This is a genomic window from Cohnella hongkongensis, assembly GCF_042654645.1.
Lineage (GTDB): Bacteria > Bacillota > Bacilli > Paenibacillales > Paenibacillaceae > Cohnella > Cohnella hongkongensis.
Genome location: NZ_JBHSEP010000021.1, coordinates 1 through 57,671, shown reverse-complemented (window position 1 = coordinate 57,671; position 57,671 = coordinate 1). Strand labels below are relative to the sequence as shown.

At 56.7% G+C, this 57,671-nt stretch carries 35 protein-coding genes, 1 pseudogene and 2 CRISPR repeat arrays (1 of these 38 running past the window's edge); of the genes and pseudogenes, 33 read left to right on the top strand and 3 right to left on the bottom strand.

The features are described 5' to 3' along the window. Together ACFO3S_RS22225 and ACFO3S_RS22220 are read left to right on the top strand one after the other, a co-directional pair. Positions 1–508: the end of a Gfo/Idh/MocA family protein gene (locus tag ACFO3S_RS22225; protein ID WP_378100556.1), read on the top strand. It extends 566 nt beyond the left edge of the window; 508 of the gene's 1,074 nt are visible here — the last part of the coding sequence; its start codon lies beyond the left edge, outside the window; its stop codon occupies positions 506–508. A gap of 24 nt (positions 509–532) precedes the next feature. Beyond that, positions 533–2,941: a glycoside hydrolase family 95 protein gene (locus tag ACFO3S_RS22220; RefSeq protein WP_378100554.1), complete on the top strand. Its 2,409-nt coding sequence runs from the start codon at positions 533–535 to the stop codon at positions 2,939–2,941. A 183-nt stretch (positions 2,942–3,124) separates the two neighbouring features. Here the strand turns inward: ACFO3S_RS22220 and ACFO3S_RS22215 are convergent, their stop codons facing one another. Continuing rightward, positions 3,125–4,750: a hypothetical protein gene (locus tag ACFO3S_RS22215; RefSeq protein ID WP_378100552.1), complete on the bottom strand. Its 1,626-nt coding sequence runs from the start codon at positions 4,748–4,750 to the stop codon at positions 3,125–3,127. 745 nt (positions 4,751–5,495) lie between these two features. Between ACFO3S_RS22215 and ACFO3S_RS22210 the strand changes: the two genes are divergently transcribed. The 21 genes from ACFO3S_RS22210 to ACFO3S_RS22110 all read left to right on the top strand — a co-directional run bounded on the left by ACFO3S_RS22210 (position 5,496) and on the right by ACFO3S_RS22110 (position 38,339). After that, the gene (locus ACFO3S_RS22210; protein WP_378100550.1) at positions 5,496–7,343 is read left to right on the top strand and encodes a cache domain-containing sensor histidine kinase; all 1,848 of its coding nucleotides are present in this window, start codon (positions 5,496–5,498) and stop codon (positions 7,341–7,343) included. Between the two features lie 115 nt (positions 7,344–7,458). Then, on the top strand, positions 7,459–8,802 hold the full coding sequence (locus tag ACFO3S_RS22205; RefSeq protein ID WP_378100548.1) for an ABC transporter substrate-binding protein: 1,344 nt from the start codon (positions 7,459–7,461) through the stop codon (positions 8,800–8,802). 105 nt (positions 8,803–8,907) lie between these two features. Continuing rightward, positions 8,908–9,777, top strand: coding sequence for a carbohydrate ABC transporter permease (locus tag ACFO3S_RS22200; protein ID WP_378100547.1), 870 nt, complete (start codon positions 8,908–8,910; stop codon positions 9,775–9,777). Then, a complete protein-coding gene (locus ACFO3S_RS22195; RefSeq protein ID WP_378100654.1) occupies positions 9,777–10,595 on the top strand; it encodes a carbohydrate ABC transporter permease in 819 nt (272 codons plus the stop codon). Before ACFO3S_RS22200 ends, ACFO3S_RS22195 begins: the two co-directional genes overlap by 1 nt. A 67-nt stretch (positions 10,596–10,662) precedes the next feature. Continuing rightward, the gene (locus tag ACFO3S_RS22190; RefSeq protein ID WP_378100545.1) at positions 10,663–12,270 is read left to right on the top strand and encodes a response regulator transcription factor; all 1,608 of its coding nucleotides are present in this window, start codon (positions 10,663–10,665) and stop codon (positions 12,268–12,270) included. Between the two features lie 242 nt (positions 12,271–12,512). After that, entirely contained in the window at positions 12,513–14,237 is a 1,725-nt protein-coding gene (locus tag ACFO3S_RS22185; RefSeq protein ID WP_378100543.1) for a glycoside hydrolase family protein, read from the top strand. Positions 14,238–14,286: 49 nt separating this feature from the next. Continuing rightward, complete coding sequence (locus ACFO3S_RS22180; protein ID WP_378100541.1) at positions 14,287–15,003, top strand: aspartate/glutamate racemase family protein; 717 nt, start codon at positions 14,287–14,289, stop codon at positions 15,001–15,003. Between the two features lie 46 nt (positions 15,004–15,049). Beyond that, the gene (locus ACFO3S_RS22175) at positions 15,050–16,309 is read left to right on the top strand and encodes a ribulose-bisphosphate carboxylase large subunit family protein (protein ID WP_378100539.1); all 1,260 of its coding nucleotides are present in this window, start codon (positions 15,050–15,052) and stop codon (positions 16,307–16,309) included. Positions 16,310–16,316: 7 nt separating this feature from the next. Beyond that, positions 16,317–17,726, top strand: a complete 1,410-nt coding sequence (locus tag ACFO3S_RS22170) for a four-carbon acid sugar kinase family protein (protein WP_378100537.1) — start codon at positions 16,317–16,319, stop codon at positions 17,724–17,726. A gap of 18 nt (positions 17,727–17,744) precedes the next feature. Then, positions 17,745–21,014, top strand: a complete 3,270-nt coding sequence (locus ACFO3S_RS22165; RefSeq protein ID WP_378100536.1) for a glycoside hydrolase family 2 TIM barrel-domain containing protein — start codon at positions 17,745–17,747, stop codon at positions 21,012–21,014. A gap of 296 nt (positions 21,015–21,310) precedes the next feature. Next, positions 21,311–22,465 carry a GntR family transcriptional regulator gene (locus ACFO3S_RS22160; protein ID WP_378100534.1) on the top strand — a complete coding sequence of 385 codons (1,155 nt, stop codon included), beginning with the start codon at positions 21,311–21,313 and terminating at the stop codon, positions 22,463–22,465. A gap of 202 nt (positions 22,466–22,667) precedes the next feature. Then, the gene (locus ACFO3S_RS22155; RefSeq protein ID WP_378100532.1) at positions 22,668–24,875 is read left to right on the top strand and encodes a hypothetical protein; all 2,208 of its coding nucleotides are present in this window, start codon (positions 22,668–22,670) and stop codon (positions 24,873–24,875) included. Between the two features lie 142 nt (positions 24,876–25,017). Beyond that, a complete protein-coding gene (locus ACFO3S_RS22150; RefSeq protein WP_378100530.1) occupies positions 25,018–25,965 on the top strand; it encodes an ABC transporter permease in 948 nt (315 codons plus the stop codon). A gap of 39 nt (positions 25,966–26,004) precedes the next feature. Continuing rightward, positions 26,005–26,916 (top strand): carbohydrate ABC transporter permease, encoded by a 912-nt coding sequence (locus ACFO3S_RS22145; protein ID WP_378100528.1) that lies wholly within the window; start codon positions 26,005–26,007, stop codon positions 26,914–26,916. 61 nt (positions 26,917–26,977) lie between these two features. Beyond that, a complete protein-coding gene (locus tag ACFO3S_RS22140) occupies positions 26,978–28,669 on the top strand; it encodes an extracellular solute-binding protein (RefSeq protein ID WP_378100526.1) in 1,692 nt (563 codons plus the stop codon). Positions 28,670–28,857: 188 nt separating this feature from the next. Then, complete coding sequence (locus tag ACFO3S_RS22135; RefSeq protein WP_378100524.1) at positions 28,858–30,393, top strand: response regulator transcription factor; 1,536 nt, start codon at positions 28,858–28,860, stop codon at positions 30,391–30,393. A 3-nt stretch (positions 30,394–30,396) separates the two neighbouring features. Beyond that, positions 30,397–32,115, top strand: a complete 1,719-nt coding sequence (locus tag ACFO3S_RS22130) for a sensor histidine kinase (protein WP_378100522.1) — start codon at positions 30,397–30,399, stop codon at positions 32,113–32,115. Between the two features lie 155 nt (positions 32,116–32,270). Beyond that, positions 32,271–33,215, top strand: coding sequence for an ABC transporter permease (locus ACFO3S_RS22125; RefSeq protein ID WP_378100520.1), 945 nt, complete (start codon positions 32,271–32,273; stop codon positions 33,213–33,215). Positions 33,216–33,239: 24 nt separating this feature from the next. After that, positions 33,240–34,136, top strand: a complete 897-nt coding sequence (locus ACFO3S_RS22120; RefSeq protein ID WP_378100518.1) for a carbohydrate ABC transporter permease — start codon at positions 33,240–33,242, stop codon at positions 34,134–34,136. Between the two features lie 45 nt (positions 34,137–34,181). Next, complete coding sequence (locus ACFO3S_RS22115; RefSeq protein WP_378100516.1) at positions 34,182–35,807, top strand: extracellular solute-binding protein; 1,626 nt, start codon at positions 34,182–34,184, stop codon at positions 35,805–35,807. 111 nt (positions 35,808–35,918) lie between these two features. Beyond that, the gene (locus ACFO3S_RS22110; RefSeq protein ID WP_378100514.1) at positions 35,919–38,339 is read left to right on the top strand and encodes a hypothetical protein; all 2,421 of its coding nucleotides are present in this window, start codon (positions 35,919–35,921) and stop codon (positions 38,337–38,339) included. A 224-nt stretch (positions 38,340–38,563) separates the two neighbouring features. Beyond that, positions 38,564–41,820: a CRISPR direct-repeat array (repeat unit 32 nt; unit sequence GTTTCAATCCACGCTCCCGTATGGGGAGCGAC). A 273-nt stretch (positions 41,821–42,093) separates the two neighbouring features. On the opposite strand, the gene ACFO3S_RS22105 is transcribed toward ACFO3S_RS22110, so the two are convergent. Further along, positions 42,094–42,609: a hypothetical protein gene (locus tag ACFO3S_RS22105; protein ID WP_378100652.1), complete on the bottom strand. Its 516-nt coding sequence runs from the start codon at positions 42,607–42,609 to the stop codon at positions 42,094–42,096. A gap of 141 nt (positions 42,610–42,750) precedes the next feature. On the opposite strand from ACFO3S_RS22105, the gene ACFO3S_RS22100 reads away from it, so the two are divergent. The 9 genes from ACFO3S_RS22100 to ACFO3S_RS22060 all read left to right on the top strand — a co-directional run bounded on the left by ACFO3S_RS22100 (position 42,751) and on the right by ACFO3S_RS22060 (position 54,441). Continuing rightward, the gene (locus tag ACFO3S_RS22100; protein WP_378100513.1) at positions 42,751–43,341 is read left to right on the top strand and encodes a TetR/AcrR family transcriptional regulator; all 591 of its coding nucleotides are present in this window, start codon (positions 42,751–42,753) and stop codon (positions 43,339–43,341) included. 1,188 nt (positions 43,342–44,529) lie between these two features. Next, a complete protein-coding gene (cas6, locus tag ACFO3S_RS22095) occupies positions 44,530–45,138 on the top strand; it encodes a CRISPR system precrRNA processing endoribonuclease RAMP protein Cas6 (protein WP_378100511.1) in 609 nt (202 codons plus the stop codon). A gap of 24 nt (positions 45,139–45,162) precedes the next feature. After that, on the top strand, positions 45,163–46,233 hold the full coding sequence (locus tag ACFO3S_RS22090) for a DUF6602 domain-containing protein (RefSeq protein ID WP_378100509.1): 1,071 nt from the start codon (positions 45,163–45,165) through the stop codon (positions 46,231–46,233). After that, positions 46,230–47,840, top strand: coding sequence for a Cas10/Cmr2 second palm domain-containing protein (locus tag ACFO3S_RS22085; protein ID WP_378100507.1), 1,611 nt, complete (start codon positions 46,230–46,232; stop codon positions 47,838–47,840). Before ACFO3S_RS22090 ends, ACFO3S_RS22085 begins: the two co-directional genes overlap by 4 nt. Further along, positions 47,797–48,579, top strand: coding sequence for a hypothetical protein (locus ACFO3S_RS22080; RefSeq protein WP_378100505.1), 783 nt, complete (start codon positions 47,797–47,799; stop codon positions 48,577–48,579). The genes ACFO3S_RS22085 and ACFO3S_RS22080 overlap by 44 nt, the downstream gene beginning before the upstream one ends. Next, positions 48,560–50,281, top strand: a complete 1,722-nt coding sequence (locus tag ACFO3S_RS22075) for a hypothetical protein (protein WP_378100503.1) — start codon at positions 48,560–48,562, stop codon at positions 50,279–50,281. The genes ACFO3S_RS22080 and ACFO3S_RS22075 overlap by 20 nt, the downstream gene beginning before the upstream one ends. Continuing rightward, the gene (locus ACFO3S_RS22070) at positions 50,278–51,765 is read left to right on the top strand and encodes an RAMP superfamily CRISPR-associated protein (RefSeq protein ID WP_378100501.1); all 1,488 of its coding nucleotides are present in this window, start codon (positions 50,278–50,280) and stop codon (positions 51,763–51,765) included. Before ACFO3S_RS22075 ends, ACFO3S_RS22070 begins: the two co-directional genes overlap by 4 nt. Next, positions 51,755–52,126, top strand: a complete 372-nt coding sequence (locus ACFO3S_RS22065; protein WP_378100499.1) for a hypothetical protein — start codon at positions 51,755–51,757, stop codon at positions 52,124–52,126. The genes ACFO3S_RS22070 and ACFO3S_RS22065 overlap by 11 nt, the downstream gene beginning before the upstream one ends. Positions 52,127–52,140: 14 nt before the next feature. Continuing rightward, entirely contained in the window at positions 52,141–54,441 is a 2,301-nt protein-coding gene (locus tag ACFO3S_RS22060; protein WP_378100497.1) for a hypothetical protein, read from the top strand. Between the two features lie 177 nt (positions 54,442–54,618). Here ACFO3S_RS22060 and ACFO3S_RS22055 read toward each other — a convergent pair whose 3' ends face one another. After that, a complete protein-coding gene (locus tag ACFO3S_RS22055) occupies positions 54,619–54,774 on the bottom strand; it encodes a hypothetical protein (protein WP_378100496.1) in 156 nt (51 codons plus the stop codon). A gap of 572 nt (positions 54,775–55,346) precedes the next feature. After that, positions 55,347–57,426: direct repeats of the CRISPR family, unit length 32 nt; unit sequence GTTTCAATCCACACTCCCGTACAGGGAGCGAC. A 130-nt stretch (positions 57,427–57,556) separates the two neighbouring features. Between ACFO3S_RS22055 and ACFO3S_RS22050 the strand changes: the two are divergent. Then, positions 57,557–57,671: pseudogene (locus ACFO3S_RS22050) on the top strand (helix-turn-helix domain-containing protein); the annotation flags it as partial.

Sequence of the window (57,671 nt, the reverse complement as noted above, 5' to 3'; positions counted from 1 at the left end):
CCCCGACGTGACGGAAGTGTCCGGGTACGCGATCACGAGCGGCAACACGCGGGCGTTCGGGCTGGAGGCGTGGGATTCGCTGCGCTTTATCGCCCGCAACGAAGCGGGACAGATCGCCACGATGGCCGGAGATTACGCGCTTCCGACGCTCGGGCAGCACGCCCAGTCGCAGATCGGCTGCGTCATTCGCGGAACGCAGGGCGTGACGCGCGCGGAATATTCGAACTTGACGTATTACACGCATTTTGCCGGGGAGGGTCCGCAGGTGCACTCCTTCGACGACAAGGAGCCTTACTACTTCCGCTTTGAAAACAAAAGCCATCACGCCGGCGAATACCAGAACTATATCGAATATTTCGCCGACTGTCTGGACCGTGGAGAGGCGCCGCTTCCGGATGCGCGGGAGGCCGTTCATACGCTTGCGTTCATGGAGGCGATGACTCGCAGCGTTCAGCGGGGCGGCCAACCGGTCAAGCTGGCCGAGGTGATCGCCGAATACGGACTGTAAAACGAACGGGGGGGCGTCATCGGGATGGAGTTGAAATACAACAAGCCTGCCAGAGCGTGGACCGAGGCTTTGCCGGTCGGCAACGGGAGGCTTGGCGGCATGGTGTTCGGCGGGATCGAGCAGGAGCGAATCAGTCTGAACGAGGATACGCTGTGGTCCGGCTACCCGCGGGACTGGAACAATCCGCGGGCGCTGGAGGTGCTTCCCGAGGTGCGGCGAGCCGTTCTGGAGGAACGTTACGAGGACGCCGAACGGCTCAGCAAAGCGGGCATGATGGGGCCGTACACGCAGGCTTACATGCCGCTGGGCGACTGGCATATCCGCTTCTATCACGGCCATTTCGCCGACGGATACCGGCGCTCGCTTCATCTGGAGGAGGCCTGCGCGAAAGTCTCCTACGACATCGGCGGCGTCCGCTACACCCGGGAGCTGTTCGCGTCGCATCCCGACCAGGTTCTGGTATATCGATTAACCAGCAGCCAGCCGGGCCGGCTCACCCTGAAGACGTGGCTGGACAGCCCGCTGCGGTCGACGACGGCGTGGCGGGACGGCGGGGAGGACGAGGCGTTCTACGCCGTGCGGGGCGACTGTCCGCACGAGGTAAGCCCGGACTACGTATCCGATCCCGATCCGGTCAAATACGAGGCGGAAGGGGACAGCCGCACGATCGCGTTCGAGGGCCGGCTGGCCTGCCGGACGGACGCCGGGGCGAAAGTGAAAGTCGACCATACGGGCATTCGCGTCGAGCAGGCGACGGAGGTCGTGTTTTATTTCGCGGCGGGGACGAGCTTCGCCGGCTTCGACCGGATGCCGGACCGGGTGTCGTTCCCGCCCGACCGGCTGGCGGAGCGGCATCTGCGCGAGGCGGCGGGGCGGACGTACGAGGAACTGAAGCGGCGGCATGCCGACGACTACAAGCCGTTGTTTCGGCGCGTCCGCTTCCGCCTTGGCTCCTCCTTGACCGAGGACGCGGCCGAACGGCCGACGGACGAGCGAATCCGGACCAGCGGCGCGGACGATCCGGAGCTGGTCTCGCTGTTTTTTCAATACGGCAGATACCTGCTTCTGGCTTCCTCCCGTCCGTCCACTCAGCCGGCCAATCTGCAGGGCATCTGGAATCCGCACATCCGGCCGATCTGGAGCTGCAACTATACGCTGAACATCAATCTGCAGATGAACTACTGGCTGGCGGAAACGGCCAATCTGAGCGAATGCCACGAGCCGCTGCTGCGGTTCGTCGAGGAGTTGTCCGTTACCGGGGAAGCCACCGCCCGCATCCATTACGGCTGCAGAGGCTGGACGGCGCATCACAATTCGGATTTGTGGCGGCAGTCCGCGCCTCCCGGCAATTACGGCCACGGCAATCCGCTGTGGGCGAACTGGCCGATGGGCGGCGTCTGGCTGTGCGGGCATCTGTGGGAGCATTACCTGTTTACGCAGGATGAGCATTTTCTCCGGAGCCGGGCGTATCCCGCTCTCAGAAAGGCGGCCCTGTTCTGTCTGGACTGGCTGCAGCCGACGGACGGCGGAGAGTGGGTCACGAACCCGTCTACCTCTCCGGAGCACCGCTTCCGGCTGCCGGACGGAAGAACGCCGGCTCTGACGGTTGCCTCCACGATGGACATCAGCCTCATTCGCGAGCTGCTGACCCGCTGCATCGAGGCGGCCGGGCTGCTGGGGCTGGAGGAGCCGCTTCTGCCGGAGCTGCGGGAGGCTCTAAGGAGGCTGCCTGCGACGAAGATCGGCGCTCGCGGCCAAATTCAGGAATGGCATTTCGATTTCGACGACGAGGATGAGCAGCACCGTCACGTGTCGCAGCTGTATGACCTGTTTCCCGGTTCGGCGTGGGGCGCTAACCGGGAGCCGCATCTGTACGAGGCGGCGAAGCGGACGCTGGAGCTGCGGGGAGACGGAGGCACGGGCTGGAGCATCGGCTGGAAAATCGCGTTATGGGCGCGTTTGCGCGACGGCAACCGCGCGTTCGGCATCGTTAAGCGCATGCTGGTCGAGGTGGAAGACGACGGCGTCATGGATTTCCATCGGGGCGGCGTGTACGCGAATCTGTTCGACGCCCATCCGCCGTTCCAGATCGACGGCAACTTCGGGGCCGCGGCGGGCATCGTCGAGATGCTGCTGCAGTCGCACGAGGACCGGATCGAACTGCTGCCGGCCTTGCCGGACGCTTGGCCGGAAGGCGAGATCAGCGGGCTTAAGGCGAGGGGCGGCTTCACCGTCGATCTCCAGTGGGAGCGAGGCCGGCTGACGCGGGCGCGCATTGCCGCGCCGGCCGATCGGCCGCTCCGCGTGGCGTACCGGCAGCCGGTTCGGGTGCTGTGCGCCGAGACCGGCGAACCGCTGGCGGAGCATGCCGCTTCGGAGCTCGAGATCGCCGCAGGACAAGACCGGATCTATGAGATCCGGCCGGCGGAATGAAGAGGGTGTTCGGCGATCCAAGCTGCCCCGCACGGGCAGCGAAGCTATGAATCGTTAATGGATGGCGCTGCTCGTCTGGTTCGCACGGGCCGCCGATCGTCAGGGGATGTCCCGCAAGGTCAACCAAATGACCTTAGGGACATCCCCTGTTTTTGCGCTTGCGAGGGAGCGATCCTCTATCGCTCAGGATTCGATTTCAATATGGAGCGAGAAGCCGTCGTTGTCGGCGGGAGAGATGCGGACGGTATGGTCTCCGAAGCGCTGCCGCCACAGCTTGTCGGAGCCGAGATGAGGCGCCGCCAGCTCGCGAGCGACCTCGCCGAGCAGGCTGTCCACCGGCTGCCAGCTGCCGCCGCCGCTCCAGCGCTGCGGGCGCCGCAGCTCTTCCGGCAGCAGCCAGCCGCCGGCGATGACGGTCGCGCCGCCCTCGGCGAGCTTGCGGCAAGCCGCCAGCGTGCCGTCGCTAATATAGCTGCCGGCCAGCAGAATCAGCGACGGATCGCCGATATCTTTCGCCGTCGCATAGGCGTCGAACGCCAGCACGCTGTTCGCCGGCTGGAACAGCGGATGGATCGGGTCGCCGAACCGCCCGGCGGGCACGCCTTCCGGCAGCGGATACTTAACCGGCTGCTCGCTGAACTGCAGCGCATGGCGCGGGAAGCTGAAGCCCGGAATATGCAGGCAGCTGCCGTGGGCCGGCACGGCGCCGCGCGTCGCCAGACGCCAGGCATGGAAAATCGACTGGCTGCGCTCGGGCAGCGGCAGCTCCCGCATGCCGAACGGGCGCTCGTTCTGCCCGTAATTGCTGTCGTCCGAATGAACGATCGCGATACTCGCCCGCGCCTGCTCGTGACGATACGGCAGCGGGTGCGCGGGCACATACTCCCTCACGAACCGCAGCCACGCTTCGCCGAACTCGGTCGCCTCCAGCTTGCGCCCCTCGCTCGTGCGCAGCAGCCCGTCGATATTCTCCACGAACAGATGAGACGGCCCCATATGATAGCCGAGCCGCAGGGCGGACGCAAACTCGGCCGGCGAATGTCCGGGAAAGCCGGAAAGGCGAATCGGCCAAGGCCCCGCGTCCGGCCCCCACAAGTCGGCGCAAATCCAGAGCGCTCTGCCGTACTGCTTCGCCGCTCCGAGCGCCGTGCCGAGCTGCAGCGGATGGAACGATTCCTTCATAATTTTCGGCGCCGGAGTCATGCCGGCTCTGGCCTGGGCGTGAAACAGCGTAGGGAAAACCTGTTCCGACAGGATCGGCCGGTCGTCTCCCAGCGCGTCGCTTAACGGCGCCAGCGCCGCCCGGACGTTCTCTGCGAACTGATCGTGCGCTTCCCGCAGACTGTCCGCCTGGACTCGGCCCCAGTGCGGGAGCCATTCTCCCTTGCGGTACTGGGCCGCATTGATCTGCAGATGCTCCGGCTCGTCATACAGCAGCGCTTCCAGCAGGCCGCTGTCGGCCAGCGTCCGCACGACGTCCGGCGGAAGATCGTACCGGTTGGAGCCTTCGCTCCATGGCCCGTTAATATTTCCGTATTCGTTGCCGATCACCAGCCGCAGGCCGAATTTCCGGCAGTCCTCCAGCAGAGCGGGCAGCTCCTGCAAGTCCGGAAACAGGTGATGGACGTAAAATTCCGCCCCCAGCTCCTTCAGCGCCGCCAGGTACGTTTCCGGTTCGACGTCGGGTTCCTGCGGCGGAATCATTTTGCCGGTTCCCGTTCGCATCAATCGGTCGGAGCCGGCGCGGTTCCACGGATCGTTCCAGCCGAGAACCGGCCCCTGAACGCCCAGCTTGGGATGATAGGTCATACAATCTCCTCCATCGTTCGATATACGAGTATCGTAGCATAGCGTATTCGTCGAATCTTGCTCAATCGGGCGGCATTTTAGGAAGGATTGTCCGCGCCGGGGCATGCTCGGGGGGGAGGGGGGAAATGTTGTCAGGTTAAGCAAACGGTCAACAAGCGGCTTGCAGGAATCGTCCCAGTTATCGAGCCCCGACGGTCATCGCGAACAAGGCCAACTCGTGCCAATCCACGCCAACCCACGCCAGTCCAGACCAACCTACGCACTCCGCTAACCCCCGCCAGTCCAGGCCAACCCACGCCAACCCCGGCCAGCCCACTAACGTAACGGTTGCCAGCGCCGCTAATTGTGCCATTTTCGCAGTGCGGAGGTTGTAACGGTTGCAGCAGCGGCTATTTCAGCCGAAAACGCCCGTTTCGCTCGATAACCCCTAAATAAGCGCGATGGCAACCGTTAGCTTTTCCTTTTTCGGGAAAACGATCGATTAAGCGCCACTGCAACCGTTAGACGTTGCCGGCCGGTTGCGCGCCGTCGATCGCATACGATCGGTCGCATACCATCGACCGTATGCCGTCGATCGCATACGACAACGGCTTAACCTGACAACATGGGGAGGGCATGCGAAGGAGCCGCAGGAATGCTATAATCGAGAGACTTAGCATACAGCCGCGGCTGCGATCCGTTCGCGCCGGAATGAGAAGGGTCATCCGCACGGACAAGCAGGCCCGCATCGGGGAGAGAGCAGGAGATGAACACAGGAGCCAAGCACATCGTCGGCAAAATTCGAGACTACCTATCCCGGATCCGAACGGTGCTGCTGTTCAGTTATTTTGTCCTCATTTTACTTTCCATCCTCATCGTTGGAACCGTTTCCTTTTACATTTCCTCTTCCGCGATCAAGGGCAGAGTCGAGTCGGCCAACGTCCAGATCGTCCGGCAAATCGCCAACAACATGGACAACGACTTTCGCAGCAAGCGCAATTTGCTGCTGGCCCCCTACTACGATCAGGAATATATCGACGGCATTAACGCTTACCCGGAGATGAGCGAGCAGAACCAGTTTCTGTTCCGGCAGAAGCTGGAGAATCTGTTCTTGAAAAGCTTTAACGCCACGCCGATCCGCGGCTTTATCCGTTTTCAGATTTACTACCGGACCGGAGAGCTGCTGGCGGCATCCAACGATTACAAGCCGTGGACGCCCGTTCAGGTCCGCAATTCCGAGTGGTTTTTGCGCACGGTGGCCAAGGACGGGGAAGTGTTCTTCAACGGCCCGAGCACGGGCGACGGCACGACCGATGCGGCCGACACCGCCTATTCCTCGTCCATCCTGATCCGCGACTTTTCCAACCCCGAACGCTTTATTGTCGTACGCGTCGAGTACGGGGACGATCTGTTCCGCGCCATCGGCCGCAGCGACGATCTCTCGGCCCGAAGCCGCATTCTCGTGCTGGACGAACGGAACGCGCTCGTGTACGATTCGGCGGGCTTGAGAGACCAGGCTCCCGAGAAGCGGCTGCTGAGCCGGCTGGACGGCGCCGAGGGCCAGTTCTGGATGGAAGGAGAGGAGGACGAGCCCTTCGTCTCGTATATCGTCTCCGAATCGACCGGCTGGAAAGCGGCGATCGTCACCCCTCGCAAGGACATTCTGGGACCGATCGACAAGATCAAGACGATCGTGACCGCGACGGCCGTCGTCGCCTTTTTACTGACCTTCGTCCTGTCCGTGCTGTTCGGCCGCCGGATTACGCAGCCGATCCAGACGCTCTACAAGCACGTCAATCGCATCAAGCGGGGAGATTTCTCGGAGCGGGTCGAGATTAAGCGGGCCGACGAGATCGGCTTAATCGCCGCCAACTTCAACGCGATGCAGGACGAGCTGCGGAACCTGATCGAGAACAAATACGTCAATCAGATCAAGCTGCGGGAAGTGGAGCTGGCGATGCTGTATTCGCAGATCAATCCGCACTTCCTGTACAACACGCTCGACATCATCAAGGCGATGGCCGACTATCACCGGGCTTCGGAGATCGGGGACATCGCCCAGGCGCTCGCCGATATGTTCCGCTACAACACGCGCAATCGCGACGAGGTCGTCACCCTTCAGGAAGAGCTGGACCAGATCGAGGCGTATATGAAAATCCAAAGCATCCGCTTCGACGACAAGATCGCTTACGAGGCGGACGTGGACGAGAGTCTGTACAATTATCCGGTGTTGAAAATGACGCTGCAGCCGCTCGTCGAGAACGCCGTCTTCCACGGTCTGGAGCGCAAGCGGGGCAAAGGAACGATCCGTGTCGCGGCGGCGAAGGAAGACGGGCGCTTCGTGCTGACCGTGGCCGACGACGGCGTCGGCATGTCGGAGCAGCGGCTCGCCGACTTGCGGACGAGGCTGAAGCAGTCGCTGCATCGGGAGGAGGCCGTATCCGTCTCCGAGGGAGGCATCGGCGTCCGCAACGTTTACGCCCGCTACGCCATCCAGTTCGGGGACCGGCTCGGCTTCGAGGTAGATAGCCGCAAGGGAGCCGGGACGAGAATTACCCTGTCGCTTCCGTTCGACGAACACGCGGGAGGTTTTCCGGAAGCGTTAGCGCGATGAAGTAAGATTTTTCAACAAAACGGGTCGATTTTATGAATGGGGTTACAGAAAACGCTTCCCTTATAATGAAAGCGTAAACAGATGAAACTTATTTTAAGGGAGGTTCGCCAACAATATGAAAAAGATGAAAGCGGTATCCGCAGCGGTGGCCATCGGCTTGCTGGGCGCGTCCCTCGCGGCATGCGGCGGCAACAACGGAGGCAGCAGCCAGGGAGCATCCCCTTCGGCCTCTTCCGGAGCGTCGGAAAGTCCGAAAAACAGCAATCCGGTTACTCTGACGTTCGTCATTTCCAACACCGAGGACACGACGGCGTTCACGGAAGTATTCGAGGCTTACGAGCAGCAGACCGGCAATAAAGTCGAGCTGCAGGCGCTGCCCGGCGGAGACTACGACAATCTGATCAAGACGCGGTTCTCCACCGGCGATTTTCCCGACTTGTTCCTGATGCAGCCGGGCACGAAGCAGTACGTCAAGCTGAGAGCCGAGGAAACGCTTCACGAATGGTCCGGAGAGTCCGGCGTCTGGGACAACGTCGTCGCCTCGATCAAGCAAGCCCAGGTGGAGAACGACAAAATCTTCGGCGTCCCCTACGGCTCCACCGGCATGATGGGCGTCTTTTACAACAAGGAAGTGTTTAAGCAGGCAGGAGTCGACGTGCCGCAAAATTACGCCGGTCTGGTCGAGATCGCCCAGAAGATCAAGGCCGCAGGCTTCACGCCGTTCTATGAAGGCGTCAAGGACGCGTGGCCGCCGCAGGTGTTCTACTACACCGGCTGGGTGACGCAGGTGGACCCGGCGATCGGCGAGGAGGGCGTCGCCAAGCTGAACCGCAACGAGCTGAAGTTCGAGGACATCCCGGAGCTGAGAGACTTGTTCGCGAAGCAAAAAGAGCTGAAGGAGCTCGATCTGTACCAGAAGAACGTGATGGCCGGAACGTACGACGAGATGCAGAACGAGCTTGGAGACGGCAAGGTCGGGATGGTCTTCATGCTGGACGGCATTATCTCCCAACTGGAACAGAAATTCGGCAAGGACTGGGTGGCAAGCAACCTTGGCTTCTTCCCGTTCCCGTCCGAGACCGATCCGGGCGTCGCGATGATTACGCCTCCGAACCAGCTGATGGTGCCGGAGAAAGCGAAGAACAGGGACGCCGCCATCGAGCTCGTGAAGTTCATGCTTCAGCCGGACAACGTGAACCTGTTTTACGCGCACAAGCCGGGCATTCCGATCTTCGAGGGCGCGACCAGCGAGCTGTACCCGGTGCAGGAGGACGTTAAGGCGTACATCGACGCCGGCAAATCCCAGGTCAATATTCAGAACCGACTGACCGCGTCGTTCGTCGACTTCTCGAAGACGCTCCAGAACTTCTTCCTTAAAGGCGATATCGACGAAGCGATCAAGGACTTCAGCGCCAACTACCAGAAAGACGGGAAGGCGAAGCTGCTGGAAGGCTTCTGATCCGCATCGTCCAGATAGAAAGCGGGGGCTGCTCCCGGTCGAACGCGCGAAGCGGCTTCGACCGGCCGGCCCCCCAGCCTACTTAGGAGAAGGAGGGGGGAGACGATGGAAAGGCGCAAATACCCGCTTTATTTTTCCTACCCCGCTGTTGCCGTTTTTCTGCTGTTCTTTATCGCCCCGACTCTGATCGGCGTATATTACAGCTTTACGGACTGGAACATCAATGCCGATTCGGTCAAATTCATTGGCTTCGACAATTACGCGGCTCTTTTCCAGGAACCGAGACTGGGGAAAGCGCTCAGCAATACATTGATTTTCGCGGCGGCCGTTACCGTCCTGCAGAACGTCATCGGATTCGCGCTCGCGCTCGTCATGAACGAGTCGATCCGGATGCGGAACTTTTTTCGCACCGTGTTTTTTATGCCGTACGTCATCGCTCCGATCATTATCGGCTACGTGTTCCGGGCCATCTATCATCCGGAGCACGGCATCGTCAACCGGCTGCTGGAGGGCGTCGGCCTCGGCTTCATGGCCCAGGATTGGCTTAACGATCCGAAGTGGGCGCTGTTCTCGATTATCGTCACGGATTTGTGGAAGGTCTCGGGCTTCGCGATGGTCATCTATCTGGCCGGCCTGCAGTTTATTCCGAAGGATCTGCTGGAGAGCGCGGCCATCGACGGCGCGAGCTACCGGCACCGGCTCAAGAACATCATCCTGCCGCTCATCGCGTCGTCTACGACGGTCAACATTCTGCTGTCGCTCATCGGCTCGATGAAGGTGTTCGAGATGGTCATGGTGCTGACCGACGGCGGTCCGGGCTACACGACCGAGGTTTTCTATACGTACATTCGCAGCACGTTCAGCATGGGAGAAATGGGCTATTCGACGGCCATCAACCTGGTGCTGTTCGCGCTCGTCACTCTCGTCGGCCTGCCGGTGCTGTCGGCGCTTAAGAAGCGGGAGGTGGAGATGTGATGAGGCGGGGAGGCAAACAACTCGCGCTGTATCTCGTCGTTCTGCTCGGGGCGCTCGTCATTCTCGTTCCGTTTTATATGATTTTGGTCAATTCGTTCAAGGACATCCGCGAGTCGGCGCTGTTCGGCATGGGGCTGCCGTCGGAATGGCTGTTCAGCAACTACGAGAAGGTGTTCGAGCAGGGGAACATTCTGCGCGGCTTCAAGAACAGCTTTCTGCTCGCGGGACTGACCGTGCTGTGCGTCAATCTGTTCGCCTCGATGGCCGCCTTCGTCATCCAGCGCCGGGACGACCGGCTGATGAGAAGCCTGTATCTGACGTTTATTCTCGGGCTGATCGTGCCGGTATCGATCGTGCCGACGATCCGGCTCATGGACATGCTGGGCATCAAGGGAACGTATTTCAGCATGATCATGTACTACACGGCCGTGCTGCTGCCGTTCTCGGTGTTTCTGCTGGTCGGCTTTATGAAGCAGATTCCGCGGGAGCTGGACGAGGCGGCGATGATCGAGGGGGCGGGATTTTTCCGGCTGTACGTCCGGATCATTCTGCCGCTGCTGATCACGGTGCTGGTGACGGTGTCGATCGTCGTCATCGTGTCGGTGTGGAACGACTTCTTCGGGCCGTTCTATCTGGTGACGGACAGCACCAAGTGGACGATCGTGCTGCAGATTTTCAACTTCGTCTCGCTGTACAACACGAACTGGGGCGTCGTCTTCGCCTTCATGGTCATCGTCGTGCTGCCGGTGCTGATCGTGTACCTGCTGCTGCAGCGCTACATTATCGACGGCTTGACCGCCGGTTCGGTCAAAGGCTAAGAAGCGACGGCGGGCCGCTCGGAGACAATCGGTTAGAAATGGTCGCGAAGAAGAGAGGAGGCCCGGCATGCGCAAAGTGATGGTGGTCGACGACGAGAGATGGGTCCGGCGCGGACTCATTCAATCGATCCCGTGGGAGCGGCTGGGCCTCCGGCTGGCGGGCGAGGCGGCCGACGGCCAGGACGCTTACGAGATGGCGCTGGAGCAGAAGCCCGACTTGCTGTTTCTCGATATGCGGATGCCCGGGCTGGACGGCAAGGAGCTGCTCGCGCTGCTGGACGCCGAGCTGCCGGAGCTCCTCACGATCGTCGTCAGCGGCTATTCGGATTTCGAATACACGAAGCAGGCGATCCGGCATCACGCCTTCGATTACTTGCTCAAGCCGGTCAAGAAGGAGGAGCTCGCCGACGTGCTGGACAAGGCGGTGGCGGAGCTCGACCGGAGAGAGGAGGAGCGGCGGAAAGCCGAGGAGGTCCGGCGGAGCGACCGCTGGTTCCGCGATCTGCTGCTGGAGCGGTCGGAGCCGGAGCTCCAGGGCGGCGCTCCGGGAGCGCTTCGGGCTGAACCGGCGGATGCGTGGGCGGGCCTGTCCTCCGTCGTCTTCGTCGCCCGGGCCGACCGCTACCGGGAAGACGGGGGCGGCACCGCCACGCTGCGTTCCCTGCGGGAGAGGCTGATCCGGGAGCGGGCGTTCTATCTCGGCGGAGACTGGGAGCTGGCGCTGGCGCCGTCCCCGGACGGCCGCCCGGAAGCGGTCGGAGCCGTCGCCGCTCCCGGCTTGCCGCAGAGCGAGCTGATGCGGCTTCTTGCCGCCGTGCAGGCCGAGCTGAAGCGTCTGGACGGCGTCGGCTACAGCATCGGCGTCAGCGAGCCGTCGCCCGCGGAGGCGGATCGTCTGCGGCGGGCTTACGCGCAGGCGCAGGCCGCGCTGGCCGGCCGCAGGCTCGCGGCCGGGGAGGCGCTCCTGTTCGCGGGTCAGGCAGCAGAACCGGCGCCCGCGGGCGAGCCGTATCCGCAGAAGCGAGAGCAGGCGTTCCTGCTCGCGCTGCAGATGGGCAACCGGGAGGAGGCCGAACGGGAATTCGAGCTGCTGCTGGCCGCCATCTGCGGCGGTTCGGCGACGGTCGAGCAGCTTCAGCGAGGGGCGATTCTGCTCGTTCATGCGCTGGAGCGCCAGCTGCGAGCCGACGAATCCAGCCTGGAGAACGTCTGCGGCAAGCGGCTGCTCGAGCTGTCGGAAGCGCTGAAGCATCGGTGCGATCCGGACTCGGTGCGGGCGTTGTTCGCGGAGGAGATCATTCCCGCCGCGCTGGAAGCGGCGGAAAGACAGGGCGCGACGCAGGGGGAACGGATCGTCCGCGAGGTGCGGAAGCTGATCGAGACCCATTACGACCAGCCGCTGTCTCTGCAGCACATTGCGGAAAGCCGGTTCGTCAATCCCGACTATTTGAGCCGTCTGTTCAAGAAGACGACCGGCCGCAACTTCGTCGATTATTTGACGGATACCCGCATTCGCAAGGCGATGGAGCTGATGCAGGTGCCGGCTTATAAAAACTACGAGATCGCCCGCAAGGTCGGGTATGAGGACTACCGCTATTTCAGCCAGATTTTCAAGAAGAAGACCGGCAGGACGATCGGCGATTATCGCAGCGAGTTCGTCTCCGGGAAAACGTGAATGAAGCTGTACAGGTTGAACCAAAGACGCGACGATGAGCAGGCAGAGCGCATGGAGAATGGGAAGGGTTTGCCGCGAGTTCTGGCTTTGAGTTTCTCGCCGCTAAAGGTCTATTCCATCCAAGAAACTCAAAACAGGCTGTCTGAAGCGGCAAGCCGTCCCTTTCGGAATGCAACGGATTTCTATATTCATTGGTTCAAGCTATATAGATACGACAAGCAATGGAAGAGGAGAGATGGAACATGGCAAAACGACTGATTCCCGATACGTTGATGCTGGAGGAACGGGCCGGACACGCGCTGAACGCGATGGCGGGCATGTCCGATCCGGATTTTCACGGCTATCCCTTTTTCGCCGCCAACCTGATGGCCAATCCGGCCAACCTGACGCACGGGGACTGGGATTTCGGCTCGTCCCACGGGCGGATGATCGACGGCATGATTCTGGCCCGCCATATGTCGGGAGAGACGCTGGGCGAGGAGATCGAGGCCAAATACCGCGACAATCTGCTGAAGTTTTTCAAGGAGGACGGACTTAGCTATCGGCAGCACAATCCGAATTTCGACTGGGAGCAGAACGCCAACCTGATCGACCAGCGGGCCGTCATTCTGTCGCTGACGACGTGGTACATGACGACCGGCGACCCGAAGGTCAAGGAGGCGGCCGACCGCCACGTAGCCGCGCTGAAGCGGATCGCGATCAAGGAGCGCGAGGTGTGGTACTATCCGGCATCGGAATACAAGGAGGACGGCTGGCCGTCGCGCAACGCCGTGCAGCTCCGGCTCGCTCCCGATCCGGCCGCGTTCTGCGGACGGCTCATTATGCCGCTGCTCAAATATCACGAGGTGACGGGAAGCAAGGACGCCTTCGAGCTGTGCCGCTTCTTCACCGCGCTCATCGTCGAGCGAAGCGGCGTGTTTAACGAGGACGGCAGCTTTAACGACGCGCTGGCTTACCGCAGCGGCCATTTCCATACGCGTCTCGGCACGCTGGACGCGATCGCGCGCTTCGGAGAATTCACGGGCGACGCCAAGCTGATCGCCTGGGTCGAGAAGAGCTACGCGTGGGCGCTGACCAAGTGCACCGCGTTCGGGTGGACGCCGGGCGATCTGAAGGAGCAGGCATACGAGCACGAAACTTGCTCGCTGGTCGATCTGATCGCGACCGGAATTACGCTGGCGAAGAACGGCTACACGAAGTATTGGGGAACGGTGGAACGGTTTCTGCGCAACCACTTGACGGAGTCGCAGCTGCTCGACCTCGATTGGGTGAAGGAGACCGACGACAAGTCGGGCAACGTGCCGGGCCGCATCAGCTATACCGACGTCGCCAAGCGCACCCGGGGGGCGTTCGCCGGCTATTCCGCTCCGAACGACTTCTGCTGCGACGTCAACCACGGGCGCGGCCATACGAACGATCTGCAAATCTGCTGTCTCGGCTCCGGCACCCGAGGTCTGTACATGGGCTGGAGCAATACGATCACCGTGCGAGGCGGCCGCGTGAGCGTCAACTTCCTGCTCAACCGCGGCTCCGTCTGGCTCGACGTCGACAGCTACTTGCCGCACGAAGGCAAGGTTGTGCTGCACGTTCGAAAAAATATCGACGAGCTGCGGGTTCGCATTCCGGAGTGGGCCGGCTATACGAAGGTGAGAATCGTCCGCGAGCGCGGCGGGGCTGTCACGGAAGGCCACGGCATGGAGCCGAGCCGCTGGGTCGACGAACACTTCCTGCTGCTCGGCGAGGCTTGGGAAGGAGAAACGATTACGGTGACGTTCCCGCTGGATACGCGCACGACGGTCGAAACGGCGGTCGGACAGACGTTCCTGACCCAGTGGCGGGGCGACGACGTCGTCGGCATCTCCCCGGAAGGGCGCTATCATCCGTTCTACAGCGGACGCAAGGTGTACGATGCCGCTCCGATGCGCGAGGGAGATTACCGCCGTCCGGACAACGAGATCGTATGGTAATGCGCCGGCACGCGATGCCGCAAGCCAACGTCAAAGGAGGAACCAGGCGATGAAAACCGTCGTTGCCGTCTATACCGGCCAGGGACTGGCCGATCCGCTGAAGGCCGTATTCCGGGAAGTGCTGCCGGACGTGCGGCTGGTGAACATCATCGACGATTCCCTTATCGGGGACGTCGTCCAGGCAGGGCACATCCCGCCCGGCGTCGCTCGCCGGCTCGTGCAATATTTCCATCACGGCGAGGAGATCGGAGCGGACGTCATTCTGAATACGTGCTCGTCGGTCGGAGAAGTCGCCGACGAAGCGCGCAATCTGATCGGCGTGCCGATCGTCAAGATCGACGACGCGATGGCGGCACGGGCGGCCGCGGCTTACGACCGCGTCGCCGTGCTGGCTACGCTGCCCTCGACGCTGCGGCCGACGATGCGTCTGATCGAGACGAAGGCGGCGGAGCTGGGCCGGGAGGTCCGGCTCGTCAACGGACTGGCGGAGGGCGCGTTCGAGGCGCTGACCGGCGGCAGGCCGGAGGAGCACGACCGCATACTGCTCGAGACCGCGCTTCGGGCCGCGCAGGACGCGGATGCGATCGTGCTGGCGCAGGGCTCGATGGCCCGGATGGAGAAGGCTTTGGCCGCGGAGACGGGCAAGCCGGTGCTGTCCAGCCCGCGCCTGGGCGTCGAGCAGGTCAAGGAGACGCTGGAGCGGCTGAGCAGGGGGGAGACCGTCTGGGAGACGGGCTTCGGCAGGACTCCGCCGGCATGCGGATGAACGTTCGGCGGCCGGAGGAGCTGCGAACTTGAAGGGGGAACGGGAAATGAGCGAGGAGCGCGTGACGGCGGTGTATTTGGCGGAGACGCCCTATTCGCTGGAGAAGGCCGCCGAGTTGATCGCCGGGGAGCAGTCGACGGGCACGTTCACGGCAGTGCCCGGCGAGACGGATGCGCTGAAGGAGCGTCATGCCGCCAGAGTTGAAGCGATCGAGGCGCTGGAGGAGGCGGACGCTCCCTCCCTGCCCGGCGCGAAGCGGCCGCAGGGGCATGATGGCAAGTACAGGCGGGGACGGGTGACGATTTCGTTTCCGCTGCACAACTTCGGAGCGTCGATTCCGAATCTGATGTCGGCGGTGGCGGGCAATCTGTACGAGCTTCAGGAGCTGTCGGGCCTTCGGCTCGTCGATCTGGAGCTTCCGGATTCTTTTGCCGGCCGTTATCCGGGACCGAAATTTGGGATCGGCGGCACGAGGAGACTGGCCGGAGTCCACGGACGCCCGATTCTCGGGACGATCGTGAAGCCGAGCGTCGGGCTGTCGCCGGAAGCGCTCGGCAAGCTCGTCTACGAGCTTGCGCTGGCGGGCATGGATTTTATCAAGGACGACGAGCTGAACGCGAATCCTCCCTATTTTCCGCTGGAGCTGAAAGTGAAGACGGTGATGGAGGCGGTGGAGAGGGCGGCGGACGCGACCGGGCGGAAGCTGATGTACGCGTTCAACATTACCGGGGATATCGACGAGCTTAAAGCCAACCACGATCTGGTCGTCCGGTCTGGCGGAACGTGCGTCATGGTCAGCATTTTAAGCGTCGGTCTGGCCGGTCTGGCCCATCTGAACGGCTACAGCGAGGTGCCGATTCACGGCCACCGCAACCAGTGGGGGATGATGACGCGCGCTCCGCTGCTCGGCTTCGAGTTTTCCGCTTATCAGAAGCTTTGCCGGTTGGCCGGAGCGGACCAACTGCACGTCAACGGCTTGAACAGCAAGTTTTACGAGAGCAACGAGTCGGTGCTTCGCTCGATCAAGGCGTGTACGACTCCGCTGTTCGGGGGGTACGAGGCGATGCCTGTCGTCTCTTCGGCGCAATGGGCGGGAACGGCTCCGGCCACCTACGAGGCGACCGGCAGCGTCGACGTCATGCATCTGGCGGGCGGCGGCATGCTGGCGCATCCGGACGGTCCCGCCGCCGGCTTCGAGAGCATGAAGCTCGGCTGGGAGGCGGCGGTTCAGGGCATTCCGCTGGATCAGTACGCGCTTGAGCATCCGATCCTGAAGCGGGCCATCGACAAATACGGGAAGGGCTGACGGCGGGATGAGGGAGAACCATAAGGCGCATTCGGCAGAGATGAGCGGGCGGCCGCGAAGGCCGATCTGCTATTACGGAGACGACTTTACCGGCTCGACGGACGTGTTGGAGGCGCTGTTCCGTTCCGGCATGAAGCCGGTGCTGTTCCTGGAGGCTCCGACCGCGGAGCAGCTGGACGGCCGATTTGCCTGGGCGGACGCCTTCGGTGTGGCGGGCGTCGGCCGGTCGATGTCGCCGGACGAGATGGAGCGCGAGCTGCGGCCGATCTTCGAGACGCTGAAGGGCGCCGGAGCGTCGATCGTGCATTATAAAATATGCTCCACGTTCGATTCCTCGCCGCATACGGGCAGCATCGGCAAAGCGGCGGAGCTCGGGCGCGACGTGTTCGGCGGCCGTTATATTCCGCTGCTCGTCGGCGTGCCTTATCTCGGCCGGTATACGCTGTTCGGCCATCATTTCGCGGCGGCGGGGGAGCGGGTGTACCGGCTGGACCGCCATCCGACGATGTCGCGGCATCCGGTGACGCCGATGGACGAGGCGGACCTGCTGCTGCATTTATCCAAGCAGACGCCGCTGCGTACATCGTTGATGGACATCCTGGCGCTCGACGGCGAGCTCGGGGAAGTTCGCGCCCGGCTGGAGGCGCGTCTGGCGGAAGAGAGCCCGGATGTGGTGCTGTTCGACGCCTTCGACGAGAAGCGCCTGCGGACGGTCGGGCGACTGATGCTGGAGGAGGGGGAGCGTTCGGGACCTCTGTTCGTCGTCGGCTCGTCCGGCGTCGAATATGCGCTCGGCGCCTGTCTGGAGGAGGACGGTTCGGTCCGAAGGGAGGCGTCCGAGGAGGCGTCCGTCGGCTCCGTCGATCGGCTGCTCGTCGTCTCCGGAAGCTGCTCGCCGGTGACGGAGAAGCAGATCGCCGAGGCGCTGGAGGCCGGCTTCGCCGGCATTCGCGCGCCGGTGCACGAGCTGATCCGTCCGGAGCTCGCCGGCGAGGCGAGAAGGCGTCTGCTGGACGAGGCCAGGAGCTATCTGCTCGCGGGCCGGAGCGTCGTGCTGTATTCCGCATTCGGACCGGCCGACCCGAGCATCGCGGCGCTTCGCCTTGCGCTTGAAGACCTGGGGCTGCGGGCCGAGGACAGCAGCCGGGTGCTCGGGGCCGAGCTGGGCGCTCTTACCCGGACGCTGGTCGCCGAGGCGGGGCTGTCTCGCGTGCTCATCGCCGGAGGAGACACGTCGGGTTACGTCGCGAGGGAGCTCGGCATCTACGCGCTCGAATGCGTATCCGCGCTCGCGCCGGGAGCGCCGCTCTGCCGGGCGTTCTCGAGCGACGCGGCGCTGGACGGACTGGAGCTCGTGCTCAAGGGCGGACAGGTCGGAGGAGAGCGCTTCTTCGAGAGGGTGCTTCAGGGCGGATAAGAGATGGAGGAGAACGTCATGCAGGAGATGAGTAGAGGCGTCGTCCCGGACTGGGCGAGCCTGGAGGTGCTGGGAAGGCATACGGAGCCGCCGCACGCGTATTTGATTCCTTACGCGAGCCGCGAGTCGGCCCTGACGGAGACTCGTGAAGAGTCTTCTTTTTTTCGTCTGCTGAACGGGAATTGGAAGTTTCGATACTGCGAATCTCCGGAGCAGGCTCCGCAGCGGTTCGAGGCGCCGGATTATGCGGACGGGGACTGGGGGGAGCTGCCCGTGCCGGGCAACTGGCAATTGCACGGATACGGACGGCCTCACTACAGCAGCTGTCCCTACCCGTTTCCGGTCGATCCGCCCCATGTGCCGCAGGACAATCCGACGGGCTGCTACCGGACGGCGTTCCGCATCGACGAGGCGTGGAACGGCCGCAGCGTGCGCCTTGTGTTCGAAGGAGTCGACTCGGCTTATCACGTCTGGGTTAACGGGGCGCTGGCGGGCTACAGCCAGGGCAGCCACATGGCGGCCGAGTTCGACATTACGGAGCTGCTCGTTCCCGGCGACAACGTGCTGGCGGTCAGGGTGTATCAGTGGTCGGTCGGAAGCTATCTCGAAAGCCAGGACAAGTGGCGGCTGAGCGGGATTTTCCGGGACGTCTACTTGATGGCGCTGGCCCCGGTCTCGGTCCGGGACGCGAAGGTCGTCACGGAAGTGAACGAGAGCAGCGGCGCCGCCGATCTGAGCGTGTCGCTGGCCGTCGCCAATCTGTCCCGGACGGAGCAGCCGGCGAGCCGGCTGCGGATCGAGCTGCTCGATCCCGCCGGCCATCCGGTTCTGGATCGCTGCGAGGCGGTATCCCCGCCTCCTGGGGAGGAGCGGACCGTAGCGCTAAGCGCATCGCTGACGGATCCGAAGCTGTGGACGGCGGAGACGCCCGAGCTGTATACGCTGCTCCTTACGCTGACCGGTCCGGACGGTCGAACGGCGGAGGCGAAGCGGATTGCCGTCGGCCTTCGCCAGGTTCGGATCGCGGACGGCAAGCTGCTCGTTAACGGGCGGCCGATTGTCGTCAAAGGCGTTAACCGCAACGAGTTCGACCCCTGGCGCGGCTTCGCGATCACCGTCGAATCGATGAAGCGGGACGTCGAGCTCATGAAACGCCACCATATCAATACGGTCCGGCTGTCCCACTATCCGAACGATCCGCGCTTTCTGGAGCTGTGCGACCGCTACGGGCTGTACGTCATCGACGAGGCGAATCTGGAGACGCACGGCTTCGCGTTCACCGGCGAGCGGGTCAATCAGGAGACGCCGGGCTTCGCCAAGGGCGCCGCAGAGAGCTTCCTGTCCAAGCACCCGGACTGGAGGGAAGCCTATATCGACCGGGCCCGGCGGATGGTGGAGCGCGACCGCAATTTTCCTTCGGTCATCGTCTGGTCGCTCGGCAACGAATCGGGCTACGGCCCGAACCACGACGCGATGGCCGACTGGATTCGCGAGGCCGATCCGACCCGGCCGATCCATTACGAACGGGCTTACGACGCGCCGATCGTCGACATCGTCAGCACGATGTATCCGTCCGTGGACATGCTGATCGCGGAAGCGAACAAACCGGACAGCCGTCCCTATCTGATGGTCGAGTACGGTCATGCGATGGGCAACTCCACGGGCAATCTGCGTGAATATTGGGAGGCCGTCTACAAGTATCCGCGCCTGCTCGGCGGCCTGATCTGGGAATGGGCGGATCTGGCCGTCGGGCGGCGAACCGAGGCCGGAGAGCCGTATTACCTGTACGGAGGCGATTTCGGGGAGGAGCCGCACAGCGGCAGCTTCTGCCTGGACGGCCTGCTGTTCCCGGACGGCACGCCGAAGGCGTCCCTGCTGGAATACAAGAAGGCGCTTGAGCCGGTCCGAACGGAGTCGTGGAACCCGTCCACCGGCGAATGGACGATTCGCAACCGGTACGACTTCTTGACGCTGGCCCACTTGCGCGCGGTCTGGGAGCTGAAGCGCGACGGAGAAACGGCGGCGAGCGGCGAGCTTCCGGCGCTAGCCGCCGGGCCGGGAGAGACGGAGACGGTGCGTATCCCGCTTCCGGACGGCCTGCTGCCGGACGGGCGGGGCTCTGAAGGCGCAGACGGCGCCGGCAGACGGCTCCCGGGCGAGTATTGGATCCATGTCCGCTTCGTTCCGCGCCGGCGCGCCCCGTGGGAGGAGCCGGACGACGAAGCGGCGTGGGCGGATCTGCCGCTGGAGGTCGCGCCGCAGCGGCATCCGGTCGATTCTACGGGCCGGCAGGAGTTCCCCGGTTCCGGGGAAGTTCGGCCGGAGCTGCCGTTCGGGAGCTCGGCGATGCCCGGAGCGGAACGAACGGCGGACGGGAAGATCCCGAACGATGCACGCGGCCGGTTCCGGATCGAGGAGGACGACCGGTACGTTCGCGTCGTCGGCGCCGACAAGGAGCTGTCGTTCTGCAAGCGGACGGGGCGGCTCGCGGACTGGATCGTCCGGGGCGTATCGGTGCTGGCGTCGGGGCCGAAGCTTAACTTCTGGCGCGCGCCGGTGGACAACGACGTGCGATTGGCCCGGGAATGGGTTAAGGCGGGCTACGATCGGCTTGTCACCGACATACGCGGCGTAAGCTTTCGGCCGACGGCCGAATCGGAGCTGGCCGTCTCGGTCGACGCGATCGTCGGCGCAAGAGGCGAAAGCGTCGCATTCCGGACGCGAACGCTGACCGTTGTCCGCGCCGACGGATCGCTGCGGATCGAAGCGCGAGCCGAGCCGAGGGAGGGGCTGCCTCCGCTGCCCCGATTCGGCTTCGAGCTGACGATGCCGGCCGGATTCGAGAGGCTCGACTGGTTCGGCAGGGGACCTCACGAGTGCTACGCCGACCGCAAGGAAAGCGGCAAGCTCGGCGTCTACGGCGGGACGGTCCAGGAGCAGTTCGTGCCGTACGTCAAGCCGCAGGAGAACGGCAACAAAGCCGACGTCCGCTGGGCGGCGGTGACGAACGGCTCCGGCGTCGGCCTTCTGTTCGCGGGCGCCGAAGGGGGACTCTTCAACGTCAGCGCCCATCATTACGCGACCGAGGATCTGACCCGCGCGAGCCATGTTCACCGGCTGACCCGTCTGAAGGAGACGATCGTCAAGCTGGACGCCGCCCAGAGCGGTCTCGGCAATCACAGCTGCGGTTACGCGCCGACGCTGGAGTCCTACCTGCTCCGGCCGGACCGGCCGCTCGCGTTCGCGCTGGACATGGTCCCGTGCGAATCGTTCGGCCGTCCGTTATAGAAGTACAAAGAACCGTCCCGTATCCGCGACTTGCGATCAGGGGCGGTTTTTCTATATTGAATATATATAATTTGGGTGTCGAGAAAGTTCGACAAGCGCGCGGACAATTCCCCATCAACGGCGATTGCCCGAAAGGGGCGAAGGTCGAACGATGGCGAAAATCGATTGATTTTCACAGCTGAGGATAGGGCGAAAGTACCCGGTTTCCGGGGGGCTCCTTCGGTACTTCTGTTGCTCTTTGCCAATAAGAAATATAATATATATTACATATTACCGCTATGGGATTGGTGATGACGATGAGCGCGAACGAACGAGTCCCGCTATATCAGCAAATTCAGGACTACATCCGGGATATTATCGCTGTAGAGGAGATGAAGAGCGGCGACCGGATTCCTACGGAGAAGGAGCTGATGGAGCGGTTCCAGGTCAGCAAGATTACGGTGGCCAACGCCTTGACCGGCCTTGCGAACGAACAGCTCATTACCCGGGTGCCCGGCAAAGGGAGTTTCGTGGCGGACAAAGGGGCGAGGCAGGGAGCGTCTGCGCCGGCCGCCGCCTCGCCGGGACAGGAGAGCGGCGAACGGGCCGCGCGCTCCGGGATGATCGGTCTGGTCATGCCGTCGATCGACGATTATTTCGCCATCCGGCTGATCGAGGGAATCCGGCAGGCGCTCGAAGCGGAAGGATACCGGAGCGTGATCATGCTGTCCGGCGGCGAGCTTGAGAAGGAAAAGGCGGCCATCAAGGAGCTGAAGTCGCTCGGAGCGGAGGGCTTGCTTATTTTCCCGGTGGACGAGGAAAATTATAACGAGGAAATTCTGAGCATGAAGCTCGGAGGCTTTCCTTTCGTTCTGATAGACAGGCATCTGCCGGGCGTCGAGACGCATTTCATCGCCTCGGACGGCAAGCAGGGCATTCGTCTTGCGATCGATCATCTCTGGGAGCTCGGGCATCGCGAGATCGCGATCTGCTCCGATTCGCCGCTGCAAACCGTGACGGTGCAGGAGCGGATCGAAGGCTATATCGCCGCGTTGAAGGACAAGGGCGCGCTGATCAATCCGGCCCATATGATTACCGGCTTCGAGCTGGCCCGGAGCTTAAAGCGCCCGGAAGGCCATCCGCTGTTCCGGTATATCCGCAACCGGATGGCGACGGCGTATATTTCCTTGAACGGCAGGCTCGGGGTTCATATCTATCAGATGGCGCGGCAGGCGGGTCTCGATGTGCCCGGGGACGTGTCGATCGTAAGCTTCGACGATCCGACTTCGATCGTGGAGGAGTTCAGCATCTTCACGCATATCAACCAGTTCGAGAGAGAGATGGGCGTCAAGGCGGCGGGCAAGCTGCTTGAGGTGATTCGCGGCGAGCGGAGCGCGAGAAGCTTCGCCAAGTCGCTCATCGAACCGCAGCTGGTCGTGCGTCAGACGTCGGGACCGATTCGGCCTCGCTGATCCATCGGGAAATCGTCCGGATAAGCGGACCGTATTCGCAAGGCGGGAGGAAGCCTTTTCCTATTCAGGAGGCTCCCTCCCTATTTTTTTCCCTTTTTTCTAAAAAACATATTGAATATATACAAGATGTATATTATAGTCAGTGGAAAAGAGATCAGGAACCTTCGATTGGCATCCGAACAAAAACGGGAGGTTGGGCGAAATGGCGAGAGATCGAAACGAAGAACGGACAGGGTTTCAGGAATCGGGTCCTTATCACCCGGACTACGATCTGCAGACGGATTTCGTCATGGTGTACGGCATCGACGATACGATGGAGCGGCGAATCGGGGAGTGGCGGGACAAAGGCTACATCGTGCATCTGATGACCGGCATCGCGTGGGGGACTTACAACGACTATCTGGACGGCAAAACGGACGGGCGAGCGCACTGGGACGAGGCGCAGACCGATCGGAAGGGCGAGATGATCGTGCATGGGAAAAAGCCGGTCGTCATTCCTTACATGGTGCCTACGCTCAGCTTTACCGATTATTTGGCCGAGCGAATCCGCATCGCCGTGGATGCGGGGGTGGAGGCGATCCATCTGGAGGAGCCGGAGTTTTGGGTTAACGGCGGTTACTCCGAGGCGTTCAAGCGGGAATGGCTGCTCTATTACGGCGAGCCATGGTCGCCCCCGCACGCTTCGCCGGACGCGCAGTATCGCGCTTCGAAGTTGAAAGCGTTTTTATATACGCGGGCGCTGGACCGGCTATGCGCGGAGATGAAGGACTACGCTCATCTTCGGTACGGCCGGCAGCTGCGGTTCTACGTTCCGACGCACAGCCTGATCAATTACACGCAGTGGCGGATCGTCAGTCCGGAATCCAGACTGCTCGAGCTGCCGTCCATCGACGGGTACATCGCCCAGATCTGGACGGGAACATCGCGAACTCCCAACGTGTACGAAGGCGTGCGCAAGGAACGAACCTTCGAGACGGCGTATCTCGAATACGGCATCATGCAGGAGCTGGTCAGAGGCACGGACCGCCGCATGTGGTTTCTTCACGACCCGATCGAGGACAATCCGAATCACACCTGGTCGGATTACAAGCAAAATTACATCAAGACGGTTGTCGCCTCTCTCCTCCATCCCGGTGTGTCCCGCTATGAGGTGTCCCCTTGGCCGCGGCGGATTTTCCAAGGGAAATATCCTTCGGAGGACGGCGCCGGAAGGGTGGCCATTCCGCCCGATTACGCGACGACGCTGCTTCATGTGATGCATACGCTCGGGAGAATGGAGCAGGACGAGGTCGAGACGGAGGACGCGGCGCAGGGGATCGGAGTGCTTATTGCCGATTCTGCGATGTTCCAGCGGATGAAGCCGGATGCCGCGGCGGCCAATGCGGGCAAGTACGACGGAACCGATCCGGAGGGCTTCCTGCAAGAAGGGGACGCGGAGCTGCTTGATTTCTCCCCGTTCTACGGTCTCGCGCTGCCGCTGCTCAAGCACGGCATTCCCGTACGACCGGTCCAGTTGGATAACGTAAGGCGCTTCGCTCATTATCTGAACGATTACCGCGTCCTGCTGCTCAGCTACGAATATATGAAGCCGGAATATCCCGATCTGCATTACGCATTGGCCGGGTGGGTGCGGGAAGGAGGAGCGCTCATCTATGTCGGAGACGACTCCGATCCGTATCACCGAATTCGAGCCTGGTGGAACGAGAGCAAGAGCTCGAACGGAGGAAGCCGGATCTATCGTTCGCCCCGCGAGCATCTGTTCGAGCAGCTGCAGCTGGGCGAGGCGGCAGGCGGAGTCCATAGCGTGGGCAAGGGCGCGGTCGGCTATCTCGCAGTTCGGCCGGACGAATGCGCCGCGTCGGAAGCGGGAGCGGAGTCGCTGCGCTCGACGGTCAGACAGGCGATGAAGGCGCTCGGAGATCCGTCGTGCGGCTGGCGTTCGAAGCACTATTTCAAAATGAAGCGGGGACCTTACGTGATCGCGGCGGTGATGGAGGAGTCGGTTGCGGATGAGCCGCTCGACATCGAGGGCCCGGTCGTAGACTTGTTCGACCCGAAGCTGCCGGTCAAGCCGAAGGTGCGGCTGATGCCGGGCGAGCAGACGCTGCTGTTCGATGTGGAGGCCGGCCGTCCGGCGGCAGACGAGGCGGCGGTCATCTCCGCTTCGTCCCGAATCGAGGAACTGAGCTCGCAGGCATACGGGTTTACGTTCGTCGCGAGGGGGCCCGCAAGCATGTGCGCGACGGCAAGGTTCTATTGTCCTCGCATGCCGGTCTCCGCTGCGCTTGAATGCGAAGGGACGACGGAGCCGATGGCATGGGAATGGGACGAAGGGACGCGCAGCGTTCTGCTGGAATACCGGCACGGGAACGAAAACAAGGCGAAGGTGCGGGTCGACTGGGAAAGCTGACGCCGCTGTTCCGTCCGGGCTTCTTCCGACGAGACCGGAGAAGCCTGGACGGCAGAGCCGCTGTACGGAAACGATTCCGTACGACGGTCTCGGATTTGAACGCGCTTCGAGGGGCTACATTTTGCAGGAGGTGGGAGAACCCATGATCGTGAAAGAAGCGAGACCCGGGGTCTTGCCGATAAGAACGAACAAAACCTGGACCAAGGTATGGAGCTTCAGACATATCTACTTATTCATGCTCCCCGCGATCGTCTGGTACCTCGTGTTTTGCTACTATCCGATGTACGGCATTTTGATCGCGTTCAAAGATTTCAAATATAACATGGGAATACTAGGCAGCCCCTGGGCGGGCTTTCGATATTTCGAACAGTTTCTGAACGATTCCAGTTTCTATTCGGTTCTCTACAATACGCTGTCCATCAGCGCGCTCAAGCTGCTGTTCGGATTCCCGGCGCCGCTGATTCTGGCCTTAATGCTGAACGCCGTCCTGCACAACAAAATTAAGCGGATTTTCCAGACGATATCCTATCTTCCCCACTTCGTATCCTGGGTCGTCGTCGTGACGCTGATGCAGAAAATTCTTTCGCCCAACGTCGGGCTGATCAACGACATCCGTGAACGGATGGGGCTGGAGCCGATCTTTTTTATGGGCATGACGTCGTTGTTTTATCCGCTGGTCATTATTTCGGATATATGGAAGGGCGTCGGATGGGGATCGATCATTTATTTGGCCGCCCTGACCAATATCGACCCGCACTTGTACGAGGCGGCGGAAATGGACGGCGCAGGCCGCTGGAGCACGTTATTCAAAATTACGCTGCCCTGCCTCACGCCTACGATCGGCATTTTGCTGATTTTCTCTCTAAGCGGCATCCTGAACGCAGGATTCGACCAAATCTGGCTCATGCAGACGCCCGCTACCATAAGCGTCGCGGAGATACTGGACACCTACGTGTTGAAAACGGGGATCCAGCAGGGGCAGTTCGCTTACTCCACGGCGATCGGCTTGTTCAAGTCGTTCATCTCGCTCCTTCTTATCGTGGTCGTCAACAAGATCTCCAAAAAGGTAAGCGACGTATCGCTATGGTAAGAGGGCGGCTTCATCACATGAAACAAAGGAGGCGCGGGTATGGGCGTAAGAAAAATGTCCGCAGCCGATAAAGCGTATTCGGCATTTAATTATGCGGTGCTGACGTTGTTTAGCCTGACGGCCCTTTATCCCTTTATCTATTTTCTTGCGCTTTCGTTTAACGACGGCTACGACGCCATGAAGGGCGGCATCTACTTTTTCCCGCGAGCCTTTACGCTTGAGAACTACAATAAGGCGTTCAACAATCCGCTCATATTGAATTCCTTTCTGATCTCGGTGTCAAGAACGTTTATCGTCACCGCAGGTTCCGTTCTGCTGACGGCTCTTCTGGCCTACGGGCTTTCGCGCAAGGGACTGCCGGGAAGAAAGTATATCGTGTTCTTCTTTTTCTTTACCACGCTGTTCAGCGGCGGGCTGATTCCGACCTTTATCCTGTTCCGGCAGCTGGGGATCCTCAACACGTACTGGGTGCTGATTCTGCCGATGATGTACAACTTTTTTAACGCGATCGTCATGAAAACGTTTTTCGACGGAATCCCGGGAAGCCTGTCGGAATCGGCCCGAATCGACGGCGCCAGCGAGCTGTCGGTATTCGCGAAAATCATCCTCCCTCTTTCGATGCCGGTTCTCGCCACGATCGCCTTGTTTGTCGGGGTAGGCGTCTGGAACGATTGGTTTACCGGACAGTTCTTCGTTCAGAACGAGGACCTCTATCCCGCCGCCACGTTCCTGAACAAGATGATCAGCGAAGCTTCCTTCCAGACGATGACGGGATCAAGCGGCTCCAGCATCCAGAACATGAGCCAGTCCCAGATGGGGCTGCGCGGCGTCACTCCGGAAGCGCTTCGGATGACCTTCGTCATCATCATTACGACACCGATCATCTGCGTGTATCCGTTCCTGCAGAAATATTTCGTGAAAGGCGTGCTGGTAGGTTCGCTGAAGGAGTAGCCGACGGTATAAAAGGCACCGCCTTTTATATAAAAATGAGCAAACGAAAGGGGCTTGTCAAATGCGCAAAACAAAGTTGAAAAGTTCGCTTAGCATGATGATTGCCGTCCCAATGCTCGTACTCGCTGTCGCCGCATGCAGCGGAAACGGAGAAAGCAACAGCTCGGGGGTTCCCTCGGGAAGCTCGGAGCAAAAAGGATCGGAATCGCCCAAGGCGGTCACGCTGACATACCTGAGCGCCTGGAACGGAGGCGGCGGCGCATTCCCGCAGGACCAGGAAAACAATCTCGTTGCGCGGCAAATTAGGGAGAAAATCGGCGTAACGCTGGAGCTGGAGTCCATTACGACCAGCGAGGTTGAAAAACTGAACACGATTTTTGCTTCCGACACGGTTCCGGATATCGTCAACGCCCCGTTCTGGTCGACGACATCCGGTGAAGGGCAAGTCATCAAAAAGGCGGCAATGGAAGGGCAGCTTCTGGATTTGACCCCTTATCTCGATAAATATCCCAACGTGAAGCGGCTGCTGACGACCGGCGTATCCAAGGACTTTTACGAATTCGAGATGAACAGCCCGGACTTCGAGGGCAAGCAATATTTTATTCCGGTGGAGACGCCGGACGGTACGCTGGAGAGCATTCATAACTGGAATTACGGCCTCTATGCGCGCGGAGACATTCTGAAGGCTTTGAATGTGAATCCCGCAGATATCGATACGCAAGATAAGCTGTACGAGCTTCTGACCCAAATCAAGAACGGCAATTTCAAGGATATCGGCGGAAAGTCGGTCATCCCTGCCGGCACCATGCACAACGGCTGGGATTATGGCCAATTCCTGGCGGGGTGGTCGGATTACAACATTTCGGACTTCCGTCTGGAAGACGGGAAGCTGACGCATTGGACGCTTGGCGAAGATCAGGAACCCCGAATGCTGTTCATGAGAAAACTGATCTCGAACGGTCTGTTCGATCCCGAAGCCTTCAGCAACACCGATACGACCGCCAATGAGAAGCTCGCTACCGGCAAGATGGCCGTGTTCGGAGCCCAACCGATGATGGCCCAACTGGAAAAGACGCTCTACAAGACGAACCCCGAAATGCAGTACGAATTGCTGGGTCCGATGAAAAACAAAAAAGGGGAAATCGCGACACAGGTAGCGACGCCCGGACGCGGCGGATTCCCGGTCCTCTTCTTGAGCGCCAAAATCAAAGATCCCGATGCAGCGCTGCGGTACCTCGATTATGTAAACAGCGACGAAGGCCGTCTGCTCGCTCATTGGGGCATCGAAGGCCAGACGTATACGATGGACAACGGACAGCCTCGGTGGATTCCCGATGTGAAGCAAAGGTATGACGATAACCCGGACGAGAAACGCGACGACGGACTTAACTTTCTGCCCGGCCGATTCATCGGCGCCTTCTCCTCCGATGTAACCTGGCCACAGCCGGAGGACCAGAAGACGGAGTGGAAGAAGCTGGAGGAAAGCTTCTCGAAAAAAATGCCGATCCAGGTGATCGACAAGATCAGCGCCAACTATGTTGCCAGGGAATGGCCGTCATACGAAAAATACCGGGATGCGACCAGCGCTTTGAATTTTGACACCGAATTCCGGAAAGCCCTCTTCGCAAAATCCGATGAAGACGCGCTGAAAATTCTGCACGACATCCAAGACAAGTACAGGGCGGCAGGCGCGCAGGAAATGGCGGATTTCGTAGCCGAGAAAGCGGCCGCCCGGGACGATATCGGCTTCTAAAAAAATGAAAGCGGGAATATAGATTAAACGTCCAATCGACCCAATCGCCTGAATCGGCGGTCGGGTCGATTGAGGTTATGCGCCCGGCAGGGGACGTAGCCTCGTTCAGATTGTGGACAGCAGGAGGATGATATCCTCGTGTCGAACAAGGAGTTGAACATTCGAGCAAGCAGAAGGGGGAAAGCGGCATGCTGAAGATGCTCGTAGTGGACGACGATAAGTTCGAAAGGGAGGGCGTGCGGTTTCTGGTCGGGAAGTTCAAGCTCGAACTGGAGCTGGCCGAGGCCGACAGCGCCGAAAGCGCGCTGAAATATCTCGAAACCAATCCGGTCGATATTGTGCTGTCGGACATTCGGATGCCCGGCATGGACGGACTGGAGCTGGCGGACCGGATCAGGCAGGCAGGCTGGCCGGTTAAAATCATCTTCATGAGCGCTTACGGGGAGTTCGAGTATGCTCAGAGGGCGATCGACGTGCGGGCGATCCGCTATATGCTGAAGCCGATCCAGGTGACCGACGCGCTGAAGGTGCTCTCGCAAGCCGCTCAGCAGTGCGAGGAGGAGCGGCAGGAGCGGGAGCAGCTGGAGCGGATGGAGATGGCGTACGAACGGGAATCGCGCAAGGAGAAAACCCGGCTTCTGGCCGATCTGCTGTCCGGGCGGCTTCAACCGGACGAGTACGCCGGCATGAGGCTGTCCGAATTCGGCTATGCGCCGAGCCTGCGCCTGCTGATGCTGGACGCGCCGAGCCGGTTTTTCGACCGGACGCCTTCGGATTTCGAGAAGCGGCTCGATGCGGTTGTCGGGCGGTGGCGGGAATGGATTCACCTGAACGAATTTCAGGCGCTGCTGTTCGCCGAAGCGCAGCCGGGAGAGGCCGCGGAACCGTTCGTGAGCATCGCGCGGACGCTGACGGAGCGGCTGCGGTCCGATTACGGGCAGGACGTCGCCGTTGTCGTCAGCGGTCCGGTAGAGACGATCGACCAGCTTATTCGCGAATATCAGACGATGGAGACGTCGCTCGAAGGGAAGTTTTTCTGGAGCGAAGGGACGGTCGTGCTGACGAATCGGACGTCCCCGGACGAGGTGACGACGGCCGTTCAGGAGATGCTGGACGAAGTGAAGCGGCACATCGAGCGCACGCGGTTCGACTTCGCCTCGCTGCGGTTCGAGCAGCTGTTCGATCAGCTGCAAAACAGCGATCGCCTATCTTCCATCTATGTCAAATACGTATGCATGGAAGTCGTCAAAGCGCTGTTCGACGCTTCGGCGCGTAAAAACTTCGATCTCTTCAACAAGCATCTTGAAAGCGTAAACAAAACGACGAGGTTAACCGATCTGCGCCTCGTCATGAGGGCCGTCCTCGAAGAGCATTCGCCGCCGTCCGCCTCCAGGCTCGGAGAAGGCTCCTCGAAGGCCATCGAAGAGGTCGTCAGCTGGATCGAGAGAGAGTACGATCAGGATCTGTCGCTGGAGCGGCTGGCCGAGCGAGTGTATCTGTCTCCAAGCTATTTGAGCTACCTGTTCAAGAAGCAGAAGGGAATCAGTCTGAACAAATATATGACGCTGCACCGGATGAACAAGGCGAAGGAGCTGCTGCTGACGACTAACGTCAAAGTGGTGGACATCGCGCCGAGAGTCGGCTACGCCAACGTGCCCTATTTTATTTCCTTGTTCAAAAGCCATTTCGGCAAGACGCCGGCGCAATTCCGGGAGGAGTCGTAGACGATGAGCCGGACGCCGCCCGGATTGTTCAATCGCATGCGGTTCAGGAACAAGCTGTTTCTCTCGTACATGGTTGTCGTCATTATTCCGATTCTCATCCTGGGCGTCTACGCGTACAGCCAATCGCGGCAGATGCTGGAGTATCGGACGCTGGAAGGAATCGACAAGAACGTCGCGACGGTCACCGGCAGCATCGACAGCTCGCTCGAGCGCTACAATCATACGCTTCGGTCGATTATCTACAACGCCACGTTCCAGAAGATCGTCGAGAACGATTACCTCGATCTGGTGAATCTGTCTCGGGATTTGAACGGCTACCTGACGCCTTACGTCAATATGATGAAAAACCTGGACAACGACATTGCGAAAATTACGCTCTACACCCAAGGGGACGTGCCGGAGTACGACACTCTCCTGCTTTCGTCCGAACGCGTCGCCGACGAGGCTTGGTACCGGGAGACGCTCGAGTCCGCTCCCCATCCGTACCGCTGGTTTTATGACGAGGGGCTGTTCGTCACCGCGAAATTCCCCCGCAGTCTGGGGAGCGATAACGCCCATATCGTTTACATGAGCCTGAACGCCGGGACGATCTTCGGCGTGGCGGAGATGCAGCACGACAACGGCGTCGTTATCGCCGACGGACAAGGCCGGCTGATCTATGCCAACCCATTCGCCTCTCGCTTTCCCGACTTCACGGCGGAGGAGATGCTCAAGCTGAAGGACGGGACCGTCAAGCTGGGCGACACGCGCCTGTTCCTGGCCCGAAAACCGCTTCAGCAGAGCGACTGGACCATCTACTGGTTCGTGCCGGCCGACCAGGCTTCGGTTCAGGCCGGGTCGATTATTAGCGCCACCGTCGGTATGATCGCCATCTGTATCGCGATCATGCTGTTCGTCATTACGCTGTTCTCCCGGACGATGATCCGGCGCATTCTGGCGCTGAACGTCATGATGAAGAAGGTGGAGATGGGCAATCTGACGCTGAACGTGCACAGTCCGGACCGCGACGAGATCGGCGAGCTGACCAATCGGTTCGGCAGCATGCTGGAACGGATCAACGCGCTGATCGAAGAGTCGTACAACGGAAGGATCAAGCAGCAGGAGGCCGAGTTGAAGGCGCTTCAGTGGCAGATGAATCCCCACTTTCTGTACAACGCGCTTTCTTTCATCAACTGGAAGGCGCTTCGCAAGGAGGCGTACGACATCAGCCATACGGTCACGTCGCTGTCGCGGTTTTACCGGACCGCGTTGAATCGCGGCAGCAACCTGATCTCCGTACGCGACGAGCTGGACAATGTTCGCTCCTATCTGGAAGTCATCCAGCTCATGCAGGACTACAGCTTCGATGTCGTCTACGAGATCGACCAGACGGTGCTGCGATTTTATACGATCAATCTGATCCTGCAGCCTCTCGTCGAGAACGCGATTCAGCACGGGGTGAACCAGAGAAGCGAAGGCGGGGGAACGCTGCACATCTCGGCCGCCGCTCGCGAAGGGTCGATCGTATTCACCGTTCGCGATAACGGACCGGGCATGCCGGACGAGCTGATCCGGGCCGCCGCCTCGACGCAGTCGAGCGGCTACGGCCTAAAAAACGTGAACGAGCGGGTCAAGCTGAAATTCGGCGACGTCTACGGCATAGCGATCGCGAGCGAGAACGGAGTCGGAACGACGATCGAACTGACGGTCCCCCAGTATCTTCCGGAGACGGAGGACAGGTAGGACCTCGATTTTCCGTACGTGCGGAGAGCCGGGGTCTTTTTTTTTTCTAACGGGGGCATTGCCAAGTGCGTAAAAAACCGAAGCGTTTCGAAAATCTTTGATAATTCCTTATGATCCGGTCGCTGATATAGTGGAGAACAGGAGGAGGCGACAGGATGAACAAAACGGCATCGATCAGTGGAAAGCGGATACATTCCGAGCGAATGCGCCTCATCAAGCGGTATCGCGTGCTCCTGCTGATGATGGTTCCGGCCATGGTTTATTACGCGATTTTTCACTATGCGCCGATGTACGGCGTATTGCTGGCATTCAAGGATTACAAGCTGACGGAAGGCATCGTCGGCAGCCCGTGGGCCGGGTGGAAGCATTTTGAGGCCATCTTCTCGGACAGCTACTTCTACACCATTCTGAGAAATACGCTCGTTATCAGCCTGTACAAACTGGCGTTCGGATTCCCGGTTCCGATTCTGTTCGCGCTGCTGATGAGCGAGATCGCCAGCGTCAAGTTCAAGAAGCTGGTGCAGACCGTCTCTTATTTGCCGCACTTTATGTCCTGGGTTGTGCTGGGCGGCATCTTTTTCACCGTCTTCTCTCTGGAGGGGCCGGTCAACTCGATCGTCAAGCTGCTGGGCGGCGATCCCGTCCTGTTCCTGGCGGACGACCGTTACTTCCGTTCCATTCTCGTCGCGACGAGTATCTACCAAGGGTTCGGCTGGGGCTCGATTATCTATTTCGCGGCGATTACCAACATCGATCCTCAGCTGCACGAAGCGGCCATTATGGACGGGGCGGGCAGATTTCAGAGAATGTTCCGCATCTCGATTCCGATGCTGGCTCCGGTCATTGCGATTATGCTGATCCTCTCCATGTCGGGCATTCTGGATGCGGGCTTCGACCAGATTTTCAATATGTATAACGTCAAGGTTTACCGAGTCGCGGATATTATCGACACCTACGTGTACCGCAAAGGTCTGCTGGAGATGAACTACAGCTACGCGACGGCCGTCGGGCTGTTCAAGTCGGCGGTGGCGCTCGTGCTGATCGTCGCGGTCAATCAGGTCGTCAAGCGGCTCGGAGGACGAGACCATGCGCTGTGGTAAGCCCGAAGGGAGAGGAGGAAGACGATGATCAACGTGAAAAAGTCGAGCGGAGACCGGGTGGTCGATGCGGTGCTGTATGCGGCAATGGCCGTCATTATGGTCGTGACGCTGTATCCGTTCTGGACGCAGGTCGTCATATCGCTGGACGGAGCCGGCGTCGGCGGGACGGCCTACGCATCGGGGCTGATCTTGTGGCCGAAGGAGCTGACGCTGGCCAGCTACAAGCTGGCGTTCGAATTCTCGGAGCTGTGGACCGGCTATGCCAACACGCTCCTCAGAACGTTCGTCGGGGTGCTGCTGTCCGTCTTCTTTACCGCTCTGACCTCGTATCCGCTGGCCAAACGGGATCTTCCCTTCAACGGCCTGTTTACCGGAGTGATCTTGTTCACGATGCTGTTCGGGGGCGGTCTGATTCCGACTTACCTGCTCATCAAACAGCTGAACATGATCAACACGCTGTGGGTGCTTGTGATCCCCGGCATGATCGGCGCGTTTAACGTGCTCATTATGCGGAACTTTTTTCGGAGCATTCCCGAGGAGCTCGAAGAATCCGCACGGGTCGACGGAGCCGGCTATACGAGAATCTTTTTCCAGATCGTTATCCCGCTCTCTAAGCCGGTGCTGGCTACGATCGCGCTGTGGGTCGGAGTCGGCCACTGGAACGCCTGGTTCGACGCGATGATCTACGTGAGCGATCCGGACAAACAAGTGCTTCAGGTCATTTTACGCAAAATCGTCATTCAGAACGATATGTCCGACATCAACAACGTGATCAACAGCATTGGCAAAGCAACGGCGTTCTCCGGCCGGCAGCTGCAAGCGACCGTCATTATGTTCTCGATTATTCCGATGTTGATCGTCTATCCGTTTATTCAGAAGTACTTCGTGAAAGGTGTCATGATCGGCGCTATTAAAGGGTAAGCCCTTTTTAATAGAAAATAACGACAAGGGAAGGGTTGGTTAAAGATGAAAAAGAAGGGCTGGCTGTCTCTCTTACTGTCGGTTGTTCTTACGGCAACACTGCTATCGGCCTGCGGCGGGAACAACAACGGCAGCACGACGAGCCCGAGCGCTTCACCGAGCGCTTCGCCCAGCGAAAGCGCAGCCTCGAGCGAAAGCGCTTCTCCGGACGCTCCGATGAAGCTGACGTTCTGGGATCTCGACGGCACGGCCGTGAAGGATTCCCCCGGAATCGTGGCGCTGCAGCAGAAGCTGAATATCGAGGTCGACTATATCTCGACGACCCGGGAAGCGATGAAGGAAAAACTGAACCTGATGCTGGCCTCCAACGACATCCCGGACTGGTGGAAGGAGCCGTCGTTCCCGGATTACGACAAGCTGCTTCAGCAGAGCGTAGCGGCCGAGATCCCTCAGGAGCTGATCGAACAGCATATGCCGAAATACGTCTCCTGGCTGAAGCGGTATCTCGGCGACGATCCGTTCCAGTACGTGCGGCGGGACGGCAAAATTTACGCTCTGCCGGTCATCTGGGACATCGGGATTGACGGGGTTCAGCTTGCCTTCCGCGAGGATTGGCTGAAGAAGGTCGGCATTACGAAGACTCCGGAGACGCTTGAGGAGATGGAGGAAGCGCTCACCCGATTCCGCAACGACGACCCGGACGGCAACAACCAGAAGGATACGTACGGCATTACATCGTCCGGCGATAATATCGAGTCGATGATGAGCTCGGTCTTCGGCGCGTTCGACGCCTATCCGAATATTTTCCGAGTGAAGGACGGGAAAGTGGTTCGCGGAGAGATTGAGCCGGGCGCCAAGCAAGCGCTGGAGGTGCTCAACCGCTGGTACAAAAATGAGCTGATCGATCCCGAGTTCGTCGTCAATAAAGGCAACAACGTCGAAGACAAGGTGCTGGGAGGCAGGGTCGGCGCCATTGAATACTACTGGTGGGCCTTCCTGCCGGGCAGCGCCTTCCTGGGAGGAGAGCAGTGGTACGACAAGCTCAAGTCGCAAAACCCCGACTTCAGCTTCGCGATTACAGGCGGCGTGAAGGGGCCGGACGGCAAGTGGGGCATCTCGCAGTATAATCCGGCGTTCGCATCCGGCGTGATGTTCGGCAAGCAGCTCGAGCAGAATCCGGAGAAGATGATCCGCTATATGCAGGTGTTCGAGGCGACCCAGTTTGACCCGGATTCTTACGCGGCGTTGAATTTCGGTATCGAAGGCACGCACTGGAAGCGGAGCGACAAGGGCACCGTCGAGTTCATTCCGCCTTACGATAATGAAGACGAGCGCAAGAAGGCGGGCATCGTCGCCTATTCGATGGCCGGCTCCTTTAACGACTATGATTTCCAGACGTCGTATACGTCGGATGAAAGCCTGCGCCAGCTGGCGAAGGATACCCGTGCGCAAGGCTCTCGCGAGATCGACATTCTCGCGCCGTTCAGCAAGCCGATCTACAATGAAACGCAAGACAAGTTAAAGCAATTCACGCTGACAACCTTCATCGATTTTATTACGGGACGCAAATCGCTGAACGAGTTCGACAGCTTCGTCGCCGAGTGGAGGAAAATGGGCGGGGACAAGGTGCTTGAGGAAGCTCAGCAAATCTACGATCAATATTTGAAGTAATCGTCCGTGGACCTGGCAGGAGGTCGTTGTCCCGCCTAACGGACAACCGCCTCCTGCCTGCTGCCGCGTTCGCTGAAGTTTCGCCGCCATGAGCGAAAAGGAGGACCATCGATGACTCACAACATACGCGCCGGGCAGCTTGTTCTGGCGATCAACGGTAGGGGAGAGGTTCGGCTCTGGGCCGACAGATCAGGAGCTCCGGACGGGGAGCCGACCGCTGCCGCATCGTCGCCGCTGCTGCGGCTGCTGGCCGAAGATGAGCTTCTGTCGCCGTTGCGGTGCGAGTCTCAACCCAAGACGGGGACGCTCAAGCTGACGTATGCGAACGGAACGAGGGCGACTGTCGGCGTAGCGGAGAAGAACGGATACGCGGTGCTGGAGTTGGCGTCCATCGAGCAGGGCAGCCCGGATGCGGTCATCTGGGGCCCTTATCTCACCGGAATCGGCGAATCGATTGGCGAGTCGGTCGGCGTCGTGCATGACGGCCGCTTCGCGATTGGCTTGCAGGCGCTTAACGCGAAGACGATCGGCGGCTGGCCGCTGGAGCTGGGGCGGCTGGCCGAGATGGCGCCGACGTACAGCGAGGGCGGCGCGCAGGACCCGAACGGCCGCGGGCCGTCCGATAACAAGTTCGAATACGCTGTATGCACCGCCTGGCCGACGATGGACGGCGGAAGCGCGCTGCAGGCTTATGCGCGCGATCGTACGAAGCGGTCGATCCGGCCCGTGTGGAACGTGCCGTCCGCCGACGTCCGGCCGTTCGAGGGGGAGGACGCTTCCCTGGCCGGAAGCCGCATCGCTCTGTTCGGCTGCCCGTCCGATCGGATATTGGAGACGATTGAGCGGATCGAGCTGGGCGAGGATCTGCCCCATCCGACCGTCGAAGGACAATGGGGGAAGACGTCTCCGGCGGCCAACCAATCGTATCTGATCACCGATTTCACGGAAGAAACGATCGGGGATGCGGTTCGATATACGAAGCTGGCCGGGCTTCGCTATGTTTATCATCCCGATCCGTTCGAGCAGTGGGGCCACTTTAAGCTGAAGCGGGGCAGCTTTCCCAGCGGCGACGAAGGGTTGAGGCTTTGCTCGGAAGCTGCGCGCGCGGAAGGCGTCTCGATCGGCATCCATACGCTGAGCAATTTTACGACGTTAAACGATCCTTACGTGACGCCGGTGCCGGACGAACGTCTGCAGCCGATCGGATCGGCGTCGCTCGCGGAGGACGCGAACGAGCGGGACGACCGTCTGGAGATCGACGAGCCGTGGCCGTTCATCGTGGCGATGTACCGCAAGACGGCGCGCATTGGCAGCGAATTGGTCGAATACGACGCCGTATCGGAGACGGCGCCCTGGACGCTGCTCGGCGTGAAGCGCGGCATGCACGGAACGGCTGCGTCGCAGCATGCCAAGGGAGAGAAAGTCGAGCGGCTGTGGGATCACCCGTACGACGTCGTGTTTCCGGACCTGGCGCTGCAGGACGAGTATGCCGAACGGCTGGCCGAGTTGATGAATAAGGCCGGCATACGCCAGGTTTCGTTCGACGGTCTGGAGGGGCTGTATGCGACGGGGCAAGACGATTACGGCGTCATCAGGTTCGTCGAAATGCAATATCGGCGCTGGAAGCAGGAAGTGATCAACGACGCGAGCATCGCCGTGCCGAACTATCTGTGGCATATCGCGACGCGCTTTAACTGGGGCGAGCCTTGGGGAGCGGAGACGCGCGAGGGGCAGCTGGAATGGCGGCTCAGCAATCAGCGGTATTTCGAGCGTAACTTCATACCGCGAATGCTCGGCTGGTTTCTCATCCGCTCGGCATCCGACCGGTTCGAGGCGACGGCGATCGACGAGATCGAGTGGGTGCTGTCCAAGGCGGCCGGCTTCGGAGCAGGCTTCGCGCTGGTGGCGGACGGCGCAGTCTTGAAGCGCAACGGCAACATCGAGCAGCTGCTGGAGGCGGTGCGGGAGTGGGAGACGGCCCGGAGGCTTGGCGCGTTCAGCGCGGAGCAGCGGCAGCGGCTTGTCGATCCGAAAGGGGATTGGCATCTGGAGCCGGACGGAGACCGACGGTGGAAGCTGTACCCGGTGCAGGCGACGAAGCCGCTCGTCTGCAACCCGGCCGAACTGCAGCCAGGTCAGCCGGGCGGTTCGGATTGGGCGATGTTCAACCGGTATGGGGAGCAGCCGCTTCGGTTCACGATGCGCGTGCGTCCGTCCTACGGCAACGAGGACGCGGCTGTGCAGCGGCCGACCTTCTATACCGACGGCGTCTACATGACGTTCGATACGGTAGTGGCCGCGAACCAGTATCTCGAATGCGACGGCACCCGCTTCGGCCGCGTCTACGACGCCAACCGCAACCTGCTGCGTGTCGTCGAAGCTGCGGCCGACGCCCCGACCGTCCGCCATGGCGGGCAGACGCTTTCGTTCAGCGCCAAGTTCGTCGGCGATCCGAAGCCCGACGTCACCGTCAAAGTATGGCTGTACGGCGACCCGGAGACCGTCTCAGCCGATCGGGAGCAGATGCAATAGGCAGTCGGCGGCATTGAATAGGCAGGGTTCTAATCGCTTAAAAAGCCTGAATGGTGGCGTTCCGTCGACCTCATTCAGGCTTTTTCTGGCTTGCAAGGCTGGGTCTAACCATGGTCCCTCATAGGAGCGACGCGTTGAGTACAAGGACGTCGAGAACCCGATCCTGCTTCACGCTCCCGTGTGGGAGGGACTGAGGACGACAGGCGCTCCGCCTACCTGTGCGCGTTTCAATCCACGCTCCCGTATGGGGAGCGATCGCACGTTCCGAGACTGGTTTCTGTAAACGGCGGGTTTCAATCCACGCTCCCGTACGGGGAGCGACGTGAGGGAGGTCGCAAAGGGGCGATACAACGATGTTTCAATCCACGCTCCCGTATGGGGAGCGACCGGTGTTGTACGCAAGGCCGTGGAGAGTTTGCCGGTTTCAATCCACGCTCCCGTATGGGGAGCGACGTCCCTACGCCTAGCTGATTGAGGCCATATACCCGTGTTTCAATCCACGCTCCCGTATGGGGAGCGACTTTCTTCTGCCTCGGCCGGCTTGTCCGGATTAGGTTTCAATCCACGCTCCCGTATGGGGAGCGACATAACCCATTCATTCGGGCAAATGCGCCATATTTGTTTCAATCCACGCTCCCGTATGGGGAGCGACCCCGCAGGAGCCGCCAAACCAGCTTCATCGAGTAGTTTCAATCCACGCTCCCGTATGGGGAGCGACATCGCCAAACCAAAAATAGCCGCATCCCCAAAAGTTTCAATCCACGCTCCCGTATGGGGAGCGACAAATAGAAATCACATACTTCGTAGCCTTTAACTTGTTTCAATCCACGCTCCCGTATGGGGAGCGACAAGGCGGTAGAAACGAATTTTGCCCAATATGGCCCGTTTCAATCCACGCTCCCGTATGGGGAGCGACTTCGGAAAACCTGCGCTCCATTACTGGGGTATGTTTCAATCCACGCTCCCGTATGGGGAGCGACTGCGCTTTTAATCGCCACGATTGCGCTAACATCGTTTCAATCCACGCTCCCGTATGGGGAGCGACTTTGACGACCGGGCTAGGGCTTTTGAGCTGGAGTTTCAATCCACGCTCCCGTATGGGGAGCGACTCACGCTTGTAAAGGTGATCCGGATCGTACCGTCGTTTCAATCCACGCTCCCGTATGGGGAGCGACACCCCCGAGGAAAATGGCGCGCTCGTCGTAGTTAGGTTTCAATCCACGCTCCCGTATGGGGAGCGACGACCCTGGTCGAGGGCATCGTAAGCGCGCTTCCTGTTTCAATCCACGCTCCCGTATGGGGAGCGACCAGAGCTGGCGGAATCTATCGGGGCGCGAAAGGTTTCAATCCACGCTCCCGTATGGGGAGCGACGCCTCTATTTCTTTCGATAATTGCTGTTGGTATCGTTTCAATCCACGCTCCCGTATGGGGAGCGACGCAATGAGATGCAACACAAGTTAACCGAAAAGCAGTTTCAATCCACGCTCCCGTATGGGGAGCGACATGGTGATTACGGCCCGTCTGTTTCATAGGAGGGGTTTCAATCCACGCTCCCGTATGGGGAGCGACATGATCTCCCGGGTAAAGCCTTGGACTTCGGGTTGTTTCAATCCACGCTCCCGTATGGGGAGCGACGGACGATTCCGACGCAACGCGGTTGATCATCGCAGTTTCAATCCACGCTCCCGTATGGGGAGCGACACCCGGAGCTGCGCCGCAGGCTGATCATGGCGAGGTTTCAATCCACGCTCCCGTATGGGGAGCGACCATCCTGGCTATAAGGCGGTGAGACAATGGCGGGAGTTTCAATCCACGCTCCCGTATGGGGAGCGACTATTATCGACGGAGAGTCGCTCACCGTCGATATGTTTCAATCCACGCTCCCGTATGGGGAGCGACCGGCCATCAGCAGGAAATTCGCAATCGCCGAAATGTTTCAATCCACGCTCCCGTATGGGGAGCGACTGATGCCGCGAAGCAAGCGCTCAACAGTACAAAGGTTTCAATCCACGCTCCCGTATGGGGAGCGACCTCCCCATATGCTAATACGGATAAATGCAAAAAGTTTCAATCCACGCTCCCGTATGGGGAGCGACCGGACACGACGTCATCTTTACGACGGCGATGGTCGTTTCAATCCACGCTCCCGTATGGGGAGCGACCTCCGGGTCTATCTCGGGCGCTTCCAGCATTTGTTTCAATCCACGCTCCCGTATGGGGAGCGACGTTGTCGTACCAGCGACGATTTGATTCCATGTTGGTTTCAATCCACGCTCCCGTATGGGGAGCGACCTGGGATAGAGTCATTTAGTTGCTCGTTTAATTCTGTTTCAATCCACGCTCCCGTATGGGGAGCGACGCAAGGGCAACAATATAAGACTGTACGCAACAGGGTTTCAATCCACGCTCCCGTATGGGGAGCGACTTGGCAAAGCTCGAGCAGCTGAAAATGAGCATGGTTTCAATCCACGCTCCCGTATGGGGAGCGACAGGAAGCCTATACGCTGATCGCCCAGGGGGCGCAGTTTCAATCCACGCTCCCGTATGGGGAGCGACACGACAACAATGTGAGCTTAGGTTCATCCATTCGGTTTCAATCCACGCTCCCGTATGGGGAGCGACTTCCGGCGTTTCGCGGCGTCCAAATAACGTCTCTGTTTCAATCCACGCTCCCGTATGGGGAGCGACTAACCTTGTTAGCAAATAACAACTACGATCCGTTGTTTCAATCCACGCTCCCGTATGGGGAGCGACCAGATGTGGCCCGGCAGCGAAATACTCATATTGGTTTCAATCCACGCTCCCGTATGGGGAGCGACTCGAGTGCTAGTTTGATTACGCTATGAGGCTTACGGTTTCAATCCACGCTCCCGTATGGGGAGCGACATCCGATAAAACGAGATTTGTTATGAGATGCGGAGTTTCAATCCACGCTCCCGTATGGGGAGCGACTTGGATTTTTCCGCTTCCCGAAGCGCCAAACCTAGTTTCAATCCACGCTCCCGTATGGGGAGCGACGCCGGTATTCCTTGGCGATGGACTGGAGATTGGAGGTTTCAATCCACGCTCCCGTATGGGGAGCGACCGATCGCCATCGTAAATCCCCCTCTCCCTGATGGGTTTCAATCCACGCTCCCGTATGGGGAGCGACGCGAGTTCCTCGCGAGCCAGTTGCGTGATGTACAGTTTCAATCCACGCTCCCGTATGGGGAGCGACATAACCCATTCATTCGGGCAAATGCGCCATATTTGTTTCAATCCACGCTCCCGTATGGGGAGCGACGTAATCCCATGCCTCCCCAATCATTCTTACGGCAGTTTCAATCCACGCTCCCGTATGGGGAGCGACCTTGAATGGCCGTTTTCGTGGTGCTACGACTATGTTTCAATCCACGCTCCCGTATGGGGAGCGACTCAACCTCGGATTTCATGGGTTCCGGAATGATCGGTTTCAATCCACGCTCCCGTATGGGGAGCGACAGCGCCCCATTTGAGACCTTGTGGGGCAAGGGATTTGGGGCTCAAAAGTGCGAATCGGCATTTTGGGGGCGAGAAAACAGGTTCAGAAATGCTCCGAAAACCCGAGAGCCCTTGTGCAGCAAGAGGTGCGAATCCCCCAGGAAAATCATGTGAGCTTGGGGTTCGCACCAATCACATATTTATGACTCTATTATACGCTCTTCTTGGGGATATAAGAAAGTAAATTGAGTTTTCACCGACGCCTCGTCTTGTTGCCGAAGCTTCCGAGAGGGGTCAGCTTTTTTTGGGCCAAACGAAATAGGCGATGGCGATCAGTAGATCGATGCCTAAGATTAGCGACCATAAACGAATCGTTCCGTTTAACGTTTCGGTTCGTTCCGGGTCCTGAACCAGGTAAATGAGTCCGAACAGACAGCCAACTCCAATGACGTAAGCAAGCACATGTCTCAGCCAGCTCTTAAAATAGTGTCGGGCATAGTCCAGGCCATAGCGTTTGACTGGCTTTTCTCCCTGTTTGGCGATGTAGTATCGAAAGCGTTCGTCTGCCCAGGCGATCATAGATTTGCCGAATGCGATGGATACACCGATGTACACGGCTGCGACTGCATGCGCGAGGGTCGCGGAAGCGCCGCGATAGAGGTCAAATCCCGTAACGGCAAGCAAGATTAAATCGATCAGGGGAGTAAGCGCAAGAAAAAATAATCCTAATCGCTTTTGATTCAATAGGTAGCGGGCAATCAAGCCTATTAAAATGACAACCCAGAAAGCGACCTCGCAAGCGACAATCATTACGCCAATGAAATTCAATAGCGCTACCTCCATCGTAATACAGCTGTATGATTTAGATTGGAAAAGTATATCATCCGCCTCGAAATAATACAACTGTACTATTTCGTTGTTTGCAGAGAACGCCTTTGCTACAATGAATGTATGACTAAAATCGTGGATCACGAAGAACGAAGATTACGAATTGCCGAGGCTGCTTTGCGTGTCATCAAAAAGATGGGCATGAAAGGAGCGACTGTAAGAAATATTGCCCGCGAATCAGGACTGTCGCTTGGGGCGCTTCGTCACTACTTTTCGACGCAGGATGAGTTGCTGAACTTTTCCATGGAGTTGGTGAAGGAGCGAGCGGCTGCCCGTATTTATGAATTGAACCGCCTGGAATTACCGATATTCGAAAAGGTTTTAAAGATACTGCTTGAGCTGCTTCCTACGGACAACGACAAGCTGGCCGAAATGGAGATATGGTTCGCGTACAACGCCCACTATAGAAGCAGCGATCCTTCCTACGATGTTCAGGGTGACGGCATACTGACTCTTGTTGCACATTTGCTTCGTAAAATGAAGGACTCCGGAGCGCTGCGGCAGGATCTGGACTGCGAGTTGGAGATCGAGCGGTTGTACGCTTTAATTGACGGCATAGCTCTGCACGCTTTCCTGGATACCAAGCGGGTGGATTACGAACAAATCAAAAAGCTAGTCACCTACCATATGAAGTCGATCTGTTCGGAATCGTAAGCGTCAAACCCAGCCCACCTGTTCGAGGGGAAGCTCTATGCTTTGCCTATCCAGAATGGCCAGACGCTGTTCACGCATCTGATCCGTAGCCAGTTTTTTTGTCCATGCCAGTTGAGTGGACAGCTTTTCGACTTCGGCAGGATTATTGATTTCTGCTCGTATTCGGGAGGAATTGGGCTTTTTGTTCCGGTGTGAACTTCCGTCTCATTTGGCTGTTTTCGATCGGCCGGACCATTAGTCCCAGCCAGCCCGGGGCGTCGTCCACAAGTTGTCCGATTCGTTGGTGTGCAGACTGCGAAGGGATGGCCGGCACTTCTGCAGGGCCTGAACGAAAGCAAAAGGCGATAGAGCGCAAGGCGCCCAGCAGATAGGCGCATTACTCGCGACTCCGGCTCCGCCACGATCTCCCCGATACAAGTCGATTCATACCGTTTGCAAGGCACGATGCAATCCGGAAGCTAGTGATGAAACTTCCGGTAATCGGTGCAACTCAAGCAGCGGGTGACGAGTAGGTAGCGTTCCCCACCTGTTCCGCCAACTTATGCTGACTGTTTCCAATGCCACGAGGGCTTCGCCGCGGCACGGAACGGTACCGCTTCTGTACTCCGAACAAAAAACGCCAGCTATATTCTCAACTAGCGTTTTCTTTGTTCCAATGACCATGTTGATTGAGGGATGCTTCCGGTTCATCTGTTCCCGCAGACGAACGCACAATGGAGGCATCCTTTTCTTTTCCTGAGATGAGGTCGTCAGCAACCGGACGTTATCTTTGAGCAATAACAGCCTAGTCGCAATTTTTTAATTTTTTGGCAGGATGTCTCATCATTGTGAAGAATAAAGTGTTAATTGAAATTTTGTAGAAATTTGTGGGAAGTTGGTGAAACGGCCATAATGCTATCACACATAGATACATTAACGTTAAAAGCGACTTATTCTGCTTCAGGTTCTGGCCAATTGCCACCTTACCTTGGTTCAACTTTAAGAGGCGTAATGGGTCACTGTATGAGAGATTTTGTTTGCCATTATCCAGGTTTGCGGTGTCATTTGTGCAAGATAAATTCGGAATGTTCGTACGCTCAGAATTTCTGCTCGCCTGGCAATGAAGGCGGGGCTGTCAACCCTTATGTGCTTCGCGTCCTGACGAGGGGAAAAACTCACTGGCAAGAAGGTGATATATGTGAGATCGAGTTGACACTGATCGGTCATTCAACGCGCCAAGCGGGGCTTTTCCTGGATGCGCTGCAGGAGATGGGGACAAGAGGATGGGGAGCGGCTCGTCTACCTTTCCAACTAGAGCAAGTAATAGATCCAATTCGCAATACACTGATCTGGAGCGGCGGAAAGACCTGGATGCGAAATTGCCAATCACAGCCATTGCCATGGATAGAGAAACAAGCGCAGGTGGCCGTTGTTCGTTTTCATACACCTGTTCGTGTGCTCATCAAAAGAGAGCTGTGCACCAATTTAACATTTGAAAATATCATTCAGTCGATAAGTCGGAGGTTGGTACTATTGTCGCAGGCTTACACCGATCATACGCTTCATTGGGACGAGGATGCGGTGCTGCAAGCTGCCAGAAGTGTCAGAACGGTCGAACAGCAGTGGCGGTATATTGATTTCGAGAGGTACTCTATGACAAGAAACGGAAAACTGTCCTTGGCCGCCATTGAAGGCTGGGCGCGCTATGAAGGGGAACTGACGGCGTTCACTCCATTGCTAGAAGCAGGACAGCATATTCATCTTGGCAAAAATGCCACGATTGGTTTTGGCCACTACAGTGTCGTGTATGACAGATAACGATTAAGCAAGGAGGATAACCGGATGTCTGATAAAAAAATGATGGGGAAGAACGAAACACTTCGACAGAAAGACGAAATTGGCTGCGAGGCAGTAAAAGATTGCCAAGACGATTCATCTACTGCATCGGACGGCAACATTCTTGAACATATTCTCGCCAATTATGCTTACAGAAATCAGTTAATGGCCAGCGAATTGAAAATAGCCTCCGATCATGCAGGACTGACGGGAGACTTTCGGGAAAGCATGTGGATGAGTTTTTTTCGCAGTATTATTCCCCTTAAATATTCGCTTGCGAAAGGCGTAAAGGTTATCGATTCGGAAGGCCAAGTCTCGCGTGAAGTAGACATTGCCGTTTTTGACGAACAGTACACGCCATATGTCTTTCAGTATCAGGGTATCAAATTTATTCCGATTGAGGCGGTTGTGATTGTAATTGAATGCAAGAGTAAAGATTATGACGACAAAAAATTGAAGTGTTGGAGCAAGCGTATTAATAAACTGAATGCAAGGCCAACCGGGATTGCTCGCATTGCAACGGGCTATTCTGTTGGATTCACCTCTCCAACGCAGATAAGGACGCGTCCGATTCGAATTCTGGCAACTATGAGAAAGTACGTTAGAGACAAGACTTTAATAGACGCCGCAAAAGAGTTAAAAGATTATTTTGATTTCATAATTATGGAAAAGGAGGATAAAGGTCATTATTCTTTTGAATACGTGTTGAATTATGAAGAGAAATCGCTTGGATGGTGGGGGCATTGGCTGAACAAGGGTGAGAAGCTTGGGGATCAGGATACACCGTTGGAATTGCAATATGTAGGCAAGGGCGATGAACGCACGGCAAACTACGAGGAGCTATCGTTCAACGATGATTCATTACTAAAGAATAGCGTAAAGGATTTACGGGTTAAGAATAACGCATTGCTATCGCTTAACTTTCAGCTGAACCAATTGCTCATGTTATTGAATAATCCAATGCTTTTTCCACATTATGCATACGCTAAGCGATTCAATAAGGCTATTCACGATAAGGAACTAACAGACAGACTGGAACAAGTTAAGCAAAATCCGAAAGGCAGGGACGATGGATGAGTGCGTATGTCTATATCGACGTATCCAGAAAGCAGGAATATATCTACAGGCAAAACAAATTGAGAGAGAATTTGCTTAATTCTTGCGTCATCAAAGCGGTTACGGAAAATTTGCAAGGGGATGCAGAACAGGAAGAAACAGCCAAGCAGCTTCCATTGTCGTTGAACGGATTTTTGGATAGGCGCTATAAGGGGCGTTATGTATTTGAGTTTTCAGGCGGCGGGAACAGTATTGTGCGGTTTGACGAAGGGGAAAGTCTTGCCGCTCACTTCGTAAGAGCTTACTCTACCGAATCGCTCAGACATTATCCGGAACTGGAATTGTACATGAGCATCGTGGATATTGCGGACACGGATCGAGATGTAATGACGGATATGGAAGTTCGCAAGCGATTAATTCAAAAGGCCGATTCGTTGAAGGACAAGCGTCGGGCAGCGTTCAGACGTTGGACTTATGGAATCGAACAACTCGATGAGACAGGAAAGGCGCTTCGAGAAGATTTGATTAGTCAGACAGATCGGATGAACCATGAATCAATCAAGCTGGCAAAGGCCATGATTGCCGGGAAGCTGAATAAGAAGTTGGACAATGAAGCGGTGCGATACACGGATGAGCTGCAAGACTATTACAAGCGTGAGAACGGCAAGAGCTACATTGGTGTTATCGCGATTGACGGCAATCGGATGGGTGAAATGGTAAACCGTTTAAGAAGCTTTGAAGAGCTTCGAACGTTTAGTGCGATCATTGAACAACTTTATCTGGAAGCTGTTACGGACGCAATAGCTCTGTTCGCCTCAATGAAGGAAAAAGATCCTTTCTTATATACCCCTATTGTAATCGCAGGGGACGACGTATGCATAATTGTGGAAGGCGAATACGCAATTGAGCTTGCAGCCCAAATCGTACACAACATTGAACAGTTATCCAAAAGTTCTGAGTATCGTGAACAATTGGAGGAGCTAGAATGCACGTCAGGGCTATCGGCTTGCGCCGGAGTAACAATTGTCAAGGTCGCCTATCCTTTCTATGAAGCGGTCAAATCGGCCGAATCGTTGTGTCACCGGGCCAAGGAAGCAATGCACTCGATTGTTCCATCCTCGGAGATGAATAAGTCGGCATCCTTCATCGATTGGATGATCGTGGAGGGACAAGTAATGGCAGACAGCAACTATGATAACAATGTTCAGCACTTGAATACAAAAGAACGCTATCATATCAAGCCGCTTCGGATCGATCAGGCATTCCCTTATGCGGATGGCGTTATCAGTTATTGGGCATTCGAAAAAATGGTTCGTCAAATCAAGGCTTTACCTCATAAAAACTCATTTCTGGAACAAATCAAAAAGGTGCAGTACGGCGGCTGGGTGTTATATAAAAGGCTGTTTGAGATGAATCGAATGGACGTCAGCAAGAACATCCAACAGCTTGTACAATCCATATTTGCGGAAGCCGCTGCAGTGCAAGTGGAGAATGCTGCTCTTGTGGAAAACAACGGTTCCTATACTTATGTTCTTAATGACGTCCTGGAAGCGATGGATTTCATGTCGGGAAAGGGGGATGACCATGCAGCAAGCGCAGTATCGAATTCAAGTTCGTTTGCTCAGTGAGGCGATCTTCAGCAGCGGAGAAAAAGAAGCCAATCTTGTACAATCCAAAGTGCTTGCGGATGCCGACGGATTTGTCTACCTTCATGCCAAGACGTTCAAGGGGCAATTAAAGAGGAAGGCATTCTGGTTATTCAAGCTATATGCTCAATTGGATCCTGAACGCGCTGTGCAATTTCTTGAATCAATTTATATTTTATTCGGGCTTAATAATTGGGAACTGGACATGCTTATGAACGATCTAAAGTCACTCCATAATAGTTCTTGGCTAGGTACGGTTATTGATAAGTTCAAAAGCAAGGCGAACATTCCTGGGCTGATCAAGCTCGGTCATTTGCAACTGCCAGAGTCAGTGCGAGCTTATTTTCAACAAATATTTGCGGAGCAGATTGCTTCCAAAGCGGGCGAGCAATCTTATATTTATTTATCCAGGCATGATGTGATTGAGGCGCAGACCCATATTCGTGTCGGCGTTCAATTGGATAACGGAGTTGCCAAGGACGGCATGTTTACTAGCGTTCACACCATTCGCAAAGGTCTGATCTTCTACGCGTCATTATCATTCGATTCACTGCCGAATCATGTTGTACTCAAAGATATGTACCGGATTGTCTATGCTGTGGATCGAATCGGCGCCAATATTCATCGAGGGCGCGGCGATGTCGAGTGCAAGCTGTTTGTTCGGACGCAAGATAACCAACAAACTGGGGAGGAACACTGGCGTGAAGTATCAGGTTATTGAAATCGTCAATCAAGAGCCTCTTAAAATCGGGGCAGGCGGCAATAAGACCAGTACGACGGAGCCATGTAAAGATTATATTCCAGGATCGACGATTCGGGGCGGAATAATAGGCCAAATGTTGAAAATGGGCATATGCGACGATCAGACGATCGGCTCGATTTTAAATCGGATGTTATGCTACAATGCCTATCCGTTTCATCCAGAGCAGAAGCGTCTCTACATACCTGCGCCTCAGCATTTACGGTTGGACAAGCACGAGTTCCGCGAGCGCCGGATGAAACTGGACCGGAATCGGAATCGGGATGACTTCGCCGATGATGAGTTGATTCATATGCTGGACTTGTCTGTCGATTCCGGGAGCACCGCCAGAAACATTCTTCCTTTCCGTTTTGTATCCATTCAGGATGAAGCGATGGAAGGGTTCAAAGTAACAAAGTCTTATCAACTTCATCATTCCCACAGCCTTAATCGAGATAAGAAGGAAAAGGAAAATTTGTTCAGTTATCAGGCGATTCAACCAGGGCATGTTTTCAGGGCAATCGTTCTGTATGACGAGGAGGTTGAATCTCAAGTTGATCAAGCATTAAATCGTACAACCCAATTATATTTAGGCGGATCCAAGGGTTCGGGATATGGTCTCTGCACGATAAGCACCATCAAAGATGCCGTTTCAAACTATAGGGAGGCCCAAGAGCGATTAAAGCTTCGAACACGCATTGCAGTCGGCGATGGCGATAAATTATCGAATCCACCGGGAGAGAGACTAGTAATTACTTGCTTATCCGATTGTCTGTTTCGCAACGAGCAAGGTCAGCCGATAAACGAAATACCTGCGCGATTATTCAATGAGCTTAGCGACGAACCCGTACACCTGTCATTGGTTGCGCAATACGTTCAGACCGGGCTTTCCGAGGGGTTCAACGCGAAATGGCATGCGCGATACCCCAAGGAAGCTACGTTGAAGGCGGGTTCTATTCTCATTTATACCTTCACTAGTGAAGTGTCTACGGAAGCAAAGTTGAAAATCATAGAAGGTCTGGAAGAACAGCCAAGAGGTTACCGAAGACAGGACGGTTACGGCTGGCTTGCGGTTAATGTGGATTACCCGAATAAAATGAAGGCGATTGAGGCTATCAATCAGATTATTCGTGTATCGGATGCTGGAAAGAAAACTGCCAGCGGTCATGCAACGGCGCTGGCACGCGTGAAGCAAGATCCCAATGCCAACGTTGTACTGAATATGATACAGCGAGGGCTTCGAGAAACGCGTGAGAAATGGCTCCAGGTCATATGCGATCGTTCGTGGCAATCGGCAGCAGATGATCGTGATGGCAGTGCATTAGTTATTGCGGAATCGTTAAAGTCTCACCATTATGAAAATATGAGAAAAATTGTTGAAGACTGGTTGGCTAATCGGGAACAAGAGAAGAGAGCGCGTCTGACAACTCGCCTGCACGGTAGAGATTATGAGGAAGATAATCAGAAATGTTCAATCGCGGGATGCAACTTCAAATCAATTATTCAGTATATGGACGGCCAGGGGGAGAATGCGGCGCTTTCCAATTATGCGAGAAAGATGCTCAATAGCAGCAGCGGATCGCTTTATTACGGCGATCCCGAAGATCCAGGCAATCAGAAGCAATTTATCGCTGAGTTGTTAAGTGAAGGATTATACAGCCGTGTTAGGAGGAAGTTGTCTTGACGGAGAAACGTATTTACGAATTTGTCCTTGAAGCAGTATCTCCAGTGGCTGTAGGGTCACGTGATTCCGGGGCGATCTTGAAAGATGCCTCCGGGAATCCCTTCATCCCCGGGACGAGTATTGGAGGCGCCTTAAGAGACTACTTAAACAGGTCAGGGGAATCTAAACAAACGGTATTTCAATATTTAGGCGGAACTGAACCTTCAGAGAACGCTAGTCCGGATGTTCGGCCCCAACAGACATTCATAGAGAGCCGTATCTATATCAGCGACGGCGATATCGTTAGCAAGGACGGTCAGGGACAGATTCAGATAGGCAACAAGCAGGGTACGGCTATCGATCCTCAATATCGGTCGGCGCTGAATAAGCATTTCTATACAATAGAATACCTTGAGCCGGGTTTTCTTGTAACTTTCCGGATTGAAAGCGACATTGAAGTGGCAGATGAGGAATCGGCCAAGCCCGATGAATTGGAAAGACTGATTAAAGTGTGGGCACTCGGCATCCAGGGTGGAAGCATTCGGTTAGGCGGACATAGAAACAATGGCTTTGGCCGATTTCGTGTGAAATCAGTGGGATTGAGGACGTATTCATTCACAGATCTGGCAGCAATCGACGCTTATATTTTTAATCGATATACACATCCATCTCCGCCAAATCCGGTGAAGTTCGATTCAGATTTGAACCGTACTTCTAGCGGCCAACATGTCATATCCATAGATATTCAGGGTAAATTCCCGTATGGTGTCTATCAGTCTTTTGACGATAAGGAAACAAGCGGGCGGAATAAAGGTGTTGCTGTAACGGGACCCTTAAAGAATGTCGATGGACAAGGCTGGTACATCCCTTCTTCTAGCATGAAGGGTCTGCTGCGAAGTGAATTCAGGCATCTATTACTCAGAATGCTTGTGACCCAGAACAGAGAGAACCCTGAAGAAGCAGTGGAATATATTTGTGCACAATTATTTGGCAGCACAGATCAACGCGGCATGCTAGTCGTTTCCGATATGAAGCTGGATGCCGCTTACGCAGAGGAAGTTGTCATTAAGCGACCCGCTAAAGAGGAAGAAAAATCTGTAACATTGCCGATCTATGTGAAGATCGATCGTTTAACCGGAAGTGTGATGGGTTCAGCGCTTAAGCATCAGAATGAAATTCATGGGAATGCCAGCTGGCATCTGGAGTTGTGGGTGAATGAAGTAGCCGGCGAGGAACACCCCTATATTTTTCCATTTGTTTATATGCTGCGGCGAATAGGCTCCGGTAAAGTGCCGATCGGCGGACGATCATCGATCGGGTTAGGCCAGTTTGCTGCAACCCGAATAGAAATATCTGGGGGTTACTGGAAGAAAGATCACCTTCAATCCGAACCGCTGCATCAAGACGATGTGGAATGGTTACAACGCAGTTATTCGGCTTTTGAACAATGGTTGTGCAGTCAATATAAAGTGTTCAAGGGTGGTGCAACATTAGATGAGCAGTAAGAAGTTTGATCTGTCGGATTTACAGATGGATTCATTTTATTACATTGCCCACTTACTTGATCGTGTGCTGGTCGGTTGTAAGGACGATGACCAATATAGTCGCCTTGTAAGTGCGCTGGAACTCGGAGAAGTGATAGAGGCTCATTTCTTTAACAAAGAACAAGAAATCTATATCGCCCTGGAAGAGGATCAATTGATTGCCTATGAGCCAATGAAGCACTCGAATGAAGGTTTCCAGCGTGTGTACCAGATCGACTCTGAGCGTTGGGGATATAAAAGGTTATTCGTAAGAGAGTACGTGGATTTCGAGGACCATTTGGCTTATGTCAGGCAAACCGTTCTATATGACTTGGAAAAATGAGGGGGGCACTGGGAATGGCCAAGGATGAATTAACTTTACCCTATGATTTTATCCCGTTTGTGAAGGAGTACCTGGATGACTTCTACACACCTTACATCTACGATTCACTGCCCAAGTTCAATGCTCCGCATTCGCCGGAACGATTGAGCGGAACGATCTCATACCTCATTGAGCCACACGGCGATTTGGTGCTGGAGACGAGAGAAACTCGCGATGGTCAAGTTTATTTGAGCGGGAGCCAAATTCGGGGGAAGATTCGAAATCATGTTGAAATGCTAAGTGGAAGTTATCCCGTCTTCGTCGACCGTTCCGAAATGCTGTATCGCAATATAACAGACAAAAATAGCAATTACCACAGAAAGTTGAAAGGACAGGATGAAGGAGATAGGGGGCCAGTCGCGGTCGAAGAGGCGGTTCGAGTCGGATATTTACAACGTATAGATAATAAATATTACATTATTCCTGCGAAGCCCTTTGGTCGAAAGAACTTTCTGTCCATTAAAGAGCATTGGCTCGTTCAACAAGGTGTGCTGGATCCGAAGCAACAATTATTTATTTGGAATCCAGATGGGAAATCGATACAGGAGTTTAGTGAGAGATTCCATAAAATTGAGCAGTTAAACGAGAAAATTAAAGTATATCGTGATCAATTGCAAAATAAGTGGAACGATAGTGTCAGGAAGAACTGGTCAAATGTTTTCTTGCAGCATTTTAACTTCACTAGAAATAAGGATTTAGAACGATTAAAGGACGAAAATAGAGACCATTCTCTGAATTTCCAAGAAATATGCAGACGGTTAGATGCAACGGTCAAGAAGCTGAGGCTCCGTTTGTATGAAGTTGTTCACCAGGATTCGTCTTTTGATCAGTTGATTGCGTGCAGCACGGAGAGATGGAGACTGAAGGCGGAGATGGATTTATATTACCGCTGCTTTATGATAGTCAATAACAAATTTGTGCCTTACCAAATGCCCCGATTCTTCGATCTGGCGAATGAAGAGAATGTTCGGCGAATGACTCGTAGCGGTGACGGGAAGCAACGGGCTGGGATCTTATTTTGTTCCTCTAATGCATCTTCCAAAAGGAGCCATTATCTGATTAATGAGCCTGACAATAGCCAAGAACTGATACCTGTTACGGAAGACGACATTTTTATGTATAAAAAGCAGTATGAAAAAATGCGGTTTAATAAAAAAGTTCGAGAAGAAGAGTTTCGGGCGTTTTATAACTTGTTCGAGGAAGGTGGAGCGGATGCACATGCATCTAAAGTCGTATTTTTTCAACTTTATCAGAGAGCCTGGGAGCAAGATAAGAATGGCAAGGAACCAGATCCGTTAGTTTGCCTTGGTCGCACACCGCATTTCAAAATTCCGTATGATTATCAGGTGAGCAATTTACTACGCAAAGAGTCTTCGGGTAAATTGGATTATGCGCGGGCTTTATTCGGTTTTACCGAAGCCGATGTGGGTCGTTCTGAATCTGAGTCCGAAGAGAAACATGCTTACAAGTCGCGTGTACGTTTCGGTCCAGCGATTCTCATTGGAGCTTGTCCAGAACCAGTCACCAAAGAGTTCCTGCTTCCGAGTCCATCTGCAACTGCAGAAGGGATGTATATTCATCCTGCCAATGGGAAATACGGGAGAGCATCCTATGAGAAAAAGAACAATATCGCTCCACCAGTTTTGAACGGACACAAGTATTACCATGTCATTCCTAAGCCGATCGAGTACACTTCGCCTGGTAAGAATAAAGAGACCGAAACTAAAAGGCGCGTATATCAACATACAGGAAAGTTTCATTTTGAAGGCAAGATCCATTTTACGAATGTTACTGCTGACGAATTGGGATTACTCATTTTGGGACTCGACATTACCAAGTTACTTGATTCAAAGCAGTATGGGAGAGAGGTCAGCCGTTATGAAACAATGCTGGGACAGGCTTACGAACTGATTGGAGGGGCTAAGCCTTATGGCTACGGGAAAGTCAAAATCAAAGTTGTAAACATTCAGCTTGAAAGAAACGAGGCAGATTTCGACTCGCTTATCATCGAGCCCGAAACAACGGTGAATTATTATACCCCTTACATCGATCAGTTTATTGGACGTATGGAAGAGCACATTTCTTACTTACAGCATGACTTGTTAGGGCATTATATTTTAAGTAAACAGATATTTACAACCGACGGTACTCAACATCTTAATTGGGCGAATATGACCAAGCTGCTATCGAAAGGTAAAAGCAAAGATCAAATCGGTTATCCTCGTCGCAGTTATCTTAAGTCCAGGTTTGTAGTTTCGCCTAAGAAACCACAATGAGTTTAAATCTACGCTCCAGTGCTGAAAGATAAATGAAATGGAGAAAGCCAGTTATCGGCGAGAGCGAGTTAGCCAGAATCGGCCAAGCGGCTTGACGATGAAGGTGTGGTGCGAGAACATCACATCGGCTTTGGGCAAATGAAATACTGCATTCGCAAACTGGGCTTGCGTCAGCGCTCACGTGCAGCGGCTTTGCCGAAGTGGATCGAGGTGATACCGGCCTCTGCCCTTGCTTCTTCGATAGTGGTTCGGGTCGGAGTTGCCCGGATTGAGGTCGCTGTCGGTTTCGATGCAGCCCTGCTGAAGCAGGTCGTTCAAACGTTGAGAGATCATACCTGATGCTGCCGCTGTCCGAACGCGTTCTGCTCGCCAGCGGTACAACCGACATGGGAAAGTCCATGACGGATTGCGGCACTGTTTCAGGAATCGCTTGGCGTTAGCCCGTTTGCCCCACGATTCTGCAATCAAGAACGGGACTAGCTTAAAATGCTGTACTGGGATCATAACGGCTTCTGGTCATTCTACCGCTGCTTGGAATGCTGCACAGCACGTTCCAATGGCCGCAGGTTAACGAAGCCTCGCCTGTCCTCTTCGTTCGCGAATTCCGCTGGCTACTGGATGGCCTTTCGCTTAGCCAGCGCCAGGCCCATCTGCCGATTCGAGCGGATCGCGTAGTATGAGGTTCGCCAATGGACACACATCTGCGTAGAAATCAAGCTTTGCAGCCCCGCAAATAGTGGTCTTGACCAAACGAACGGATTCCCCTACCTTGGTCATCATCGCTGTCCTCCGATTGCCGGACAAACCGCGCCTGATAGCAGCATAGATCAGATTCGCCCTCGCCGCAGGTGTGGGCTATTTGACGCTCACACAGTAACCGCTCATTGGCCATTTCTCAGACTTGCGGTTCAATCCACGCTCCCGAACAGGGAGCGACACGCTGCAGACGCAACTTGAGAAGGACAAAATCCGTTTCAATCCACGCTCCCGTACAGGGAGCGACTTAAGGATTTCATGGGAAGCTCAGACAGCCGAGGTTTCAATCCACGCTCCCGTACAGGGAGCGACCCGTGTAGTCCAAGTTTTCCGGCCCGATCGGCCAGTTTCAATCCACACTCCCGTACTGGGAGCGACAAGCGATCGTGAAGAAGCAGAACGGTTCGCAAAGCGTTTCAATCCACACTCCCGTACTGGGAGCGACCCCTTGGCATAGCCGAGCATGCTGAAATCGAGTTTGTTTCAATCCACACTCCCGTACAGGGAGCGACAGGTTTCGGACTCAGCTTCGTACCCCCAGTAGGTGTTTCAATCCACACTCCCGTACAGGGAGCGACAGCATTCCCTGACAGCAATTCGTATCTCACAAACGTTTCAATCCACGCTCCCGTACAGGGAGCGACCGGCTGCGAAGCAGCTCGCCGCCTCAACTTTAGTTGTTTCAATCCACGCTCCCGTACAGGGAGCGACCAGGCAGCTAAGGTCCTTGAGTTCGGCAAAGGCAGTTTCAATCCACGCTCCCGTACAGGGAGCGACTGCAATATCAACATGGGTTGATGACTATAAGGCAGGTTTCAATCCACGCTCCCGTACAGGGAGCGACCAAACCAGATACAGGAGATGCCGAAGCATAATTAGTTTCAATCCACGCTCCCGTACAGGGAGCGACTCTTCCCAATTATCAGACATGGCTTGAATATCTCGTTTCAATCCACGCTCCCGTACAGGGAGCGACATGATAGAGGTGTTGACGGGGTTGCCCGGATTCGTTTCAATCCACACTCCCGTACAGGGAGCGACAGCTCAGATATACTGGGCACATATTTATGGGCGTGTTTCAATCCACACTCCCGTACAGGGAGCGACCATGATGGACGGTGCAACCGATCCTGCGGAGCGTGTTTCAATCCACACTCCCGTACAGGGAGCGACCGTGTCAATCATCTTTTGGAAGATCGTTTCTCCCGTTTCAATCCACACTCCCGTACAGGGAGCGACTTTGTCGCCGTTGGAATCCGCAGTAATTGCAGCGGTTTCAATCCACACTCCCGTACAGGGAGCGACTATCAACAGTAAGCTCTCCGCCTGGAGGGACTTGTTTCAATCCACACTCCCGTACAGGGAGCGACATTGGCAAAGCTCGAGCAGCTGAAAATGAGCATGGTTTCAATCCACACTCCCGTACAGGGAGCGACTGGATGACCTAAACGGTCATACCTTCACAGGAAGGTTTCAATCCACACTCCCGTACAGGGAGCGACATTCATCTTTAAGATTCATCCAAAACCAATTCCGTTTCAATCCACACTCCCGTACAGGGAGCGACGGCGGAACCGACCGACTGGTGGCGTACGTCAACCAGGTTTCAATCCACACTCCCGTACAGGGAGCGACTTAAAATGGCCTGTCAGATGGTTGGATTGTTGCCGTTTCAATCCACACTCCCGTACAGGGAGCGACACGCGGCCTTTCTCCTCCCGGAAAGCCGCAAATGTTTCAATCCACACTCCCGTACAGGGAGCGACGGCAATCACTGTACATATTGGCAAGAGTGGGTTGGTTTCAATCCACACTCCCGTACAGGGAGCGACTAGCTGTATGACCAAAAAAATCGTTAAAGCTGCGGTTTCAATCCACACTCCCGTACAGGGAGCGACCAATAATTGTATTGACGAGGATCAATCCAGCGATGTTTCAATCCACACTCCCGTACAGGGAGCGACCCGAGCTTGGATAAATCCGCCACTGTCGCCCGATGTTTCAATCCACACTCCCGTACAGGGAGCGACAGCCCCGAGTTAAAGCGGTCCTGAATGTCCATAGGTTTCAATCCACACTCCCGTACAGGGAGCGACTGGCAGATTCGGGCGGCGCTGCGGGAACTGCACGAGTTTCAATCCACACTCCCGTACAGGGAGCGACTGACAAATCCACTCATTTCCGTGGTATTATGTAGGTTTCAATCCACACTCCCGTACAGGGAGCGACACCAACTCGCATGCACGATCACCCGAAAGAACTGGTGCTAGACTAGATAGTAGACACAGATTACACTGATGAAATGAAGAAGAATCGGAGGACTGTGTCGACATGAAAAAGCCCCTATTATGATGAAGCGTATAAAAGAAAGACAGTGCAATACATTAAGGAAAGCGGCAAGGCGGTGGCGGAGGTCGCCCGCGAACTGAAGATCAAGGACAATACGGTATATGGCTGGATGAAGAAGTACGGCA

Excerpts from the sequence above, each read along its gene's own strand:
- ACFO3S_RS22220 (WP_378100554.1), top strand. The coding sequence starts at position 533 with ATGGAGTTGAAATACAACAAGCCTGCCAGAGCGTGGACCGAGGCTTTG.
- ACFO3S_RS22215 (WP_378100552.1), bottom strand. The coding sequence starts at position 4,750 with ATGACCTATCATCCCAAGCTGGGCGTTCAGGGGCCGGTTCTCGGCTGG.
- ACFO3S_RS22210 (WP_378100550.1), top strand. The coding sequence starts at position 5,496 with ATGAACACAGGAGCCAAGCACATCGTCGGCAAAATTCGAGACTACCTA.
- ACFO3S_RS22205 (WP_378100548.1), top strand. The coding sequence starts at position 7,459 with ATGAAAAAGATGAAAGCGGTATCCGCAGCGGTGGCCATCGGCTTGCTG.
- ACFO3S_RS22200 (WP_378100547.1), top strand. The coding sequence starts at position 8,908 with ATGGAAAGGCGCAAATACCCGCTTTATTTTTCCTACCCCGCTGTTGCC.
- ACFO3S_RS22195 (WP_378100654.1), top strand. The coding sequence starts at position 9,777 with ATGAGGCGGGGAGGCAAACAACTCGCGCTGTATCTCGTCGTTCTGCTC.
- ACFO3S_RS22190 (WP_378100545.1), top strand. The coding sequence starts at position 10,663 with ATGCGCAAAGTGATGGTGGTCGACGACGAGAGATGGGTCCGGCGCGGA.
- ACFO3S_RS22185 (WP_378100543.1), top strand. The coding sequence starts at position 12,513 with ATGGCAAAACGACTGATTCCCGATACGTTGATGCTGGAGGAACGGGCC.
- ACFO3S_RS22180 (WP_378100541.1), top strand. The coding sequence starts at position 14,287 with ATGAAAACCGTCGTTGCCGTCTATACCGGCCAGGGACTGGCCGATCCG.
- ACFO3S_RS22175 (WP_378100539.1), top strand. The coding sequence starts at position 15,050 with ATGAGCGAGGAGCGCGTGACGGCGGTGTATTTGGCGGAGACGCCCTAT.
- ACFO3S_RS22170 (WP_378100537.1), top strand. The coding sequence starts at position 16,317 with ATGAGGGAGAACCATAAGGCGCATTCGGCAGAGATGAGCGGGCGGCCG.
- ACFO3S_RS22165 (WP_378100536.1), top strand. The coding sequence starts at position 17,745 with ATGCAGGAGATGAGTAGAGGCGTCGTCCCGGACTGGGCGAGCCTGGAG.
- ACFO3S_RS22160 (WP_378100534.1), top strand. The coding sequence starts at position 21,311 with ATGAGCGCGAACGAACGAGTCCCGCTATATCAGCAAATTCAGGACTAC.
- ACFO3S_RS22155 (WP_378100532.1), top strand. The coding sequence starts at position 22,668 with ATGGCGAGAGATCGAAACGAAGAACGGACAGGGTTTCAGGAATCGGGT.
- ACFO3S_RS22150 (WP_378100530.1), top strand. The coding sequence starts at position 25,018 with ATGATCGTGAAAGAAGCGAGACCCGGGGTCTTGCCGATAAGAACGAAC.
- ACFO3S_RS22145 (WP_378100528.1), top strand. The coding sequence starts at position 26,005 with ATGGGCGTAAGAAAAATGTCCGCAGCCGATAAAGCGTATTCGGCATTT.
- ACFO3S_RS22140 (WP_378100526.1), top strand. The coding sequence starts at position 26,978 with ATGCGCAAAACAAAGTTGAAAAGTTCGCTTAGCATGATGATTGCCGTC.
- ACFO3S_RS22135 (WP_378100524.1), top strand. The coding sequence starts at position 28,858 with ATGCTGAAGATGCTCGTAGTGGACGACGATAAGTTCGAAAGGGAGGGC.
- ACFO3S_RS22130 (WP_378100522.1), top strand. The coding sequence starts at position 30,397 with ATGAGCCGGACGCCGCCCGGATTGTTCAATCGCATGCGGTTCAGGAAC.
- ACFO3S_RS22125 (WP_378100520.1), top strand. The coding sequence starts at position 32,271 with ATGAACAAAACGGCATCGATCAGTGGAAAGCGGATACATTCCGAGCGA.
- ACFO3S_RS22120 (WP_378100518.1), top strand. The coding sequence starts at position 33,240 with ATGATCAACGTGAAAAAGTCGAGCGGAGACCGGGTGGTCGATGCGGTG.
- ACFO3S_RS22115 (WP_378100516.1), top strand. The coding sequence starts at position 34,182 with ATGAAAAAGAAGGGCTGGCTGTCTCTCTTACTGTCGGTTGTTCTTACG.
- ACFO3S_RS22110 (WP_378100514.1), top strand. The coding sequence starts at position 35,919 with ATGACTCACAACATACGCGCCGGGCAGCTTGTTCTGGCGATCAACGGT.
- ACFO3S_RS22105 (WP_378100652.1), bottom strand. The coding sequence starts at position 42,609 with ATGATTGTCGCTTGCGAGGTCGCTTTCTGGGTTGTCATTTTAATAGGC.
- ACFO3S_RS22100 (WP_378100513.1), top strand. The coding sequence starts at position 42,751 with ATGACTAAAATCGTGGATCACGAAGAACGAAGATTACGAATTGCCGAG.
- ACFO3S_RS22090 (WP_378100509.1), top strand. The coding sequence starts at position 45,163 with ATGTCTGATAAAAAAATGATGGGGAAGAACGAAACACTTCGACAGAAA.
- ACFO3S_RS22085 (WP_378100507.1), top strand. The coding sequence starts at position 46,230 with ATGAGTGCGTATGTCTATATCGACGTATCCAGAAAGCAGGAATATATC.
- ACFO3S_RS22080 (WP_378100505.1), top strand. The coding sequence starts at position 47,797 with ATGCAGCAAGCGCAGTATCGAATTCAAGTTCGTTTGCTCAGTGAGGCG.
- ACFO3S_RS22065 (WP_378100499.1), top strand. The coding sequence starts at position 51,755 with ATGAGCAGTAAGAAGTTTGATCTGTCGGATTTACAGATGGATTCATTT.
- ACFO3S_RS22060 (WP_378100497.1), top strand. The coding sequence starts at position 52,141 with ATGGCCAAGGATGAATTAACTTTACCCTATGATTTTATCCCGTTTGTG.
- ACFO3S_RS22055 (WP_378100496.1), bottom strand. The coding sequence starts at position 54,774 with ATGATCTCTCAACGTTTGAACGACCTGCTTCAGCAGGGCTGCATCGAA.